Origin of the sequence: Acinetobacter sp. AOR41_HL, from assembly GCF_027854645.1 — a bacterium.
Classification (GTDB): domain Bacteria; phylum Pseudomonadota; class Gammaproteobacteria; order Pseudomonadales; family Moraxellaceae; genus Acinetobacter; species Acinetobacter nosocomialis.
In genome coordinates, this window is record NZ_JAKTHZ010000042.1 from 1 (window position 1) to 57671 (window position 57671).

At 40.3% G+C, this 57671-nt stretch carries 55 protein-coding genes and 3 pseudogenes (1 of these 58 running past the window's edge); 29 read left to right on the forward strand and 29 right to left on the reverse strand.

The window, feature by feature from the left end; all coding sequences use genetic code 11:
* The first annotated feature begins 23 nt into the window (after nucleotides 1-23).
* Nucleotides 24-775: pseudogene (locus MKL35_RS16415) on the forward strand (IS5 family transposase).
* Nucleotides 776-789: 14 nt separating this feature from the next.
* On the opposite strand, the pseudogene MKL35_RS16420 reads toward MKL35_RS16415, so the two are convergent.
* From MKL35_RS16420 to pncB, 4 genes and pseudogenes are all read right to left on the reverse strand, one after another.
* A pseudogene (locus MKL35_RS16420) lies at nucleotides 790-1062 on the reverse strand (hypothetical protein); the annotation flags it as partial.
* A 136-nt stretch (nucleotides 1063-1198) separates the two neighbouring features.
* A complete protein-coding gene (gene asd / locus MKL35_RS16425) occupies nucleotides 1199-2050 on the reverse strand; it encodes an archaetidylserine decarboxylase (protein ID WP_032011067.1) in 852 nt (283 codons plus the stop codon).
* Nucleotides 2047-2895, reverse strand: a complete 849-nt coding sequence (locus MKL35_RS16430; RefSeq protein WP_016805735.1) for a sulfurtransferase — start codon at nucleotides 2893-2895, stop codon at nucleotides 2047-2049. Before MKL35_RS16430 ends, asd begins: the two co-directional genes overlap by 4 nt.
* A 150-nt stretch (nucleotides 2896-3045) precedes the next feature.
* Nucleotides 3046-4260, reverse strand: a complete 1215-nt coding sequence (pncB, locus tag MKL35_RS16435) for a nicotinate phosphoribosyltransferase (protein WP_004711411.1) — start codon at nucleotides 4258-4260, stop codon at nucleotides 3046-3048.
* A 168-nt stretch (nucleotides 4261-4428) separates the two neighbouring features.
* Between pncB and dtd the strand changes: the two genes are divergently transcribed.
* The gene (dtd, locus tag MKL35_RS16440; RefSeq protein WP_001202028.1) at nucleotides 4429-4872 is read left to right on the forward strand and encodes a D-aminoacyl-tRNA deacylase; all 444 of its coding nucleotides are present in this window, start codon (nucleotides 4429-4431) and stop codon (nucleotides 4870-4872) included.
* Nucleotides 4873-4911: 39 nt separating this feature from the next.
* On the opposite strand, the gene MKL35_RS16445 is transcribed toward dtd, so the two are convergent.
* The 3 genes from MKL35_RS16445 to serB form a co-directional block, all read right to left on the reverse strand.
* Entirely contained in the window at nucleotides 4912-5391 is a 480-nt protein-coding gene (locus MKL35_RS16445) for a hypothetical protein (RefSeq protein WP_002053983.1), read from the reverse strand.
* Between the two features lie 253 nt (nucleotides 5392-5644).
* On the reverse strand, nucleotides 5645-5980 hold the full coding sequence (gene aciT, locus MKL35_RS16450; protein WP_002054010.1) for a ciprofloxacin tolerance protein AciT: 336 nt from the start codon (nucleotides 5978-5980) through the stop codon (nucleotides 5645-5647).
* 409 nt (nucleotides 5981-6389) lie between these two features.
* Nucleotides 6390-7613, reverse strand: coding sequence for a phosphoserine phosphatase SerB (gene serB, locus MKL35_RS16455; RefSeq protein WP_004711408.1), 1224 nt, complete (start codon nucleotides 7611-7613; stop codon nucleotides 6390-6392).
* Between the two features lie 59 nt (nucleotides 7614-7672).
* Here serB and MKL35_RS16460 point away from each other — a divergent pair, with 59 nt between their 5' ends.
* The 8 genes from MKL35_RS16460 to glmS all read left to right on the forward strand — a co-directional run bounded on the left by MKL35_RS16460 (nucleotide 7673) and on the right by glmS (nucleotide 15944).
* Entirely contained in the window at nucleotides 7673-8980 is a 1308-nt protein-coding gene (locus MKL35_RS16460; RefSeq protein ID WP_081404432.1) for a hypothetical protein, read from the forward strand.
* A gap of 239 nt (nucleotides 8981-9219) precedes the next feature.
* Nucleotides 9220-10341, forward strand: a complete 1122-nt coding sequence (gene ribBA / locus MKL35_RS16465; protein ID WP_002053756.1) for a bifunctional 3,4-dihydroxy-2-butanone-4-phosphate synthase/GTP cyclohydrolase II — start codon at nucleotides 9220-9222, stop codon at nucleotides 10339-10341.
* An 11-nt stretch (nucleotides 10342-10352) separates the two neighbouring features.
* The gene (gene ribH / locus MKL35_RS16470) at nucleotides 10353-10823 is read left to right on the forward strand and encodes a 6,7-dimethyl-8-ribityllumazine synthase (protein WP_001007829.1); all 471 of its coding nucleotides are present in this window, start codon (nucleotides 10353-10355) and stop codon (nucleotides 10821-10823) included.
* Nucleotides 10824-10826: 3 nt separating this feature from the next.
* A complete protein-coding gene (gene nusB, locus MKL35_RS16475) occupies nucleotides 10827-11276 on the forward strand; it encodes a transcription antitermination factor NusB (RefSeq protein WP_002053850.1) in 450 nt (149 codons plus the stop codon).
* A gap of 15 nt (nucleotides 11277-11291) precedes the next feature.
* Nucleotides 11292-12209 carry a thiamine-phosphate kinase gene (gene thiL, locus MKL35_RS16480; protein WP_032011072.1) on the forward strand — a complete coding sequence of 306 codons (918 nt, stop codon included), beginning with the start codon at nucleotides 11292-11294 and terminating at the stop codon, nucleotides 12207-12209.
* Nucleotides 12187-12720 (forward strand): phosphatidylglycerophosphatase A family protein, encoded by a 534-nt coding sequence (locus MKL35_RS16485; protein ID WP_032011073.1) that lies wholly within the window; start codon nucleotides 12187-12189, stop codon nucleotides 12718-12720. The genes thiL and MKL35_RS16485 overlap by 23 nt, the downstream gene beginning before the upstream one ends.
* Before the next feature lie 8 nt (nucleotides 12721-12728).
* The gene (glmU, locus tag MKL35_RS16490; protein ID WP_032011075.1) at nucleotides 12729-14093 is read left to right on the forward strand and encodes a bifunctional UDP-N-acetylglucosamine diphosphorylase/glucosamine-1-phosphate N-acetyltransferase GlmU; all 1365 of its coding nucleotides are present in this window, start codon (nucleotides 12729-12731) and stop codon (nucleotides 14091-14093) included.
* 12 nt (nucleotides 14094-14105) lie between these two features.
* Nucleotides 14106-15944: a glutamine--fructose-6-phosphate transaminase (isomerizing) gene (gene glmS / locus MKL35_RS16495; RefSeq protein ID WP_002053990.1), complete on the forward strand. Its 1839-nt coding sequence runs from the start codon at nucleotides 14106-14108 to the stop codon at nucleotides 15942-15944.
* Nucleotides 15945-16145: 201 nt separating this feature from the next.
* Here the strand turns inward: glmS and MKL35_RS16500 are convergent.
* The 11 genes and pseudogenes from MKL35_RS16500 to hutC all read right to left on the reverse strand — a co-directional run bounded on the left by MKL35_RS16500 (nucleotide 16146) and on the right by hutC (nucleotide 29341).
* Nucleotides 16146-16440: pseudogene (locus tag MKL35_RS16500) on the reverse strand (hypothetical protein).
* Nucleotides 16441-17156: 716 nt separating this feature from the next.
* Nucleotides 17157-17957, reverse strand: a complete 801-nt coding sequence (gene murI / locus MKL35_RS16505) for a glutamate racemase (RefSeq protein WP_032011093.1) — start codon at nucleotides 17955-17957, stop codon at nucleotides 17157-17159.
* 23 nt (nucleotides 17958-17980) lie between these two features.
* A complete protein-coding gene (locus MKL35_RS16510) occupies nucleotides 17981-18619 on the reverse strand; it encodes an HAD family hydrolase (protein ID WP_004711385.1) in 639 nt (212 codons plus the stop codon).
* A 99-nt stretch (nucleotides 18620-18718) separates the two neighbouring features.
* A complete protein-coding gene (locus MKL35_RS16515; protein WP_032011095.1) occupies nucleotides 18719-20545 on the reverse strand; it encodes a DUF885 domain-containing protein in 1827 nt (608 codons plus the stop codon).
* Between the two features lie 253 nt (nucleotides 20546-20798).
* Nucleotides 20799-21719 (reverse strand): formimidoylglutamase, encoded by a 921-nt coding sequence (gene hutG / locus MKL35_RS16520; protein ID WP_032011097.1) that lies wholly within the window; start codon nucleotides 21717-21719, stop codon nucleotides 20799-20801.
* A gap of 10 nt (nucleotides 21720-21729) precedes the next feature.
* On the reverse strand, nucleotides 21730-22935 hold the full coding sequence (gene hutI / locus MKL35_RS16525; RefSeq protein ID WP_032011099.1) for an imidazolonepropionase: 1206 nt from the start codon (nucleotides 22933-22935) through the stop codon (nucleotides 21730-21732).
* A 51-nt stretch (nucleotides 22936-22986) separates the two neighbouring features.
* Nucleotides 22987-24399, reverse strand: coding sequence for an amino acid permease (locus tag MKL35_RS16530; protein WP_004711375.1), 1413 nt, complete (start codon nucleotides 24397-24399; stop codon nucleotides 22987-22989).
* 64 nt (nucleotides 24400-24463) lie between these two features.
* A complete protein-coding gene (gene hutH, locus MKL35_RS16535; protein WP_004704779.1) occupies nucleotides 24464-26002 on the reverse strand; it encodes a histidine ammonia-lyase in 1539 nt (512 codons plus the stop codon).
* An 87-nt stretch (nucleotides 26003-26089) separates the two neighbouring features.
* Nucleotides 26090-27766 (reverse strand): urocanate hydratase, encoded by a 1677-nt coding sequence (gene hutU / locus MKL35_RS16540; protein WP_006582422.1) that lies wholly within the window; start codon nucleotides 27764-27766, stop codon nucleotides 26090-26092.
* A 250-nt stretch (nucleotides 27767-28016) separates the two neighbouring features.
* On the reverse strand, nucleotides 28017-28592 hold the full coding sequence (locus tag MKL35_RS16545; RefSeq protein WP_002132439.1) for a HutD/Ves family protein: 576 nt from the start codon (nucleotides 28590-28592) through the stop codon (nucleotides 28017-28019).
* The gene (hutC, locus tag MKL35_RS16550) at nucleotides 28589-29341 is read right to left on the reverse strand and encodes a histidine utilization repressor (RefSeq protein WP_002132315.1); all 753 of its coding nucleotides are present in this window, start codon (nucleotides 29339-29341) and stop codon (nucleotides 28589-28591) included. The genes MKL35_RS16545 and hutC overlap by 4 nt, the downstream gene beginning before the upstream one ends.
* A 354-nt stretch (nucleotides 29342-29695) precedes the next feature.
* On the opposite strand from hutC, the gene MKL35_RS16555 reads away from it, so the two are divergent.
* Nucleotides 29696-30808 carry an acyltransferase family protein gene (locus MKL35_RS16555; protein WP_032011104.1) on the forward strand — a complete coding sequence of 371 codons (1113 nt, stop codon included), beginning with the start codon at nucleotides 29696-29698 and terminating at the stop codon, nucleotides 30806-30808.
* A 35-nt stretch (nucleotides 30809-30843) separates the two neighbouring features.
* On the opposite strand, the gene zigA is transcribed toward MKL35_RS16555, so the two are convergent.
* From zigA to MKL35_RS16570, 3 genes are all read right to left on the reverse strand, one after another.
* On the reverse strand, nucleotides 30844-32109 hold the full coding sequence (gene zigA, locus MKL35_RS16560) for a zinc metallochaperone GTPase ZigA (protein WP_106479479.1): 1266 nt from the start codon (nucleotides 32107-32109) through the stop codon (nucleotides 30844-30846).
* A 148-nt stretch (nucleotides 32110-32257) separates the two neighbouring features.
* Nucleotides 32258-32938, reverse strand: a complete 681-nt coding sequence (gene zrlA / locus MKL35_RS16565) for a D-Ala-D-Ala carboxypeptidase ZrlA (RefSeq protein WP_032011109.1) — start codon at nucleotides 32936-32938, stop codon at nucleotides 32258-32260.
* A gap of 159 nt (nucleotides 32939-33097) precedes the next feature.
* Nucleotides 33098-34486, reverse strand: coding sequence for an amino acid permease (locus MKL35_RS16570; protein ID WP_032011110.1), 1389 nt, complete (start codon nucleotides 34484-34486; stop codon nucleotides 33098-33100).
* A gap of 357 nt (nucleotides 34487-34843) precedes the next feature.
* Here MKL35_RS16570 and fahA point away from each other — a divergent pair, with 357 nt between their 5' ends.
* The 4 genes from fahA (at nucleotide 34844) to MKL35_RS16590 (ending at nucleotide 38413) form a co-directional block, all read left to right on the forward strand.
* Entirely contained in the window at nucleotides 34844-36151 is a 1308-nt protein-coding gene (fahA, locus tag MKL35_RS16575) for a fumarylacetoacetase (protein ID WP_022576109.1), read from the forward strand.
* Nucleotides 36138-36770: a maleylacetoacetate isomerase gene (gene maiA / locus MKL35_RS16580; protein ID WP_032011114.1), complete on the forward strand. Its 633-nt coding sequence runs from the start codon at nucleotides 36138-36140 to the stop codon at nucleotides 36768-36770. The genes fahA and maiA overlap by 14 nt, the downstream gene beginning before the upstream one ends.
* A gap of 16 nt (nucleotides 36771-36786) precedes the next feature.
* Entirely contained in the window at nucleotides 36787-37335 is a 549-nt protein-coding gene (locus MKL35_RS16585; RefSeq protein ID WP_004711359.1) for a VOC family protein, read from the forward strand.
* Nucleotides 37336-37633: 298 nt separating this feature from the next.
* Nucleotides 37634-38413: an IclR family transcriptional regulator gene (locus MKL35_RS16590; RefSeq protein ID WP_004885016.1), complete on the forward strand. Its 780-nt coding sequence runs from the start codon at nucleotides 37634-37636 to the stop codon at nucleotides 38411-38413.
* 66 nt (nucleotides 38414-38479) lie between these two features.
* Here the strand turns inward: MKL35_RS16590 and hppD are convergent, their stop codons facing one another.
* Nucleotides 38480-39535, reverse strand: coding sequence for a 4-hydroxyphenylpyruvate dioxygenase (gene hppD, locus MKL35_RS16595; RefSeq protein WP_002053927.1), 1056 nt, complete (start codon nucleotides 39533-39535; stop codon nucleotides 38480-38482).
* A 523-nt stretch (nucleotides 39536-40058) separates the two neighbouring features.
* Between hppD and MKL35_RS16600 the strand changes: the two genes are divergently transcribed.
* The gene (locus tag MKL35_RS16600; protein WP_000924621.1) at nucleotides 40059-40529 is read left to right on the forward strand and encodes a DUF523 domain-containing protein; all 471 of its coding nucleotides are present in this window, start codon (nucleotides 40059-40061) and stop codon (nucleotides 40527-40529) included.
* Between the two features lie 20 nt (nucleotides 40530-40549).
* On the opposite strand, the gene MKL35_RS16605 is transcribed toward MKL35_RS16600, so the two are convergent.
* The 3 genes from MKL35_RS16605 to pncA all read right to left on the reverse strand — a co-directional run bounded on the left by MKL35_RS16605 (nucleotide 40550) and on the right by pncA (nucleotide 43705).
* Nucleotides 40550-41893, reverse strand: a complete 1344-nt coding sequence (locus MKL35_RS16605; RefSeq protein ID WP_032011115.1) for an MATE family efflux transporter — start codon at nucleotides 41891-41893, stop codon at nucleotides 40550-40552.
* Nucleotides 41894-42067: 174 nt separating this feature from the next.
* Nucleotides 42068-43006: a bile acid:sodium symporter family protein gene (locus MKL35_RS16610; RefSeq protein ID WP_032011116.1), complete on the reverse strand. Its 939-nt coding sequence runs from the start codon at nucleotides 43004-43006 to the stop codon at nucleotides 42068-42070.
* A gap of 54 nt (nucleotides 43007-43060) precedes the next feature.
* A complete protein-coding gene (gene pncA / locus MKL35_RS16615) occupies nucleotides 43061-43705 on the reverse strand; it encodes a bifunctional nicotinamidase/pyrazinamidase (RefSeq protein ID WP_032011118.1) in 645 nt (214 codons plus the stop codon).
* A 329-nt stretch (nucleotides 43706-44034) separates the two neighbouring features.
* Between pncA and dapA the strand changes: the two genes are divergently transcribed.
* The 5 genes from dapA to MKL35_RS16640 all read left to right on the forward strand — a co-directional run bounded on the left by dapA (nucleotide 44035) and on the right by MKL35_RS16640 (nucleotide 47831).
* Nucleotides 44035-44928, forward strand: a complete 894-nt coding sequence (dapA, locus tag MKL35_RS16620) for a 4-hydroxy-tetrahydrodipicolinate synthase (protein WP_002054045.1) — start codon at nucleotides 44035-44037, stop codon at nucleotides 44926-44928.
* A gap of 15 nt (nucleotides 44929-44943) precedes the next feature.
* Nucleotides 44944-45543 (forward strand): hypothetical protein, encoded by a 600-nt coding sequence (locus MKL35_RS16625; protein WP_002053789.1) that lies wholly within the window; start codon nucleotides 44944-44946, stop codon nucleotides 45541-45543.
* A gap of 36 nt (nucleotides 45544-45579) precedes the next feature.
* Entirely contained in the window at nucleotides 45580-46299 is a 720-nt protein-coding gene (purC, locus tag MKL35_RS16630; protein ID WP_000917863.1) for a phosphoribosylaminoimidazolesuccinocarboxamide synthase, read from the forward strand.
* Between the two features lie 193 nt (nucleotides 46300-46492).
* Nucleotides 46493-46696, forward strand: coding sequence for a hypothetical protein (locus MKL35_RS16635; protein WP_002053827.1), 204 nt, complete (start codon nucleotides 46493-46495; stop codon nucleotides 46694-46696).
* A gap of 298 nt (nucleotides 46697-46994) precedes the next feature.
* Nucleotides 46995-47831, forward strand: a complete 837-nt coding sequence (locus MKL35_RS16640; RefSeq protein WP_002054022.1) for a formate/nitrite transporter family protein — start codon at nucleotides 46995-46997, stop codon at nucleotides 47829-47831.
* 17 nt (nucleotides 47832-47848) lie between these two features.
* Here the strand turns inward: MKL35_RS16640 and MKL35_RS16645 are convergent, their stop codons facing one another.
* From MKL35_RS16645 to MKL35_RS16655, 3 genes are all read right to left on the reverse strand, one after another.
* Complete coding sequence (locus MKL35_RS16645; protein WP_001285409.1) at nucleotides 47849-49114, reverse strand: replication-associated recombination protein A; 1266 nt, start codon at nucleotides 49112-49114, stop codon at nucleotides 47849-47851.
* Nucleotides 49115-49219: 105 nt separating this feature from the next.
* A complete protein-coding gene (locus MKL35_RS16650; RefSeq protein ID WP_031944185.1) occupies nucleotides 49220-50392 on the reverse strand; it encodes a PQQ-dependent sugar dehydrogenase in 1173 nt (390 codons plus the stop codon).
* 109 nt (nucleotides 50393-50501) lie between these two features.
* Nucleotides 50502-50960, reverse strand: a complete 459-nt coding sequence (locus MKL35_RS16655; protein ID WP_006581539.1) for a YcgN family cysteine cluster protein — start codon at nucleotides 50958-50960, stop codon at nucleotides 50502-50504.
* A 193-nt stretch (nucleotides 50961-51153) separates the two neighbouring features.
* Between MKL35_RS16655 and MKL35_RS16660 the strand changes: the two genes are divergently transcribed.
* The 8 genes from MKL35_RS16660 (at nucleotide 51154) to ahr (ending at nucleotide 56443) form a co-directional block, all read left to right on the forward strand.
* Nucleotides 51154-51312, forward strand: a complete 159-nt coding sequence (locus MKL35_RS16660) for a DUF1328 domain-containing protein (protein ID WP_002053759.1) — start codon at nucleotides 51154-51156, stop codon at nucleotides 51310-51312.
* A 170-nt stretch (nucleotides 51313-51482) separates the two neighbouring features.
* Entirely contained in the window at nucleotides 51483-52220 is a 738-nt protein-coding gene (locus MKL35_RS16665; RefSeq protein WP_000100775.1) for a dienelactone hydrolase family protein, read from the forward strand.
* A gap of 187 nt (nucleotides 52221-52407) precedes the next feature.
* Nucleotides 52408-52770 carry an HIT family protein gene (locus MKL35_RS16670; RefSeq protein WP_002053765.1) on the forward strand — a complete coding sequence of 121 codons (363 nt, stop codon included), beginning with the start codon at nucleotides 52408-52410 and terminating at the stop codon, nucleotides 52768-52770.
* Nucleotides 52771-52911: 141 nt separating this feature from the next.
* Nucleotides 52912-53946 carry an A/G-specific adenine glycosylase gene (gene mutY / locus MKL35_RS16675; RefSeq protein ID WP_032011123.1) on the forward strand — a complete coding sequence of 345 codons (1035 nt, stop codon included), beginning with the start codon at nucleotides 52912-52914 and terminating at the stop codon, nucleotides 53944-53946.
* Between the two features lie 47 nt (nucleotides 53947-53993).
* Nucleotides 53994-54530, forward strand: coding sequence for a M23 family metallopeptidase (locus MKL35_RS16680; protein WP_032011124.1), 537 nt, complete (start codon nucleotides 53994-53996; stop codon nucleotides 54528-54530).
* A 9-nt stretch (nucleotides 54531-54539) separates the two neighbouring features.
* Nucleotides 54540-54785: a hypothetical protein gene (locus MKL35_RS16685; protein WP_001287365.1), complete on the forward strand. Its 246-nt coding sequence runs from the start codon at nucleotides 54540-54542 to the stop codon at nucleotides 54783-54785.
* Nucleotides 54786-54815: 30 nt separating this feature from the next.
* Entirely contained in the window at nucleotides 54816-55376 is a 561-nt protein-coding gene (locus tag MKL35_RS16690) for a DNA-3-methyladenine glycosylase I (RefSeq protein ID WP_032011125.1), read from the forward strand.
* 38 nt (nucleotides 55377-55414) lie between these two features.
* A complete protein-coding gene (gene ahr / locus MKL35_RS16695) occupies nucleotides 55415-56443 on the forward strand; it encodes an NADPH-dependent aldehyde reductase Ahr (protein WP_004885048.1) in 1029 nt (342 codons plus the stop codon).
* Nucleotides 56444-56445: 2 nt separating this feature from the next.
* Here ahr and MKL35_RS16700 read toward each other — a convergent pair whose 3' ends face one another.
* On the reverse strand, nucleotides 56446-57671 hold the 3' portion of the coding sequence (locus MKL35_RS16700; RefSeq protein WP_004711323.1) for an aminotransferase-like domain-containing protein. It continues 199 nt past the right edge of the window; 1226 of the gene's 1425 nt are visible here — the last part of the coding sequence; its start codon lies beyond the right edge, outside the window — the gene reads right to left on this strand; its stop codon occupies nucleotides 56446-56448.

A 57671-nucleotide genomic window follows, 5' to 3' on the forward strand; every position in this document is an offset into this window, starting at 1 on the left:
ACTGATTAATTTATAATAGTACTATGGATAGATACATACTTACTGATGCCCAATGGGCAAAAATGGAACCTTTTTGCCTAGGTAAAGTGACCGATCGAGGTCGTAGTGGAAAAGATAATCGATTATTTTTAGAAGCAGTCCTTTGGATTGCCCGTACAGGCAGTCCATGGCGTGATCTACCTGCTCATTTTGGTAAATGGAATACCGTCTTTAAAAGATACCGTGATTGGGTGAAAGCTGGTGTATTTGAAACTATTTTTGCATCTGTAAATGAAGATGTTGATTTGGAATACGCCATGATTGATGGAACGATTGTTAAAGTTCATCGACATGGGCAAGGTGCAAAAGGGGGACTTTCAAACAGTCTATAGGTAGATCTCGAGGTGGAATGACCTGTAAAATTCTTGCCTTAGTGGATAGTCTAGGCAACCTCATTAAGTTTCGATTAATGCCTGGTCAATATCACGATTTAGTAGAAACCAAACCTTTAATCGAAGATGTTGATTTTCAGGCATTACTAGCGGATAAAGCATTTGATGCAGATTGGCTCATCCAAGAACTCAATGAACGTAAAGTGAAAGTGGTGATCCCACCTAAATCTAATCGAAAAGTAATGAGAGCATTTGATACGATTATGTATAAATGGCGTCATCTCATTGAAAACTATTTCTGTAAGTTAAAAGAATTTAAACGTATAGCGATGCGTAGTTGTAAAACAGATACGAGTTTTGAAGCCATGATTCAATTGTGCGCGAGTTTAATTAACTCTCGGTAATTCTCAACAGACCCTAGAGAAATAATCATTTTTTCAAATGGTAAATTCATAAAACGAGTTGCTGCGCAAAAAGCATAAAAAGAAAAAATACAAAGAATAAAACCTACAGCTATAGCCATAAGATTCGGGTACCAATGCCCTTTTTCGACCATCTGAACAATACTTTTCCCAGCCCCCAAAAACCGAAAACCATTTGCTCCCCAAAACACACAAATAAAATGAAGTAACGCGGCCACAAAAGTCAAAACCGAAGCAAAATATAAGCTAATGATAGGAGTTGGGGACATTTTATTCTCTTAGTAAGTATTTATAATGAGTTGAAAATTTATTTACTGATAAACATTATATTTAAAAATAGAGTTAATTATAAAAATGTGTATAAAAAAAGAGAGCAGATGCTCTCTTTTTTATATTATTTATGAGTTAAATCGTGTGACCCATACGTTCGCCCATGACAACAACTGACTCGGCTTTAAAACGTTTTTCCCACTCGATTTTATCTTTTTCAAATAAAATAATAGCAGTAGAACCCAAATAAAAACGACCAAGCTCCGCACCTTTTTCTAACTTCAACTCATGATGTTGTAATTCGATACGACCCGATGGTTTTACTTTACCTGTTGCTACAGTTTCAATACCTGCAACAATCATAGCGCCGACCAAAACAACAGCCATACGACCAAGCTCAGTATCAAACAAGCAAACCATACGCTCATTACGGGCAAATAAACCCGGTACATTTTCAGCAGTCACCTGATTTACTGAAAATAACTCACCCGGTACATATAAAGTTTCAGTTAATGTGCCTGAAAATGGCATATGAACACGGTGATAATCACGTGGAGACAAATAAACCGTTGCAAACTCGCCTTCTTGGAAAGGTTGAGCAAGTTGTGGGTCACCAATTAATTTTTCTACAGAGAAACTTTGGCCTTTTGCCTGAAAAACTTCGCCAGCAGTAATTTTACCAATTTGTGAAATAGCGCCATCTGCTGGTGAAACAATACTATCTGGGTTTTCATCAACCAGTCGTACGCCATCTTTCAATGCACGAGTAAAGAAATCATTAAAAGATTTATATTTAAGTGCATTGCCTTGTTCAGCAATCGACAAGTCAATACCGTATTTGGTTTTAAATGCATGAATAACCGCAGCTTTTAATACCGGATTTTCACTTGCAGCAACTTTACCCACCACACGGCTTAACTGATGCTGAGGAACAAGATTTTGTGCCTTAATAAATAATTCTTTTTTTAAGCGAGATGTAAAACTCAAGACGGCGATTCTCCAGTAATGATAGGACTATCGAGGCGATTGCCCCATTCACTCCACGCACCATCATAGGCTTTTGCTTCCCAACCCAAAAGTCTAGCCAAAATATAGGCCAAACCAGAACGGTGATGTGACTGGCAGTATACGACTACAGGTTGTTTTAAATCGAACCCAAGTTGTTCAAGACGCTGCCGCGTGCGTTCAAGCGGATGCAATTTTAGATGATTTTGTCGATTAAGTGCAGTACTCCATTCAAAATGGAGTGCATTTGGGATGTGACCACCGCGTCGCGCTGCTAAACGAACACCGCTGTACTCATCAATCGTTCTGCAATCCCACAATTGAATGCTTTCTTGTTCAACCTGTTTACGTAATTCTTCATAGTTCACTCGGAACTGTGCAGCATGTGATAAATCAATCTGGATTAAATCATCAACTCGAGGCAGTTCTTCAACCTCAGCTGTAGTCGGTAAACCTGCCCCAAGCCATGCATGAATACCGCCATTAATTAAACTCGTACGTGTAAATCCTAAGCAATGCAAATTCCAGATTAAACGTCCTGCCCATGCTCCACCTTCATCATCGTAGACCACTACATGGTGATTTGGTGAAATATTTAATTTTTCAATGAGGGCTTGTAAACCTGCTTCATCTGGCAAAATACCAGTGGCTTCTTCATGCTGAGCGACCAACCATTTAGGCTGTAAATGAATTGCATGTGGAATATGGAGCTGCTCATAAACTGATGCACGACTCAAATCTACAATACGGATATATTCATTACCTAAATAAGGCACTAACTCTTCTGCTTCTATTAATAAATCGAGTTTAAAATCAGGGAGTGTCATCGTCATGGTTACTTTTTATACCAGCTTAATTTCATCTTAGCATAAGCTTATATCTATCAAACTCTGATTTTCTGCTACCGTTTAGCAGAAAATCAGATATAAACATTCACAAGCGTTAAGTAGCTGCCAAACTGTCAGACTACATTGTGATTAAACAGCTTCATCAAGTTCTTCAATTTGGAAAACCTGACGTAAATAAGCCAAGAACGTATCGTTATCAGTCATGGTTTTGCCAGGGCTATCCGAAATTTTGGCAACCGACTGACCATTACACTCAACCAGTTTCAATACAATATTGAGCGGTGTTTGGCCCATGTCATTGGTCAAATTCGTACCAATACCGAAACTCACCTGAAAACGGTCTTTGAAATATTGATGTAGCTCCCAAGCCTTTGGCAAATTAAGGCCATCACTAAAGGTCAACATTTTGGTTTTGGTGTCAATTTTTAATTTACGGTAGTGCGCATAAGCCTTATCACCCCATTCATATGGGTCACCACTGTCATGACGTAAGCCATCAAATAGTTTGGCAAAATACAGGTCAAAATCTCTTAAGAAAGCGTCCATACCAACAACGTCGGTCAAAGCAATTCCTAAGTCTCCACGGTACTCCTGTACCCATGTTTCTAAAGCAGCTTTTTGAAAATCACGTAAACGGACATCAAGCGCCTGAAACGCCTGCAAGAATTCATGTGCCATGGTTCCAATTGGCGTGATATTTAATTCTTTAGCCAGCAAAACATTACTCGTTCCACGGAATACATTTGGCACAGTTTTATGAAATGCAGCAACTACATGTTTTTGCCATTCAAAACTATACCGACGGCGTGTACCAAAATCAGAAACTAAAAATGGAGGATCATTCGGCTGTTGAGATTTTTCGTACTGCTGAATCAATTCAAGCTTTGCTTGTAAACGTCGTTCGCCTTCCGCCCAAACTTCGTCTGTTTTAATGCGGCTAAAATATAATTCATTTACAATCGCTAAAACAAAAATCTCGAACATCATGGCCTGAACCATTGGCCCTTCAATCCGAATATCTAGTCGACCTTCATTATCAATACTGGCCTGAATAAAACGTCGTTTAAGTTGGAATAATTCTAAATAATCGACAAAGTCGCTTTTAATAAAGCGTAATTTTCTTAAATATTGTAGTTCGTCTTCTTTATATTTGAGATTACATAAATGGTCGAGTTGCTCGTTTAAGTCATCCAAAATATCCACTAATGGATAAACAGTATCTTCTAAATTTCTGCAACGAAAATGGTAGACACTATGTGTTTGCGGGAATTTATGCAAAACCACTTGTAGCATCGTAAATTTGTACAAGTCTGTATCAAGTAAAGAATGGATAATTGGAGACATAGTCAATGATTATTCGCTTGCTTCTTAGCATTAAAGCATATTTTTATAGATGAATTATGAGCTTTTATACCATTGTTGCAACTCCATGAAATTTCCTTTTAAAAATCATTTAAATTAATTTCTGCTAAACTGCATCAATTCAAATAATTGCAGAAACTCTCTCTAACAATGCGCGCTTTAATACAACGAGTTCTTGAAGCTAAAGTGGTGGTAGACGGTGAAACGACCGGTGAAATCCAGAATGGCTTATTGGTTTTTTTAGGAATTGGCCGAGACGATACTTTAGCCATAGGTCAGAAGCTTATCGATAAAATTTTGAAATATCGTATTTTTGATGATGAGCAAGGCAAAATGGGCTGGAATGTATCACAAGCAAATGGCGGAGTCCTACTTGTTTCTCAGTTCACGCTCATGGCACAAACCCAAAAAGGCTTACGTCCAGACTTTGGTCCAGCCATGCCACCGAGCGACGCAAAAGCGCTCTATGAACAGTTAGTTGAATATACCCGTTCACAGTTTGAAAATGTTCAAACAGGTATTTTTGCTGCTGATATGAAAGTACACCTCATTAATGATGGGCCTGTCACTTTCAATTTAGAAGTTGAAGCATAGATATAAAAAAACTCCCGATCGGGAGTTTTTTATTAGGTCTTAACGACCAGTCTTTTCTTTAATAAAGGCACGTGCCTGACGTACTTTATCTTTTACTGGTTTAGGTAATTTTGGTGGAATCAATTTAGCTGCCTGATTAAACCAAACAAGTAGGCTGAAATCACCTTCCATTTTGATACTACCCTCTTGCATACCCGTCATGAATGCAGTTGGGTCGCCTTTAAGTAAGGTTTTTACACCTTGTTCACTATCTGCAAACTGCAAAATAAAGTCAGCTTTTTCAGGTGAACCAGCGACTGTATCAATATGGCCATGGTTAATAATAATTTGGCGAGCCACACCTAAATCAGTACCAATTTGAATGCGGAATGCGCGGTCATGCACTAGCTCAATAAACTTAGGACTTGTACGTGCCAACTGTTTCATACGCAGTGCCAAACCTGCTACCAATAAATCTAACGGGTCTGTACTGACATCAACAAGTGGTAACTTGACTACAGGTATAGAAGAAAGTTTCATGAACATTCACGCCTATTGTATTTTTATGAAAACCTTGGGGCAAAACTCAGCAAGGGCTCCCCATTGCCTGTTTTGTGCATCGACTGATGATATTCTAATTGGCAACGCAATCTATATATGAAACGTCAACAGACCAGCCTATCGTAGCATAACTGGCTATTTTTTAATAAATGCTTTGTATAATAAAAATCATGTTTTCGTAAATAAAAAAGGCATGCTGTGCATACCTTTTTACCGTTAGATAACAATTTAATTATCGGCTAGAACATTGCTGCTGATCATCTTCATATACTGGCGTATGTTCTATATATTGGCGATTTGCCAAAGCCTTCTGTGCCTGTTTATCCTCACGTAATAAAATAAATGTGACCATTACCATCGCTAGACTTAGTGCAGTTAAATAACTATATGTGACTGGCATTTCAAAAGTGACTTGAACTCCAAAACGGACCACTTCCAATAGCCCCCAAAAAAACATCCCTGCAAGCATAAAACCAAGCCAACGACGGTAAGGAGAAAAGAACACAGCAACAAGCGCGACAGCAATTAAGCTGAGTCCGGCGATAGCGGCAAAATTCGCTGTTACCATAGAAACCTCCGTCTTAATGAAAACGTCTAAAAACATTCGGTCTGAACACCAGACCTCATTCCAAAAACAACTTTAATTCATGATTTGTGTTGAAGCTTAGAAAGCATTATGGATGTTTTTTTTTAGAAAAAAAGACCTGTTATTTGTCGAAGCGACATACTTTGTCGCAACATTCTTTTGTCATTACATTTTTGCAAATTTAAAAAAGTTCTACTTCCTATATGGCGTCAATTCTGGCGTGTCATTACAAAAAACTATGCTGTTTTTTTGCCTCAAAATAAGTTTTTTTCAGTTTTTTTTATTGCCTTTTTTCTGTGCATCATTTTGTCATAACTTGCTTGTTTTTATGACTATTCTGCATAAAAAAAGCGCTACTCTTGAGCAGCGCTTAATGATTGTTCAGTATTATTTAGGCACGGCTTAAATCTTTGTCATGCATACCGAGTAAATACAAGACACCATCTAACCCAACGCTTGAAATCGCCTGATTGGCATTTTGACGAACAAGCGGTTTAGCACGATATGCCACGCCAAGACCCGCAATCGCAAGCATCGGTAAATCATTTGCGCCATCGCCGACAGCCATTGCCTGTTCTAGTGAAATACCAAGTTTGTTGGCAAGCTCACGCAGCAACTCTGCTTTACGCGCACCATCAACAATTACACCTTTCACTTCACCTGTTACAACGCCATCTTGTACATCTAAAACGTTGGCATGAACTTCATCAATACCTAATTTAGCTTGTAAATATTCAGCAAAATACTGGAAACCACCAGATAAAATTGCCGTTTTATATCCAAGTGCTTTTAAAGTCGAAATAAGGCGTTCCGCACCTTCAGTAATGGTCAAACGCTCAGCGATTTTAGGTAAAACAGATGCATCAAGACCCTTTAATAATGCAACACGTGCACGGAAACTTTGTTGGAAGTCCAACTCACCTTGCATTGCTCTTTCAGTAATTTCAGCAACTTGCGCGCCTACCCCTGCTTCAAGCGCCAATTCATCAATCACTTCTTGTTCAATTAAAGTTGAATCCATATCGAAACACACTAAACGGCGATTACGTCGATAAGCGTTGTCTTCTTGAACAGCAACATCAATATTTAATTCGCTTGAAAGAAGTAAACAAGCAGCACGCATCGCTTGTGCATCTAAAGTTGGACCACTGCTTAAACCAAACTGTACGCAAGCACGACGAGGCAAGGTACTGTCTTTTTCAAGGTCTACACGGCCCGATAAACGGGTGACAGTTTCAATGTTAAAGCCTTGTGTAGACACAATTTGTGTAACTGCTTGTAAATGTGCAGCAGTCAGTTCAGGCGCTAAAGCAGTGACGATATAACGGGTTCGTCCACCTTCGCTTACCCATTGATCGTATTCTGTGCCCGAGATTGGTTTAAAGCGCACTGTTAAGCCAATATCATGTGCTAAAATCAAAATCTCTTTCATTGCCAACGCTGTCGCAGTTTCATTTTCAGAGGCGACCACGATGCCCAATGTCAGTTGATTATGAATAACGGCCTGACCTACATCCAGTATTTGCAATGAATGTACGGATAGTACTTGCATTAATCGGGTAAACTGGTTTGGTTGGTCCGGTCCTAAAAAGGATATAAGAATGATTTCTCGCATGAATTGACTCTAGTCTGAGTGACAACTATTGTAAGAATCATAATCGAATTTCAATATAATTGCCTTGGAAGTTTAACTTGATTGCGCCTAGACAAGGGCTATTTGCTAGCCTACTGATCATTAGTTTTGCATTGCATACCTTTTTATTGGTGATTGCAACGACACACCAGCTCAATGAAAACCGTGCGAGTCAAGGTCAGCTCATGACCAGTCAACTCGTAGCAGACAGCTTATCTGAGCTTGAGCCTGCCAATACGGTATCTTTGGCGCTTATTGCCAATCGCTATGCGACCAATCCAAGTGTGGCATCTATTCGTATTCTTGATGCCAATAAACAAGTCCTAGCGACAAGCGGCATGTCAAAAACTCGCGAAGGCGAAGTTTTTGTTCGTGATGCTCTTCAAAACGAGAAGAAAGTCGGTTCTATTGAAATTACGCTTATTCAACCAAGTATTGGGGAAATTCTTCGTACCCAATGGCTTGCGATTTTAGCTTCACTGTTCCTACATATTTTATTATGGCTTGCTTACCGTGCTATCGCTCGTCCAACCCGTAGCGAATACTTGGCCCGTATTAACGAAGAAAATCGTTTAAAACATGAGATTCAAGAGTTAACTCAAGCACTCGCACTAGAAAAGCAAAATACAGTGACCTTGGTCGCACAAGCTCAGCAGCAAGCTAAAGCTAAACCACTGGTTCGTACACAACCAGAAAAGAGCGCTGAGTCTCCAGATCAAGATACCTTGGCACTTAATATTCAGTTTTATGACCCTAAACAGTTGTTAAGTAGCGTTAACCAGTCTGTTTCTGTTCCTTACTTTAAACTTTGTCAGCTCTTTTTAAATAAAAGTATTGAGCTATGCACGAAGCATTATCATTTAAAGTCTACAGATATTGAGGTAGTAGATGAGTTCCATGCCGAAGGCGCAACACTCGCAATCTCAACTTCACATGCACACGCTGTAGAGTGCCTACTTATGGTAGGTACAGTGTTCCAATTACTGTCAGACGTTTTATATAAACGTTATCGTGAAGATAAACGCTTTGCACTGCAAACCCGTAGTGCCGTGTGTCATGCTGTAGAAGCAATGCAAATTGATGCCAAAGAAGCTGCTCAGCGTTTAGCACAACATCTTCACGCGAAAGAATCTGCACTTTATCTTGATAATGATCAGCTTAAAGCGATTCAAGACAGCTATCAGCTTGTTGCTATGCCAAACCCAAGTAATGTTATGACTCGCCATGCATTTATGATTAACGGCATGAATGCTGAATGTGCAGAGCTTGCGCAAAATATTCGAACTGAAATTTTGATGGGCAAAAAATCAATTCCACAAAATGATAGCCCAAGTAGTGCAGCTTCTTAAAAGTCTTTGTGCGCATTTAAACCTAGCCTTTTGGCTAGGTTTTTTTTATTTAAATTCATGGTATTTAGTTTAAATAATTTTATTCTCTTATGATTTATTCAGATAAATAAATCCAGATCTATTATGTCTCGTTATAAATTTGGATAAATCAGAATCATAGGCAAAATTCTATAAACAGCGTAAACTATGCGAAATTTATTCAATAGAAATTGTCTTACGACAAAAAAAGGTGAAAGCGAATGCCGCTGAGTCGTGTTGAAGATCTTGTCGCCGATATTCGTGCAGGCAAAATGGTTATTTTGATGGATGACGAAGATCGCGAAAATGAAGGTGATCTTGTCATGGCAGCAACGCATGTTCGTCCTGAAGATATTAACTTCATGATTACACATGCACGTGGTCTAGTTTGCCTAACGTTAAGCCGTGAGCGCTGTAAACAGTTAAATCTTCCTTTGATGGTTGATCAAAATGGTGCTCAGCATAGTACAAACTTTACGTTATCGATCGAAGCAGCTGAAGGTATTACAACGGGTATTTCAGCAGCAGAGCGTGCACATACAATTCAAACGGCTGTCGCAGCGCATGCAAAACCAAGCGATATCGTACAACCGGGCCACATTTTCCCACTCATGGCTCAGCCAGGTGGTGTTTTACACCGTGCAGGTCATACCGAAGCAGGCTGTGATTTAACACGTCTAGCGGGCTTTGAACCTGCATCTGTGATTTGTGAAATCATCAATGAAGATGGCACAATGGCACGCCGTGCAGATTTAGAAATTTTTGCCGAGAAGCATGGCCTAAAAATTGGTACAATTGCCGACTTAATTCACTACCGTATGACGAATGAGCAAACTGTAGAACGTCTGGATCAAAAAACGATTCAAACAGAATACGGATCATTTGAGCTCTATCGCTATCGCGAGATCGGTAACCCGGACATTCATTTGGCTTTAGTTAAAGGCGAGCCAAAAGAAGGTGTTACAACGGTACGTGTACACGGTTTCAGCCCAATTCGTGATTTGCTTAAGCTGAATAAGGCTGACGGCGAACCTGCTTGGAATCTTGACCGTGCACTACAGACGATCGCAGCAAGTGATCGCGGCGTTTTAGTCTGGATCGGGCAAGATCATTTGCAAGACTTGGGACCAGCGTTGGATGATTTAAACAAGCCAAAACCGGTGAAATCCAATGCAGCACTTTCACACCAATATCAAACGATTGGTGTAGGTGCTCAAATTTTGCGTGACTTAGGTGTTGAAAAAATGAAGCTTCTGAGCTCACCATTACGTTTCAATGCCTTATCTGGCTTTAATTTAGAAGTAGTGGAATATGTCACTGCTGATCAAATCACAACGAAATAATCGAGGTTGCTATGGCAATTCGCCGTATTGAAGGTTTATTACATCTCGCAAGCGAAGGTCGTTATGCGATTTTAGTGGGTCGTTTCAACAGCTTTGTTGTTGAACACTTATTGGAAGGCGCGATCGACACATTAAAACGTCACGGCGTAAATGAAGATAACATTACTGTTATTCACGCTCCTGGCGCATGGGAACTCCCGATCGTTGCTAAAAAATTAGCTACATCAAACCAGTTTGACGCCATCATTGCTCTTGGTGCAGTGATTCGCGGTAGCACGCCTCACTTTGACTTTGTTGCTGGTGAATGTGCAAAAGGTTTAGGTGTAGTTGCGTTAGAAAGCAGCTTGCCTGTTATCAATGGTGTATTAACTACTGACAGCATCGAGCAAGCAATCGAACGCTCAGGTACAAAAGCAGGAAACAAAGGTAGCGAAGCTGCTTTAACTGCAATTGAAATGGTTAATTTATTAAAGGCAATTTAAAGCATGTCTCAAACACTGCAAGCCGCTTATGCAGCAAAACGCAAAGCACGTCGTTTTGCTGTACAAGGTATTTATGAATGGCAAATGAGTCACAACCCTGTACACGAAATTGAAGCACGTACCCGTGCTGAAAATGCAATGCACAAGGTCGACTTAAGCTATTATCACGAACTACTTACTCAAGTCATCGCTCAGCACGAAGACCTTGATGCGTTACTTATTCCGGTACTTGACCGTGAAATTGACGCACTTGATGGTGTAGAGCTTGCGACTTTACGTTTAGGTGCTTACGAGTTACGTGATCATTTAGAAATTCCATACCGTGTGGTACTTGATGAAGCAATCGAACTCGCTAAACATTTTGGCGGAGCAGACAGTCATAAATACATCAATGGTGTATTAGACCGCCTAAGTTCGACACTGCGTAGCGCAGAAAAACAACAAGCAAACTAATAGGCTTGGTGTTCTATGGCTGAGTTTTCAATTATTGACCAGTACTTTAATCGGCAGTCAAACTCCGATGTCGCGCTTGGTATTGGTGATGACTCAGCCTTAATTACTCCCCCTCCAAATCAACAACTGGTGATCTGTGCAGATACACTTGTTGCTGGACGTCATTTCCCTCTTGAAACCTCACCTCATGCGATTGGCTGGAAAAGTGTTGCTGTAAATCTTTCAGATATTGCTGCAATGGGTGCCAAACCGCACAGTATTTTACTAGCAATCAGCTTGCCTCAAGTTGACCATGAGTGGCTTAAAGGGTTTAGTCAGGGAATCTATGACTGTTGTAATCAGTTTGGTGTTGCCTTAATTGGTGGAGATACCACTCAAGGCCCACATCTCACCATTACCGTCACAGCCATGGGCTGGATTGAAACCGGAAAAGCCGTGTTACGTTCAGGCGCAAAAGTTGGTGATTATGTTTGTGTGAGCGGACAGGTAGGTGATGCAGCCTACGGTTTACAGCACTTAGGCCATCCTCTACAGCAAAGACTCGACTATCCGACACCACGCTGTCAGCTTGGAGAAGAGCTAAAAGGCCTTGCCTCTAGCATGATTGATGTGTCAGATGGCTTAGCGCAAGATTTAGGACATATTTTAAAAGCATCCAAGGTTGGAGCCCGACTCGTCTTGGAAAAATTACCTGTTGACCCTGTATTGCAACAATTAAAAGAACAACAACGTTGGCAGTATGCACTTGCAGGTGGTGATGACTACGAATTATGTTTTACAATAACACCGCAAAATTATGGAAAACTTTTGCAAAAACAACTGGACGTTAAGATTACAATGATCGGACAGATCGTTGAGCAAACAAAACTAACTTTTGAGCATTTGGGTTCAGATTACCCATTGCAAATTCATGGATACCAACACTTTGCATAAACCGCCGATTCATTTTAAGAACATGTCTTGGTTCAACCGCTGCATCGTTTTCTGTGGGGTTGGTTTTGGATCTGGTCTCGCTCCTAAAGCACCCGGTACTTTTGGCTCTGCTTTTGCCTTACTTTTCATTCCTATCTGGTTATCTCTCGGATTTACCTTAAGTTTAATCGCTATTCTCATCATGTCCTTGGTGGGAATTTATATTTGTGGTCAAACGGCAAAAGTCCTTGATGTTCATGATGATGGGCGAATTGTTTGGGATGAATTTGCAGGACAATCAATTACTCTTCTGCCTTTAATATTTTTTAATATAATGTCGTTACAATGGGCACTAATTGGTTTTTGCTTATTCCGCCTGTTTGATGTTTGGAAACCTTGGCCAATCCATGTTGCCGACCAGAAAGTTGCTGGCGGTTTCGGAATTATGCTGGATGACATCATTGCAGGGCTTTGGGCGGCACTCTGTATCATCATATTTATTACTTTCTGGGGCGTAACGCCATTTAAGTAGGTTTACTCATGTCAACTACCGTCATTATCCTAGCTGCAGGCAAAGGAACGCGAATGCGTTCACAACTACCTAAAGTATTGCAACCTTTAGCTGGTCGCCCACTCCTAGGACATGTTATTAAGACAGCAAAACAACTATTAGCAGAAAATATCATTACCATTTATGGACATGGCGGCGATCACGTAAAACAGACGTTTGCACAAGAAAACATTCAATGGGTTGAACAAGCAGAACAATTAGGTACAGGTCATGCTGTACAAATGACTTTACCGGTACTTCCTAAAGACGGTATTTCATTAATTTTATACGGTGATGTTCCTTTAGTCCGTCAAACAACGCTAGAGCAACTTGTTGAAGTATCAAGTAAAACCGGTATTGGCATGATTACTTTACATGTCGACAACCCAACAGGTTATGGCCGTATTGTTCGCCAAGACGGAAAAATTCAAGCGATTGTTGAACATAAAGATGCAACTGATGCTCAGCGCCAAATTCAAGAAATCAACACAGGTATTTACTGTGTCAGCAATGCAAAACTTCATGAATGGTTACCTAAGCTTTCTAATGAAAACGCGCAAGGTGAATACTATTTAACTGACATCGTTGCGATGGCAGTTGCAGATGGCTTAGAAATTGCCTCCATTCAGCCAGAACTGGCTTTTGAAGTTGAAGGGGTTAATGACCGCTTACAACTTGCGACACTTGAGCGCGATTTTCAGCAACAGCAAGCAAAAGAACTTATGCAACAAGGCGTAACTTTTGCCGACCCTGCTCGTTTCGATTTACGTGGTTCTGTGAAAGTTGGTCACGATGTTCGTATTGACGTAAATGTCATTATTGAAGGTGACTGTGAACTCGGTGACTTTGTAGAAATCGGTGCTGGTTGTATTTTGAAAAATACAAAAATTGCAGCGGGAACCAAAGTTCAGCCTTATAGCGTTTTTGATGGTGCAATTGTTGGTGAAAACACCCAAATTGGTCCATTTGCACGCTTACGCCCAGGCGCTAAATTGGCAAACGAAGTACACATTGGTAACTTTGTTGAAGTCAAAAACACAACCATTGGTCTTGGCAGTAAAGCCAATCATTTCACCTACTTAGGTGATGCCGAGATCGGTGCCGATTCAAATATTGGGGCAGGTACAATTACCTGCAATTATGATGGTGCAAATAAACACAAAACCACTATTGGCGATGCAGTCTTTATCGGTTCTAATAGCTCGCTGGTTGCGCCTGTGACTATTGGAAATGGAGCAACAGTCGGTGCGGGTTCTGTGATTACGAAAGATGTGGCTGAACAAAGTCTCTCCTTTGAACGTGCTCAACAAATTTCTAAGGCAAATTATCAACGTCCCCAAAAGCGTGAAAAATAAGAGGATTGAATTATGTGTGGTATCGTCGGAGGCGTTGCAGAGCGTTGTGTAACCGAAATTTTAATTGAAGGTTTAAAACGTCTTGAATATCGCGGTTATGATTCAGCAGGCGTTGCTGTACTGAATAATGAAGAAGTTTTACGTGAGCGTCGTGTAGGTAAGGTGATTAATCTTGCCGATGCAGTTGCTGATCAGCAGCTCACTGGGGTAGTTGGTATTGCTCATACACGTTGGGCAACACATGGTAAACCAACTGAAAATAATGCTCACCCGCACATGTCGGGTAAAGTGGCAGTCGTTCACAACGGTATTATCGAAAACTATCAAGAGCTTAAAGATGATCTTCAAGCTTTAGGATATGTATTTACCTCTCAAACAGATACAGAAGTTGTCGCTCACTTAGTTGCAGAAGCACTAAAAAGCACTGACAGCTTACTTGAAGCAGTACAATCTGTTGTTCCTCAGCTTAAAGGTGCATATGCACTGGGTATTATTCATAGCGATTACCCAGATGAGTTAATCACTGTACGCGAAGGTTCACCACTTGTGATTGGTGTAGGTATTGGTGAGAACTTTATTAGTTCAGACCAACTTGCGCTTTTACCTGTGACTAACCGTTTTATGTATTTAGAAGAAGGTGATATTGCTCGCCTGACTCGTACTTCAATTGAAGTATTTGCAAACGGTGAACTTGTTGAACGTCCAGTGAAAGAGCTTGACGCAACGGTAAGCAATGCTTCAAAAGGTGAATACAAGCACTACATGCTCAAAGAGATTTATGAGCAACCAGAAGCAATTAAACAAACGATTTCTCAAGCACTGGATGGCAACAGCTTACGCGAAGACTTCTTGCAAAATGCTGAAGCAGACTTTAGCAAAGTTCAAAGCGTACAGATTATTGCATGTGGTACAAGCTATCACTCAGGCATGATCGCGAAATATTGGTTTGAACAACTGATTGGCGTGCCTTGCCAAGTTGAAATCGCAAGTGAATTCCGCTATCGCACACCTGTGATTGTTGAAAATACGCTCTATATCTGTATTTCTCAATCAGGTGAAACAGCCGATACTTTAGCTGCATTACGTGAAACTCAAAAACGTGCCAAAGCAAACAATATCGATATTCAAACTTTGACTATCTGTAACGTTGCGACGTCTTCAATGGTACGTGAAACTGATCACCACTTATTGACCCTTGCGGGGCCTGAAATTGGTGTTGCATCAACTAAAGCGTTCACTACTCAGCTTGCTGCACTTATGCTACTCGTCTTAAAAATTGGACAAGTAAAACAGCGTATTAGCAATGTCATGATTGAAGAGATTGCTCGCGAATTGTGGCACAGCCCGAAAGTAATTCTTGATACGCTTAAGAATGATGCTGAAATTTTACGTTTATCAGAATTGTTTGTTGAAAAACAACACTGTTTATTCTTAGGCCGCGGCACACATTATCCAATCGCTTTGGAAGGTGCGTTAAAGCTTAAAGAAATTTCATATATTCACGCAGAAGGTTATGCGGCTGGTGAGTTAAAACATGGGCCATTGGCACTTGTTGATACTGAAATGCCAATCGTGATTCTTGCGCCAAACGATGAAATGCTTGATAAGCTTAAGTCAAATATGGAAGAAGTTCAGGCGCGTGGCGGTGAATTATTCGTATTCGCTGATGAAAATAGCGGCGTAGTTGAAAAAGATCGTCAACACGTTGTACAAATTCCGGCAGTAAACGAATGGCTTGCTCCAATCATTTATAGCGTACCAGTTCAGTTGTTGTCTTATCACGTTGCTGTATTACGTGGTACAGACGTTGACCAGCCACGTAACTTGGCGAAGTCAGTAACTGTAGAGTAATTCAAAAAAGATCATTATTAAGGCATCACTTGCTTTAATAACTGATTGATTAAGCCCGATATGTAACGCATATCGGGCTTTTTTATTGCGTTCATACCAGAACATAAAGGACACTCCGCTAGGCCCCTATGTCACAACAGACTTTTACTTTTGCGCTGATTTAAAAGCTTGAGACATCATTGCGACACAGAGATAAAGGAGCTAAGCGAACTTAGCCCATTTCAGTTTTGTCGCAGCGTTGAATGCTGCTAAACAAGTTAGGGGCAAAGTCCTGTGGGAGAACAGGACTTTGCAAACTGGTGTGTTTTAAACGTTGCATGGTTTGAGGCGAATACACCTGTGCAAGCTGTTGGCAAATACAATCGCAACTGGCTTGCATGTGTTCACCTGACAAACAAATTCTTTTAAATTCCTGCTGGGCATTGGCATCATCATTGGTAATACTGTAAGCACCGACCACAAGATTTAAAATCAATATAAATTTATGAAGTTTCATATTATTCTCATGATTATTTGTATCTTTAAATAAAATAAAAATATAATCCGATTAAATATTAAAATAATTTTTAGACAATAATTAATCCTCCCACAAACATAGGAAAATAAAATAATTAAAATTTTAAAATAGAAATAATTTATAAATTTAAAAATCAGGTCGCAAAAAACCTAAACTTTAAATAAATAAAATAATTAATTAAGAGAGAAAATGAGTTTGAATAATGGCATGGCCAACTCCTTAAAAATGGAGTTCTACCACCAGATTACCGCGAACTAATTTAGGGTGGTAGAACGAAAGAGGGTTGACAGACTGGTCTAGCGATCAGCACGCGCGTACGCGTCCCCCTTCCGCCCTACCATAGAGAAAAAGGGGGCACAAAGGTTCCACAAGGGAAATACTGAGGAAGTATAACCCATACGCTAGACTCGGTCTGTCAAAACCGGCTGGCAATGTAGGCCAGCAACGAGATAATAATCGGTGATTTTAATTACGTCAATTTATTTTAATGAAAAAGTTTAAATATAATCATTTTATTCATATTTAAATAATATTATCCCTCTTATTATATTTATGGCTTTTAATTAAATTTAAAATATAAACTTGGGTTATATATATTTAGTTAATAAAATAGATTAATCCGTTAATTTTAATTTAATAGTCTATATAAAAATATAAGATGATAAGCAAACACCTCTTATCATCTTTTCTAGAGTTTAATTTTCTATAGCTTTTACGGGTAAACGCGTACCTAACAAAGAAAAAGTAACGTCCGCAACTTCTAACGGGTCTGAACTGGTCCAAATAATATGATTTCCCTCATTTGGACTTTCAGAACTTAAATGATACTGATTGAGCTGCCGTATTAATTGGGCTGTTACAGCTTCGGAAGGCTCAATAATTTGAATATCACGCCCTACAATTTCCTGAATCGTGTCTGAGACAAATGGATAGTGCGTGCATCCTAAAATAATCGTATCGATTTTTTGCTCGACCAATGGTGCCAAAATATTTTTTAAATAATCCTTAACCTCCGCTGTATGTGCTTTGCCCGTTTCAATTTTTTCAGCCAAACCAATACATGGTACTAAAGACACTTTAATATCTTGCGCATACGTTTCAATTAAACTTTTTAAGTTTTTGCCCTTCACCGTGGTTGCCGTTGCCAAGACAGCAATATGCTTGCTCACGGTCATGGCAACCGCGGGTTTTACCGCTGGTTCTATCGCAATAAGCGGCACATTAATTTGCGCTCTAATCGTTTCAACCGCTACAGCCGTCATGGTGTTACAAGCAATCACGATCGCTTTGCATTTACCTTGAGCAACTAAGTTTGAAATTAAATGCGTGGTTCGTGAAACAATCCAGTCGCTTTCTCTGTCTCCATAAGGGACATATTTCGAGTCGGCGAAATAGATAATGTCTTCATTCGGAAGAGCCTCTCGAATATGCTTAAAGAGAGACAACCCGCCTAAACCAGAGTCAATCATTCCAATCGGGTTGTTATTGTTATTCATGGTTTGTCCTGCATTTCATATATTTAGAAAAATTCTTTCATGGTTGCCAAGTCTGTTAGCACGACTTTGGGTTGAATGGTTTTTAATTTTTCGGCCGATGTATAACCCCAACCTACCGCAGCAAAATCAATGCCTGCTTTATGTGCAGCTTCGCCATCGGTGGTTTGGTCGCCGACATAAATGGCATGGTTTTTACTTACATCCAAAATGTTGAGAACACGCGTTATCCGCTTCGCTTTGCCAAATATAGACGAGCCGCCATCAATATGACTAAAAAGCTCACAGAGTTCTTTACCCAGTACATTTTGACAGTTTTCTTTAGAGTTTGAAGTAATAATTGCGAGCGTATATCCACGCTTATGCAGTTCAATTAAGTGGTCCCGCATACCTTCAAACAAATGAATTTCTTCATCTCTTTCTTTCATTAACTGAATAAAATCTTTCGCAATCCAAGGCAGTTTCCATCGAGAGACATTCATCTCTTTCATAATTTCTCTAGGCGTAAGTTGTTTGTAGTACTCGACTTCGTGAAGGCTTACCGATTTAAACTTATACTTTGCGGAAAGTTGATTTAAAACGCTTAGAAAAAAATGAAAGGAGTCGGCTAAAGTGCCATCTAAATCAAAAATAATAGCCTGATATTGTTTTAGGTTTTTTTCCATTTCTAGTTTCGAAAATATATTTTTTATTATTATATTCTGTTTTCTATTGGTTTTTAAATCAGGCCCAACGAGGACCTGACCTAAATTTCAAATTTTATTTTAAGCTGCCGCTTTTTGTTCCTTTATCCAATTTTTAATACGGGCATCAAGTATATTTAAAGGCAGTGTTCCTGCATTTAAAACCATGTCATGGAAGGTTTTAATATCAAAACGGTCGCCAAGCTCATGTTTGGCGAGCTCTCGTAGCTCTAAAATTTTGAGTTGGCCCATTTTGTATGCCAATGCTTGTGCAGGAATAGCAATATAGCGATCTGCCTCTGCCTGAATATCTGGTTCATCTAAAGCTGAGTGTTCTCGCATAAAATCAATCATTTGCTGACGCGTCCATTTTTTATAATGTACGCCAGTATCAACCACTAGACGACAAGCACGGAACAACTCACTCGATAGTCTTCCATAGTCTGAAAGTGGGTCTTTATAGAAACCAACATCTTTACCTAGTTGCTCTGCGTAAAGTGCCCATCCTTCTATATAGGCAGTATGGTTAGGCTGCTTTCGGAACATCGGCAAATTTGGCAGATTTTGGGCAATATCAATCTGCATATGGTGGCCGGGAATTGCCTCATGGTAAGCGGTTGCTTCCATTGATATTTTAGAACGTTCAGAGAAGTCGCCAGTATTTACATAAACTTGTCCGGGGCGTGAACCATCAGGTGTGCCTTGGTGATACTCCGCACCTGCCGCTTCTTTTTCTCGATATTGCTCTACAGGTAAAACTTCGACTTTATTTTTTGGCAATAAACCAAACAGCTTCGGCAACTCTGGTTGCATTTGGGCAATATATCCACGATAAATCTCTAAAATTTCTTCACGAGATTTTGGGAAAACAGCGGGATTTGTTTTTAAGGATTGTTGGAAACTTTTTAAGTCATTAAAACCTTGTGCTTTCGCAATTTTCAGCATTTCCGCTTCTATACGAGCAACTTCTTTTAACCCGAGCTGATGAATATTTTCAGGGCTCTCTAGCGTTGTCGTATTGTTTTCTACATAAAAACGATAAAGCTCGTCACCATTTGGCAAGCTCCATATACCCTCGTGTTGTCGTCCATGGGGTAAGTAATCTTTCTGAATAAACGTACCGAGTTTTTGATAAGCGGGGCGAACATTCTGATCTATGGCCTGTAGTATTTCACGGCTTAAACGTTCTTGTTCTGCTTTAGAAATGTTGTTTGGAAATTGCTTTAATGGAGAAGCAAATACACTGTCTTTCCCTGCTGGAGCTGCAATGCTATCAATCTGCTTTGCCACCTTTTCAATTAAATACTTGGGCGGCATCAACCCGTCTTTTTGCCCTTGTTTCGCTAACTGAATACCTTGATCAAGAATAAGAGGAATTTGTTTTAAACGAGCAATATAGTCTTGATATTGTTTAGTATTATTAAATGGAATCGAACTAATAAATCCCGGAAATTGTAAATGTAGCCCCCACATTTGATTAAAAGGCATCTCATACAATTTCAAATCATAATTTTTAAGAGTTTCTTTCAACTGATAAATCATTAAATCTTTATTTAATTGATCAGTTGCTGAAAACCCTGTGCTATCAATCGCTTCAAAACGTTTTAAAAAATTTTGAGTAGTTTTTTTATCTTTCTCAATCTGATTTTTTGAAGACTCGGTCCATCGATCGTTGTAGCGTAAATCGCCTAAAGTCGTTGCAGTTTCAGGATTATTTTTCAAAGTATATTCCCATTGTTCTTGTAAAAGCTGATTTAAAGCTTTCACCCGAACAGAGACATCACTGTTTTGCTTAGATTGTGATTTTTCGATGGTATTTGTATTTATTTCGGGGGTTGTAGCATTAGACGAATGAGACATCCAAAATAAAACACTGATACAAGCAAAATGTAAGGTTCTGTTTTTCATTTAATTATCCAAACATATTTAACGAAGTTTAAAATATAGACAAAACAAATTACGTGCCAAGCAGCCTATAAAATAGTGTAAAAATCGAGTATTTTTTTAACTCAATGATTTTATAAATTAATTTTCTTTTTAATTAAATTATTTATAGTTGCTATCTATATTCCCTATTTGACTTTAATTTACCAGAAAGTCAAAAAAAGCGCACATGAGCGATCTCAGTGCACTTTTTCATTTCTACATTAAAAATTGTTTCTCAAGAAAACAAATATTGATAAACAATATACGCAGCCAGTTTTGCTGTTCGATTGTCCAAATCAAATTTTGGATTGCACTCAGCAATATCTAGAAGTTTGATTTTGCCAGTCTCTTGAATATGCTTAAAAATTGCTTCAAAAGTCGCTAAATCAATTCCTTTTACGGCTGGCGCACTGACCCCCGGTGCAACCGCAGCCGCGAAGACATCTAAATCAATCGTAACGTACAAGCAGTCTACTTTTTCAATAAAAGCGTCAACCGCCGCGAGCACGTTTGGTAGGTTAAAAATATTAACCTCATGATCGCGTAAATATGAACAATTTAGCGCATCGGCTGTATCAAACAAAACTTTAGTATTGGCATGGTTGGCAACTCCAATACATAAATAATTAAATTGTTTTTGATGCTGTTCTGAAAGCCTTGCTGCTTGTAAAAAAGGTGTTCCAGAGGTGGCATGCTCTGCTTCACGCAAATCGAAATGGGCATCAAAATTAATGATGCCTATTTTTTTATCTGGCGCATGCGCTTGTATATATTGAAATAAACCGCTAAAGCTGCCAAATGCAACTTCATGTCCACCGCCCAATACAATCGGTTTTAAACCATTTTGTAGGCTGTTTGCGACTTGTTCAGCTAACTCGCTTTGTGCTTGCTCTAAATTCTCATATTCACAAGTCACCGTACCCAAATCGACCAGACTCACTGGACGATGAATCGGTAAGTTAGCAAGTTGCGCGCGGATTGCATCTGGTGCGTCGGCAGCACCGACGCGGCCTTTGTTACGTTTCACGCCTTCATCAGAGCTAAAACCAATCAGGGCAAATTCGGCATGTTGAGTTTTGTTCACAATATGGTGAATACGTTGATGTGCCTCACCCTCGCCATCATGTCGGCCTTGCCATTTAAATGTGTGATTCATGTGACACCGTTTAAAAAATAACTTCTTGTCCATGCTGAACGACTCGCTTAGGCAAATCTCCGCCAAGCCAGTAAACAATTTCAGATGGATGTTCAATATCCCAAGCCACAAAGTCAGCGACTTTACCCTGCTCCAAACTGCCATGCGTTTGCTCTAAACCGAGCGCTTGTGCGGCATGAATGGTGACACCCGCTAAAGCTTGCTCAGGTGTTAAACGGAATAATGTACTGCCCATATTCAGCATTAAACGTACAGAAAGTGCTGGAGATGTACCCGGATTTAAATCACTCGACAGCGCAATACGCACGCCATGCTTAATCAGACTTTCAATTGGTGGGTATTGTGTTTCACGCAATAAATAAAAGGCACCCGGCAATAACACAGCAACCGTACCCGACTCTGCCATGGCTTTAACATCATCTTCGGTCATATACTCTAAATGGTCAGCCGACAAAGCATGATAACGTGCTGCCAAGCTTGAGCCGCCTAGTGATGAAAGCTGTTCAGCATGAAGCTTAACGGGTAGACCCAATGATTGTGCCGTTTTAAAAACACGTTCGACCTGAGCGGGTGAAAAGGCTAAATGCTCGCAAAACGCATCTACTGCATCGACTAAACCTTCAGCATGTAGTTTAGGCAACATTTCTGTACAGATATGCTCGATATAAGCATTGCTTTGATCTTTGTACTCTGGCGGTAACGCATGGGCAGCCAAACAGGTACTTTTGACCGTCATCGGTAATTTTTCACCAATTTGACGGATTACACGCAGCATTTTGCGCTCGTTTTCGTAGTTGAGTCCGTAACCAGACTTAATTTCAATGGTGGTGACACCGTCTTGCTGCATACAGCGAATACGTTTCAGTGCTGAGTTTAATAGCTGTTCTTCGCTTGCTTCACGTGTTGCGCGTACTGTACTGGCAATACCACCACCGCTTGCTGCAATTTCAGCATAACTTACGCCTTGTAAGCGCTTTTCAAACTCAACACTACGGTTGCCACCAAAAACACTATGCGTATGACAGTCGATGAACCCTGGAGTTACCCAAGCACCATTTAAGTCAACTGTTTCGGAATAAGTGTCGGCAGGAAGTTGTTGTTGTTTTCCAATCCAGTGGATGAGATGCCCTTCGGTAACAATTGCAGCATCTTCGATATAAGAATATTGCCCATTTTGCATGGTCGCAATATGGCAGTTTTGCCAAAGTTTTTTCATTAGCCTATCCTCGAAACTGCCCAACAGTAAAACTATTGGGCAGTTGATTTGTTAGCTTTCCATTTCTATGTTTTGCTGGACAGGCTCACTTTCCTTTCCCAAGCTTTGCTCCGGTTTTACCCAAATGCGATACGCAATGGTTAAGAGAGCAAGCCAAGTAATTCCTACATAAATTGCAGGACGCGAGTCTGGGAAGTAGCCCATCATGACTAAAATGAACACCATAAAACCGATTGCAAAAGCAGGTGCATATGGCCAGCCAAATACAGGGAAATCTAGTGCCTTAATTTCAGCAGTAGATAATTTACGGCGCATCGCCACTTGCGAAAGCAAGATCATGAGCCATACCCAAACAGTTGCAAACGTTGCAATTGAAGCAATGATGACAAATACATTTTCAGGAATCAGGTAGTTCAGCACCACACCAATTAACAGCACGCCAGCCATAACCACAACAGTCATCCAAGGCACACCATTACGTGAAAGTTTCTTGAACACTTGCGGTGCTTGACCACGATTTGCCATACCGTACAACATACGGCCTGCACCAAATACATCACTATTAATTGCTGAAATTGCTGCTGTCACCACCACAATATTTAAAATATTTGCAGCAGATTTAATGCCTAAGTTTTCAAAAATTTGTACAAACGGGCTGCCTTGGCTACCAATCTGGTTCCATGGGAAAATCGACATAAGTACAAAAATAGTCAGCACATAGAACAGTAAAATACGGACTGGAACGGCATTAATTGCTTTTGGTAAAGTGGTTTTCGGGTCTTGCGACTCACCTGCCGTTAGACCAATAATTTCGATCCCGCCAAAAGCGAATACCACTACAGATAAACATGCCACTAAACCTGCAATACCATGTGGCATGAAGCCATCATAAATCCATAGGTTTTGAAGCCCCGGTACAACATTGCTGTGGTCAACATGGAAACCGTAGAACATTAAACCCAAGCCACCTAAAATCATGGCAACAATGGCACTGACTTTAACAATAGAAAGCCAAAATTCGAGTTCACCAAAAACTTTTACATGAATCAGGTTAATTGCGCCTAGGAACATGATGAGAGACAAAATCCAGATCCACCGCGGTACATCGGGATACCAAAACCCCATATAAATACCAAACGCAGTGACATCGGCAATTGCAACAATCACCATCTCAAAAACATAGGTCCAACCTGTGGTAAAACCCGCCAATGGACCAATGTACTGAGATGCATAGTGGCTGAATGAGCCAGAAACAGGGTTATGGACAGCCATCTCACCCAGTGCGCGCATAACGATATAAATTGCAATCCCTGCAACGATATACGCGAGTAATACTGAAGGCCCTGCCATTTTGATGGCAGTCGCCGAACCATAGAAAAGCCCAGTTCCAATTGCTGAGCCCAATGCCAAGAAACGAATATGGCGGGTGTTTAAACCCCGCTGTAGTGTGGAGTTTTGTGACATTATAATCTCCAATCCTTGAGGAAATTTAGTTGGATTCGGCCACTCCATGTGACCGTTTTATCAATCACACTTCAGATAAACTAGGGAGTAGTTTTGGAATGAGTAACTTGTTTAGGCAACCACTCGCAAGCAATTCACTAGCCTGTTCGATATCCGGAGCAAAGAAACGATCTTCGCTGTAGTAAGGAACTTGATCGCGCAAGATTTTACGAGCTTGTTCAAGTTTAGGCGAGCTTTTTAAACCTTCACGGAAGTCTAAACCCTGACAAGCGCCTAACCATTCAACAGCTAAAATGCCACGAACGTTGTCAGCCATGTACCAAAGACGCTTACCGGCATTCGGAGCCATCGATACGTGGTCTTCCTGATTGGCAGACGTTGGTAAACTATCAACACTTGCAGGATGTGCAAGTGCTTTATTATCGCTCGCAAGTGCAGCAGCCGTCACTTGTGCAATCATAAAGCCTGAGTTAACACCGCCATTTGCAACCAAGAATGGTGGAAGTTGTGACATGTGGCGGTCCATCATCATCGAAATACGACGTTCAGACAGTGAACCAATTTCAGCAATCGCCAATGCTAAATTATCTGCCGCCATTGCAACAGGCTCTGCATGGAAGTTACCACCAGAAATCACGTCACCTTGTTCAGCAAAAACAAGCGGGTTATCCGATACAGCATTTGCTTCAATTTCTAATACTTCAGCAGCCTGACGGATTTGGGTTAAACATGCACCCATGACCTGTGGCTGGCAACGTAAAGAGTATGGGTCTTGAACTTTGCTACAGTCTTCATGTGAATGTGCAATTTCACTTGAGTCAGTTAATAGGTCACGATAAGCCGCAGCTACATCAATTTGACCACGTTGCCCACGTACTTCGTGAATACGAGCATCGAATGGGGCACGTGAACCCAACATCGCTTCAACGCTTAAGCCACCACAAACCGTTGCAGCAGCAAATAAGTCTTCAGCTTCAAACAAGCCACGTAACGCATAAGCAGTTGACACTTGTGTACCGTTTAAAAGTGCCAAACCTTCTTTAGCAGCTAAAGAAATTGGTTCTAAACCTGCAACTTTTAAAGCTTCAACAGCTGGTAACCATTCACCCTTATAACGTGCCTTACCTTCGCCCAGTAAAACTAAAGACATGTGTGCAAGTGGTGCCAAGTCACCTGAAGCACCTACAGAACCTTTCAATGGAATGTGTGGGTAAACTTCGGCATTAATTAAAGCCAACAAAGCATCAATTACTTTACGACGGATACCTGAGAAACCACGCGCCAAGCTATTTGCTTTTAACAGAATAATTAAACGAACCATTGCATCATCAAGTGCTTCACCTACACCTGCTGCATGTGACAGAACCAATGAACGTTGTAACTTTTCTAAATCTTCAGGAGCAATTTTGGTTGACGCGAGTAAGCCAAAGCCTGTGTTAATACCGTAAGCTGTACGCCCTTCATTTACAATTTTCTCAACGCAAGCCACACTTGCATCAATTGCAGATGAGGCACTTTCATCCAATTTAACTTTGATCGGGTTGAGGTACGCTTGACGTAAATCGGCTAAGGTCAGTTTTCCCGGTTGGATAAGTAATTCCATGTTGGCTTCCTAATTTTTTGCACTATATTCTGCTGAGACGGTGCTTTTCACAATTGCAAAAAGCACCGCTAGTTCTTCCATGTATTTTTATTGCGTGATCATTGGCAAGTGTAAGCCTTGCTCTTTGGCACAGTTAATCGCAATTTCATAACCTGCATCGGCATGACGCATAACACCTGTTGCAGGGTCATTGGTCAATACGCGAGCAATACGTGCAGCAGCTTCATCTGTACCATCACACACAATCACAACGCCTGAGTGTTGAGAGAAGCCCATACCTACACCACCACCGTGATGTAAAGACACCCAAGTTGCGCCGCCTGCTGTATTGAGCAACGCGTTTAATAAAGGCCAGTCTGATACTGCGTCTGAACCGTCTTGCATTGCTTCAGTTTCACGGTTAGGACTTGCAACCGAACCTGAGTCTAAGTGGTCACGACCAATCACAACTGGTGCAGACAATTCACCGCTACGAACCATTTCGTTAAATGCCAAACCAAGTTTTGCACGTAAGCCTAAACCAACCCAGCAAATACGCGCTGGTAAGCCTTGGAAGCTAATGCGTTCACGAGCCATGTCTAACCAGTGATGTAAATGTTCATCATCAGGAATTAACTCTTTAACTTTGGCATCTGTTTTATAAATGTCTTCTGGGTCACCAGAAAGCGCTGCCCAACGGAATGGACCAATACCACGGCAGAACAATGGACGGATGTAAGCAGGTACGAAGCCTGGGAAATCAAAAGCGTTTGCTACGCCTTCATCTTTCGCCATTTGACGGATGTTATTGCCATAGTCAAATGTTGGAACACCCATTTTCTGGAAATCAAGCATCGCTTGTACGTGCTTCGCCATCGACTGTTTTGCAGCTTTTACCACAGCTTCTGGTTCAGTTTTCGCACGTGCACGGTATTCATCCCAAGTCCAACCTACTGGTAAGTAGCCATTAAGTGGATCGTGTGCACTTGTTTGGTCTGTCACCATGTCTGGACGCACACCACGGCGAACAAGCTCAGGTAAAATTTCAGCAGCATTACCATGAAGCGCAATGGAAATTGCTTTACCTTCTTTTGTATAGCGGTCAATACGCGCTAAAGCGTCGTCTAAATCAGTTGCTTGTTCGTCTACATAACGGGTACGTAAACGGAAATCGATACTTGCTTGTTGGCATTCAATGTTTAAAGAACACGCACCTGCAAGTGTTGCAGCTAGAGGCTGAGCACCACCCATACCACCTAAACCAGCAGTAAGAACCCAACGACCTTTTAAGTCACCGTTGTAGTGTTGGCGGCCTGCCTCAACGAAAGTTTCATAAGTACCCTGCACAATGCCTTGGCTACCAATGTAGATCCATGAACCTGCTGTCATTTGACCATACATTGCCAAAGCTTTAGCGTCTAATTCGTTAAAGTGTTCCCAGTTTGCCCAGTGCGGTACAAGGTTTGAGTTTGCAATTAAAACGCGTGGTGCATCTTTATGAGTTTTAAACACACCAACTGGTTTGCCTGATTGAACCAATAAAGTTTCGTCAGTTTCAAGATTTTTTAGCGTATCTACAATTTTGTCGAAACATTCCCAGTTTCGTGCTGCACGACCAATACCACCGTATACAACTAACTCTTTCGGGTTTTCTGCAACGTCCGGATCAAGGTTATTCATCAACATACGTAATGGGGCTTCAGTTAACCAACTCTTAGCCGTTAATTCAGTGCCGCGTGGTGCACGAATTTCTACATCACGAAATTTTGTTGTCGTTGTTGTCACAGTCGGACTCCTTCCTTTGAGCTTACATCAGCAGAACATCACTTGTTTCTGCATTTGTATAGTAATGTATTAACTTGTATATACATCCATATACTACACAAATATTTTTCGGCGTGAAGAGGGTGACTCATATTTTTTTAAAAAAATTAAATAAGTTTATGAATTAAATTAATTTATTTTTATATTGAGCATAAAAAAGTACATATCCTCTAAGAAGACATGTACTTTTTAAGACGTAAATGATGTCTTTTTATAGCTGAATTAACTCAATGACATAGCAGCTTTTGAGTTGTTTTTTAGGAAAGTTGATCGATGTCACGCCAGATTTTTTCTCAATTTTTAATGTCTCATGAGCAGCAATCTGAACGGAATGATCATTCACATTTACTTGTGTTTCACTACCCTGATTAAAAATGAAAATCAGATCTGCCGAACTTATAAATGCCTGCTCCGCTGCATCATTCAACCACTGAAAACGGGCATGAAACTTTGCAGGATCATAAATTAAATTTAAATCTCGAATTGCCCCATTTACAAGTTCACTTTGAACCTGACTCTCACCATGAAAAGCAAAAATATCGCCTTGGTTTAGCGTTTTGGCAGGAAGCTCATCGACATACAGTACTATGCCCTGTCCATCGAGGACGCTAATAATGCGCTGCTTATTGGGAAATAACGAAAATGGTCCGGAAGTGGTTACATCTGCCATCGAAATGCGCCAATCGAAATCGGCTTCACCTTGGCTTCTGGCAATTTCTAAAGTGAAACCCGCACCGTTTTTCCAAAGCATTTTTGTATATTGATCGGCCCTGATCAATTCAATCATGGATTAAATTTCCCTTCGAGATAATAACGGCTACCTGGATAAATCAGACGTGCACTTGAAATGAGTTGTTTGTTTGACCATGTACGGCGACGGATCAGTAAACACGGTTCAGCTTTAGTAATCTTCAACCATTTACACTCTTGAGCAGATGCTAAAACCGCCTCAACAATGTGTTCACCTTCCGTCACTGGCGCTTTCGCCATGAGATAAGCATTCGGCGTAATGGTTTTAAAATCTTGTTCTAAATAATCTGGAATCAGCGCTGCATCGACTAAACGATCTTCGACCTGAACAGGTACATCATTTTCATAATGCACAATAATCGAGTGAAATAATCTTTGACCTTCGCGAGTTTGCATTAACACGCTTTGCTCTGCATTTGCATAAATTTGTTCTAAGACTAAAACTTCAGCGTGGTGCTTATGGTTTCGTGCAATAATCTCATCGGCGATATTATTAATTTGAAAAAGTGCAGTTCGGCCTTGCCCTTCAGCAACGAAAGAACCAACGCCCTGAATTCGAACGAGCAAACCCTCAGTCGTTAATTCACGTAGCGCACGGTTTACCGTCATACGGCTACAACCGAGTTGATTAACGAGTTCACTTTCCGAAGGAATTTTTTTATTTACAGCCCAAGTACCTTCATAAATCTTTTGTGAAATCAGCTGTTTTACGCGTTGATATAAAGGAACTGGACTATCAGCTTCAATTGAAAGCTCAGTATGTTCTTGTTTTGATGTTCTGGGCATAACTAATTACTCAAAAAAGGCAGCAGGCAAAAAGGTATTTTAGTTGACATGCTATGTATATACAACCACATACAACATGTTAATTTATGAATTAAATATATTTTAAGAAGTCTAAAAAATAAACATAGTTCGGTAAAAGCTAATTTAAAGTTTTATGTAGAGAAATTCAAATATATAAAGGCTTTATCAATATTTATTTAATAGTTATTTCTGCTATGCCTTAGCTCAATTCAAAGAAGCAAAAATGTAGTCTTTTTTAGTTTACGAAATGATGCGTAAAATTTTTATTTAAAATAACTGATCAATAGTATTCTGCTGCCACACAGTATATTAATAAAGCTGGAAGCACATCGAATGCGTAATTATAAAATAGATATTCTTCGAGGAATGTCTATCCTATTGGTTCTTTTACATCATTTTAATATTCCCTATAAACTCAAAGATACATGGTTAGGTTTTGATTTTTTAGGTGAAGCATTTAGCACAGTCATCGCAAGAAATGGAAACTATGGTGTCACCATGTTTTTTGTGATTTCGGGTTTTTTAATTACCCATCACACTTTAAAACGAGACAAACAATTTTCCGCAATCAACCTCAAGCATTTTTATATCCGACGGGCAGCGCGTATCTTGCCGTGTCTGATATTACTCATTTTAGGGGTAAGCATACTTGGTTCATTTGACTTAAAACCCTTTATAAACCAAGCTCCGAATGGTATTGAGGTCTCTTATCCTTTAACCATATTTGCAGCTTTAACCTTCTGGATGAATATCCTGATTATTAAATTCGGTTGGGTAAACTACGCCTTGGGCGTGTTGTGGTCACTCTCTGTGGAAGAAGTTTTCTATTTTGTTTTCCCATTATTGTGCTTGCTTACGCGTAGTAATAAGGTGTTTATTGCTGTATTGATTGGGGTAATTATTTACGGGCCTTATTTTAGATCTCTACATTTTGGAGAAGAAAGCGGTGCTTATTTATATCATTATTTTTCAAGTTTTGATGGTATAGCGGTGGGCTGTTTAACGGCGATTTTTTCTCATACATATCGACCAAACTGGACTTATAAAAAACCTTTTTCTTGGTTGCTTATTTTGAGCATGGCCGCTCTATATTTATATGCGCCAATTAAAGAAGTGAGTACATGGGGTATTAGCCTATTTGCTTTTGCCACAGGCTTACTGATTTTGTGTTTTCAACATCCTTCCGAAATGCAAGCGCATAACCTATTTACCAAAGTGATGGTCTGGTTGGGGCAACGAAGTTACGAAACTTATCTGTTCCATCTGGTTGTGCTCGGTCTTATGAAAGTTGCTTTTGTTCCAGCTCAAACCGACGCTAGCATCAAAATTATGCTTTTAATTGGTTATCTAGTTCTAACTTTTGTTATTAGCGCAGCAATTGAAAAATATTATTCCACCCCGCTTAACAGCTACATTCGAAAGATTTTTATTAAAGATAAATCATAAAAATAAGCCCCTTGAAAATAGGGGCTTTTGTTTTATTAAGCGATCAACATGGTTTCATCATCTTGCTTAAAAGGGTTCGACCAGTTCTGCCAAGCTTGTGGCCCTAAAGCCATTTCTTCATCACTTAATAAACAACCATCTAAGCGTTCTATTAAAGCTTGCTCATCCATTTGCATACCAATTAAAACCAATTCCTGACGCGCATCACCTGTGCGAGCGTCCCAGTTTTTCTTAATTTGTTCAATACTGGCGAGGTCACTCGGCCAATCTTCTTCTGAAACAGCAGCCCACCAATAACCTGCTAAACCATGTCGAGCCATTGCACCCGCTTGTGACCATGAATAAGCCAAAGTCGGTTCGGCAGCCAACCAGAAAAAGCCTTTTGAACGCACGACTCCCGGCCATTCAGCCTGCACCAAATCATAAAAACGTTCTGGATGGAAAGGGCAACGTGCGCGGTAAACAAAGCTACTGATCCCGTACTCTTCAGTCTCTGGCGTATGCTCGCCGCGTAACTCTTTTAACCAGCCCGGTGCTTGCGCGGCTTCATCAAAATCAAATAGCTGTGTATTTAAGATTTTATCTAAGGCAATTTTTCCAAATTGAGCAATTTCAATTCGAGCACGCGGGTTTAGAGTTTTTAAAATGGCGATAAGCTGGTCTTGCTGCGCCTGATCAATCAAATCAATTTTATTCAGCACAATCACATCACAAAACTCAATCTGATCAATAAGCAAATCGACCACAGTTCTCTCATCTTGCTCGCCTAATGACTCACCACGTTGTTGCAGTGAATCAACTGAACTGTAATCTTTAAGAAAGTTAAAAGCATCGACTACCGTGACCATAGTATCAAGTCGAGCAAACTCATTGAGAGAGTTTCCATCTTCATCTTCAAAGGTAAAAGTTTCTGCTACTGGTAATGGTTCTGAAATACCCGTTGACTCAATCACCAATTGGTCAAAGCGCCCTTCATCGGCTAAGCGTCTCACCTCAACCAGTAAATCTTCTCGTAGCGTGCAACAGATACAACCGTTACTCATTTCAACCAGTTTTTCATCTGTTCTTGAAAGCTCTGCCCCACCTTCACGTACTAATGCTGCATCAATATTTACCTCAGACATATCATTAACAATCACGGCAATACGGCGGCCTTCACGATTATTTAAAATATGGTTGAGTAATGTGGTCTTTCCTGCACCCAAAAAGCCAGATAAAACGGTAACAGGAAGCTTGGCAAATGAGTTGGCGATTGCAGTGTGCATGGCTTGATCTCTTTGAATAATATTTAAACTGATCATGGCTGGCCAATTAAATATGGCCAGATCACAGGCGTAACCTATTTCTAAACCCCATTAATGTTATGTTATAACATAACTATTGATCAAGTTTTTATTCCAGTTTTATCTAAGCCAATTTACTTAGTCTTTGAAAAAATTGCTTTTATAGTCACTGACAAATCGAGGTTCTATAGTGATGGTCGGGTCCCCATGAACGGAATCCCTGGCTATCAATATGAATTTGTCCCGAGGTATAAACACCAAGACCCATGTTAAGTGCTTGTCCTTTGGTTTCCCAGAACTGACAAAGTTTAGTTTTGGTTTGTTGAATATTGAACTGGTCTAAGTCGCTAGGCTGTTCTGGTCCAATTCGAAAATCAAGCGCTGCATTAAAGACATGTCGGGAAGCATCTGCCCCACCTGCACAGCGGTTTAAAGATAAAGCTCGATAGGCCGATGTCACTTCAAAATCGTTAATTACACCATCGTCAACCAATGCTTTTAAGATACTAAGCGTTGGTACAATATTGGACCAAATCTCGCGTGGTGGCACGGCATAAGGCTCCACTCCACATTTTTGCCAGTCACGAGCTGAACGCAATAACTCATAATCTGGAACTAAATTGGCAAGCCCTTTTTGCTTAAGAAATTGCTTATAAGCTTGTACAGACTGCGCATGATCTGCGGTTGCAATCCAGGCAATATAATCTTCGGGTTGTTGTTTTATTCTTACTACCGTTTTAGATGGCTGAGGCAAAGAGTGAGGATGTTTAGAAACGGTTGGCTTAGGTGTTTGAGTGGTACACGCAGTCAGAAAAAGTAAGATTAAACCTAAATAGGAATATTTCATAAATATGTTGTTCCTTCCTCAACATCGGGAAGCCTTAGTTATTCATTCAAGAGATGTTATAATATAACAGTTATAAAGTCCTTTAATTTCTGTTGTAAATTTTAAAAATAAAAAAGGACGTATACGATACGTCCCTTTTCGCTCCTAATTAAGGCCTAATTACACATCTGCTTCTAAAGCATGTACAGGCTGCTCAGCCTTTAACTTACGGCGTTTAAACTGATAAGCCACCATCAAACACAAAATCCATCCCGGAATCATCATAACCGCAACACGCATATCTGGTGTTAGCGACATGACAACTAAAATTCCAAGCATAAACGCCATGCAAAGGTAGTTGCTAAATGGATACATAAAGCTTGGGAATTTAGTGGTTTGACCTTGGCGCATCATGAATTTACGGAATTTTAAATGTGTCCATGAAATTACGACCCAGTTAATCACAATCGCTGCTACAACAAGCATCATGAGTAAGCCAAACGCTTTTTCAGGGAAAATGTAATTTAACAATACACATAAAATAGTGACTGCCGCAGAAAGGATCACTGCATTGGTTGGAATACCGCGTTTATTAATACGAGCAAATACTTTTGGTGCATTTCCTTGCTGAGCAAGGCCGAGCAACATACGGCTACTGCAATAACTTGTGCCGTTATAGACCGAAACCGCAGCAGTCAAAATCACGAAGTTGAGTAAAGTTGCAACACCTTGGCTGTCTAAAGAAGCAAACACCATTACAAAAGGACTGCCACCTTCTGCCATTTGATTCCAAGGAAATAATGAGAATAAAACAAGAAGCGTCGCAATATAGAAAATCAAAATACGATAGATAATCTGGTTTACCGCTTTAGGTAAAGTTTTATCTGGGTCTCGTGCTTCTGCCGCAGTAATACCAAAAAGCTCGATACCACCAAAAGCAAAAATAATCACCGCCATTGCCATGACCAAACCTTTAATGCCAAATGGGAAGAAACCACCCAATGCCCAAAGGTTTGAAATGCTGGCCTGTGGCCCTGCTGTACCGGTTGCAAGTAAATACGAACCGAAACCGATCATAGCTAAAATAGCTAAGATTTTGACAATGGAAAACCAAAACTCCATTTCGCCAAAAAACTTAACATGCAGCAAATTAATACCATTAATGAGAATAAAGAACGTTAGAGCGGATGCCCACGTTGGGATTTGCGGCCACCAATATTGAATATAAAGACCAATTGCACTTAACTCTGCCATACATACCAGTACGTTGAGTACCCAGTAGTTCCATCCTGACATGAAGCCTGCAAAAGGTCCCCAATATTTATAAGCAAAATGACTAAAAGAACCACTTACTGGCTCTTCGACCACCATTTCACCGAGCTGGCGCATCATTAAAAAAGCAATAAATCCGGCAATCGCATAACCCAAGATTACCGATGGACCTGCCAATTTAATCGATTGTGATATACCAAGAAACAGCCCTGTACCAATCGCTCCACCCAATGCAATCAGCTGGATGTGACGATTACTCAAACCGTGTTTCAGGTTTCCTTGCTCTTGTGTTGACATATGATTATTCTCATCCTTGTCACGTAATTTTTTTCCAATAAATTACGTATATCATAAATTGATCAGATTTTCATAGGGATTGATGAAAAAATAATTGCGATACTTTTCTCACAACCGCGCATGAAAACAGAAAATGCAAGAAATAACAATTATTATGCAATGTGTAATCAAATTATGTATTGCGTAATTTGATGAATTCAGTATTATAAGAACCATGAAGTAATTGGTTGTTCTCGGTCTCTATCAAACTCATAAGTAAAAAATGACCTCAATAAAGGTTAAAACTTACTGAGTAGCTCAGTCCCTAGACCGAACTTTTATTTGTATAAGACGCGAGATGAAGACAAGGAAGCGAAAATGGAACAAAAACTAAACTCTTTTATTGAAGTTTCACCTCAATCTGATTTCACTATTCATAATTTGCCTTATGGTATTTTTAGTAGAACAGCCGAAGGCGAGCGTCAGGTCGGTGTAGCTATCGGTGATTGGGTGATTGATCTCGCTGCTCTTGAAAAGCATGGTCTTTTAAAACTTTCAGATCAAGACACATACTTTAATCAATCTACACTTAATAAATTTATTGAATCTGGCAAAGCCAACTGGTCTAAAGTTCGTAAAACGCTACAGTCTCTTCTTTCAGTTGAAAACTCAACGCTTCAAGAAAATGAAGCATTACGTCAGGAAGTTTTAGTTAAGCAAGACAGCGTGACTTTACATTTGCCTGTCCAAGTTCCTGGCTATACCGATTTTTATTCTTCTAAAGAACATGCAACTAATGTGGGCTGTATGTTCCGTGACCCTAAAAATGCTTTGCTTCCAAACTGGAGCGAGTTGCCTGTTGGTTATAACGGCCGTGCTAGCTCTGTTGTGGTCAGCGGAACTCACGTCGTACGCCCTTCTGGTCAGATTAAGCTTCCAAATGAAGAACGTCCGGTTTTCTCAGCAACTCGCAAACTCGATTTTGAACTTGAGACTGCATTTATTGTGGGCAAACCAACTCAATTAGGCCAGCCAATTGCAATTGAAGATGCATGGGATCATATTTTTGGCATGGTTTTGCTAAATGACTGGTCAGCACGCGATATCCAGCAATGGGAATATGTTCCACTTGGACCTTTCAACGCTAAAACATTTGCAAGCTCGATTTCACCTTGGGTGGTTACACTTGAAGCACTTGAGCCATTTAAAGTTGAAGGGCCAAAACAAGAACCGAAGCCTCTCGCTTACTTACAAGAAAATATAGCGAATAGTTACGACATTAATTTGAGTGTTGAAATTCAAAGCCCAAATTCAGCACAAACTGATGTGATCTGTAAAACCAATTTCAAATATATGTATTGGTCTATGGCTCAGCAGCTGACTCACCACACGATTGCTGGTTGTAACGTTCAGGTCGGTGACTTAATGGGTTCAGGGACTATTTCAGGTTCTACACCTGACTCTTATGGTAGCTTGCTTGAGCTGACGTGGAACACCACCAAACCGTTAACACTTGCGAATGGTGAAACTCGTGGTTTCTTACAAGATGGCGATACGCTCATTATGAAAGGACACTGTGAGAAAAATGGTATTCGTGTTGGCTTTGGTGAAGTTCGAAATACGGTACTTCCTGCATTAGCTTTTGATTTTGCAGAAACTTCGGAGCCAGACTATGAAGCTGTATAGTTACTTTCGTAGCTCTGCAGCTTACAGAGTACGGATTGGCCTCAATCTTAAAAATCTCGCTTATGAAACTGCACCAGTTCATTTGGTTAAAAACGAGCAGCAAAGTGAAGACTATTTAAAGTTAAATCACAGTGCCTTAGTGCCAACTTTAGTAGATGGCGATTTAACTTTGTCACAGTCATTAAGTATTTTGGAATATCTAGATGAACAATATCCGGAAACCAAATTACTCCCAAATGATGTGAAAGAGAGAGCCAAAATCCGTGCTTTTGCACAGGCAATTGCCTGTGATATTCATCCGTTAAATAACTTACGTGTGCTGAAATATTTAAAAAATGACTTAAATGTTTCGGACGAACAAAAAAATTACTGGTATCAGCACTGGATTCTTGAAGGTTTTCAAACGCTCGAACAGCAACTTCAAGATTCAAATGGACAATTTTGCTTTGGACATGAAGCAACGATTGCCGACTGCTGCCTCATTCCACAGGTCTATAACGCGAAACGCTTCAAGATAGATTTGTCTGCGTTTCCAAAAATTGAATCAATTTATCAACATTGTTTGTCTATCCCAGCCTTCTATAAAGCGGCGCCAGAACAACAACCAGATTGGGAATAGTAAAAGGAGTTTCAACATGACATTTGCCATTAAAAAAATACATCACGTTGCATATCGCTGTAAGGATGCGAAAGAAACTGTTGAGTGGTATAAAAAAATGCTCAACATGGACTTTATCTTAGCTTTTGCTGAAGACCATGTACCTTCAACGAAAGCCTTCGACCCTTATATGCATTTATTCCTAGATGCTGGTCAGGGCAATGTGTTGGCATTTTTTGAGTTACCAACCCAACCAGAAATGGGCCGAGATGAAAACACGCCTCAATGGGTACAACATATTGCCTTTGAAGTTGAAGATTTAAATGCCCTTTTAGCTGCCAAAAAACATTTGGAAGACAACGGCGTTAAAGTGCTAGGTATTACTAACCATGGTATCTTCCATTCAATTTATTTCTTTGACCCAAATGGCCATCGTTTAGAACTGACTTATAACGATGTACATGCTGAAGAGAAAATTGCAAAAATTACTGAAGAAATGAAAACTGAAATGTTAGATGAATGGAGCAAAACCAAACGTGCTCCACACCATACTCATTTCTTGCATGAAGAAGAATTAGGCGCATAATTCTTTCAAAGCAATTGTTTCAAAAGTCGGCATTGGTGGGAATAGTTTGAATGAACTGTTCTATATCAATGCCGATTTATATTGTTTAAATCTACTAAACTTCTATCAATTTACGCTATAAATGAAAGATGAAGGTGTTTGTAAGAATTGTTGATTATTAAACATGTGAATTTCGCTAATAGAAAAAGGTGATTTCTATTTTTCTATAGGCTCAGGCATGATGTAAATCGCATCAATTCCAATTTATGTTTATACATAACTGTTTAACTGCTGAAGTAAATCGATTAAGGGTATTTAAATGATTGAAGAAAAAATATCTGGGGGGGTTCAATCACTTGAAGTTGGCTTATCCGTACTAAATGCCCTTTTAGAGCACAATCAACCGATTATTCTCAAAGACTTATCGAGTAAGCTTGAGATGCATCCTGCCAAAGTACACCGTTATTTGGTGAGCTTAATTCGCATGGATTACGCCAAACAGCTTGAAGACGGTCAATATGCTCTAGGCGATCAGGCATGGCGTTTAGGCTTAAACTGCATTCAGCACAGTGACACTTTACAGTTGGTACAACATCTAATTTACGACCTACAAAGCAAAATTGGCTGTGGCATTCAAATTAGTAAATGGTCGCCAAAAGGCCCTGTGGTGGTTCAATCTATTGAATCTAATCACCCTATTTCGATTGTGACCAAAGTCGGTTCAATTATGCCTTTAGTCAATTCTGCTGCAGGACGTTTATTTGCTTCTTACCTTCCGGAGCATTTTATTCGTCCATTGCTAGAAGCTGAATGGCAAAAACATCAAGAACTTGGGCTAAACATTGCACCACATAATTGGGAAGAGTTTTTAGAACTTAAAGAGACGATTCGCCAGCAACAAATGTCTGCGGCTAAAGGTGATTTACTTACGGGTATTAACGCTGTAGGTCTGCCAGTATTTAACTCAAACCAAGGGATTGAGTTTTGTATTGTGGCGCTTGATAGCGAAATGTTTTTACCCGTTGACCCACAAAGTAAAATTATTGAAACACTTAAAAATGAGATTAATTCGATTAATCAATACATTAAAAGCCGCTAAATCAATAGCTATAAAAAAACCAAGAGCATTGCTCTTGGTTTTTTTAGATTAGAGACAAAGCAAAACTTATTTTGCTTCGAGAACACCACGGCGAATTTGGTCACGTTCAATCGATTCAAACAATGCCTTGAAGTTACCTTCACCAAAACCATCGTCATCTTTACGTTGAATAAATTCGAAGAAAACTGGCCCAATCATATTTTGAGAGAAGATTTGCAATAAAAGCTTCTTCTGACCATCTTTAGTATTACCATCAAGCAAAATACCGCGCTGTTTTAATTCATCAGTCGGTTCGCCATGCTCAGGTAAGCGATCTTCCAACATTTCATAATACGTGTTTGGCGGTGGAGTCATAAATTGCAGACCCAAGCCTTTTAACTTATCCCAAGTCGAAATTAAGTCATCACAAATAAATGCAATATGCTGAATACCTTCGCCATTAAAATCAGCTAAGAATTCTGCAATTTGGCCGTTACCTTTGTCTGAATCTTCATTTAAAGGAATACGGATCATGCCATCTGGAGCAGTTAATGCTTTAGATGTTAAACCTGTATATTCACCTTTAATATCGAAGTAACGAATTTCCTGGAAGTTAAAAATCTTCTCGTAGAAGTTCGCCCAGTACTCCATACGGCCTTTGTAGACGTTATGAGTTAAGTGGTCAATTTCTTTTAAGCCCGCACCTTCAGGGTTACGCTGGGTATCATCAAAGAAAATAAAGTCATTTTCATAAATGTCGCGGTCAACTAAGAAGATTGGCATGCCACCAATACCTTTAATTGCCGGAATGTTAAGCTCCATTGGCCCAACATTCGAATACATTGGTTCTGCACCAAGTTCAACAGCCTTTTTAAAAGCTTTTGCCGCATCACGAGTTTTGAATCCCATTGCGCAAGCAGATGGACCATGCTCATTAAAAAAGAATGAAGCATAAGATTCTGGCTGATAATTCAGGATAATATTGATATTTCCTTGACGCCATAAGTACGCTTTTTTCGATTTATGCTTGGCTACTTTTGAAAAGCCGATTGTTTCAAAAATTGGATCTAATTCATTTTCTTTTGAAACAAACTCAATAAATGCAAAACCGCATAATTCTAATGGGTTCTCTAAAATATCCATCTAGTTTCCCTCTGGTAATTACCTGATCCGTTTACTTCTCATGCTGATCTGGTCAGCTCCTTTCTCTATAGAATACGTATTTGCTGGGAGAGTGTTTGAACCGTCAAAATGCCTTAGCCCAACGCATCCTATGAGAAAAAAACCAATAACTAAAACGAAGATTGAGTGAGCTCAAAGCCGATGATTAATTTCCCTTCTATATGGTCTTTGTTTTCCATACACACTGTCCTTTCTTATCTAAAAGTACGATTGAGATTTTTCAATAATCCTTTAAAAATCGTCTTTTCCTAAAGTCATTCCTAGATTTATGGAAGCCAACATCCTTGTTGGACCTCCAATGGCCATTTACCTTAAAAACAGATGCTACTAAAAACAATTAAATTATGCAATACATAATTTAATTATGAATTGTGTAATTTATTAATCGAATTACGCCATTTGTTTGTGCTTGTTTTAGATTTCATATTTTATAAATCATTGGGTACACTCACATGGCTTTTAAAGTTCTAATGACGGAAAACCCATGCTTTTAATCAGTGCCTGTTTAATTGGGGAGCCTGTACGCTACGATGGGCGCTCTTGCTTGCACACTACGCTTCAGCAGTTATTTTTAAATAAAAAAGCCCATGCACTTTGCCCAGAGTTATTAGGTGGATTTAGCACCCCTCGTCTACCCGCAGAAATTGTGGGAGGAACAGGTCAAGATGTACTTGATGGCAAGGCAAAAATCGCGGATTCATCTGGTTTAGATGTAACTGAGCTATATTTAAAAGGCGCCTACCGTACTTTAGAAATTGCACGGCAAATACAAGCAACTTGCGTGGTTTTAAAAGAAAATAGTCCGTCTTGCGGTAGCCAAAAAATTTATAACGGTACTTTTCAAGGTGAGAGAATTACAGGTGTGGGAATTACCACAGCACTGTTACAGCGCCATGGCTTTAAAGTAATTTCTGAAAATGAGATTGAAGAATGGTTAGCAACACATCCTCTTTAAGGTTGTGTTGATTTACCTAATCAAAAACCTCTTAATTGCTTTCTAAAACGGAAACAGAAAGCACTCAATACACAAGCTATTAAATAGCTTATGGCTGCCATACTCCAAAAACCATAAATTCCCATTGCAGAAATCGAGTGACTCCCCCAATGCAGCCCTTTATAAGCCATCCACCAACCACCACCCAATCCGAAACATAGCACCACGACTAAAAAAATCAGCATGGGTAAAATCGACACATCCCAACAACGCAGCAAAGAGGTTAGTAAAGACATTAAGCCATCTAGAAAATGAGACATGCAGACAATCAACAGCAGTGATGCTGCCAAAATCTGTACAGCCAAATCATCTGAATAGAACGTGACAATTAAGTCCCGCTCCAACCATAAACACAGGGACAGACTGCCACTCACTGCCATAATTACCCATATACTTTGTCTGGCAATTTTGTTTGCTTCGTCCATGTTCCCGCTGCCCATAGACCTCGACACCAAAATGCTATAAGCCGAGGCAATTGAGGAAGGAAAAATAAACATGAAGCCGCCCGTACTCGCGACAATTTGATGGGCTGCAGACACCACACTCCCGAAAGGCAAAATTAAAATAGCAACCGAACAAAATGCAACAACATCCATCAACGCCATGATCGCGGTAGGTATCCCTATTTTTAAAATCATACGCAGACTTTGTCGGCTATCTTCAACTGACCGCTCTGGATGTTCAATAAAGATGTATCCTTTCTCCAAGAAAAACAGGTAATAAACAGCCAACATAAACCACCGAACAATAATAGTGGCTAATAAAGCTCCTATCGCACCGAGTGGCGGAATTGAAAATGAAGCAACACCATAAATTAAAAGATAGGACAAAATAATTTTAAGAATGAAGAAAAGACTATCTGATAATAAAACCTTGTGTGCATTTTCAGTGACCTGAGACAAAGCTGTAAATAAACGCATCAGTAAATGCGCAGGTAAAATAAATACCAAAGCCCAAATACAGTTTTTAGTAATTGAAACGACATGTTCAGATGCACCAAATAATTTTGGTAAATCACGGAATACGTAAAGCAGGCCAATACTGATCAATGCCGAACATAACATTAGCCAAATGCCTTGAATAAAAATCTGACGTATACGCGGTAAATCATGGCAACCATATGCTTCTGAAAGCTTGAGTATCACACCTTGCAGAATCCCCATCCCAATGACATAAATCACTGTATATAAAGATAAGGTTACCGATAATGCAGCGACATGGTCATTGCTAAAATGCCCTACATACGCAATATCAACCAATCCACTTAAAACTACAATTAAATTGCTAGAAAGCATGGGTATAAATAATTTAAAAATCTGGTTCATCAAAAAAAGCCTTATCTTTTTCTTTGCGATTTATGTTGATATTCACGTTATTTTTAATGCATCAATTCAAAGCAAAAGACATACCAGTTCTAAATTCAGCTCTCCCTAAAATGTTCTTTAAATAAAAAAGCCAAACTATTCGTTTGGCCTTTTTTTAATGTGTGTTGTATACAGTTATTCCTGTTTGTGTTTACTTGCCCAATAAGTTGCAAGCGCCGGGCCCGAAATATTATGCCAAAGACTGAAAATAGCACTCGGTACTGCTGTAATCGGAGAAGCCGCAAAATGTACTGCCGCAAGCGCTACGCCTAAGCCTGAGTTTTGCATACCGACTTCTACCGCAATTGCTTTACTGTCTGCATAAGGCAATTTGAAGAAACGCGCTGCGGTAAAACCTAATAAATAACCAAGCCCGTTATGTAATACCACTACCGCCAAAATGAGCAAACCCGATTGAAAAATAGCTGCTTTACTGCCGCCAATAATGGCTGCCACAATAGCAACAATTGCAATCACTGAAACTAAAGGCATGACTTGAATATAAGATTCGACCTGACGTTTAAGCCAAGTTCGCAAAATCAGACCAATCACAATCGGAAGTAGTACAACCTGCAAAATCGAAATAAACATCGAAGCCGCGTCAATCTTTAACCATTGGCTGGCAAGCAGATAGAAAATTGCAGGCGTTAACACAGGAGCCAAGAGTGTTGATACCGATGTACAAGCGACCGATAAAGCCACATTGCCTTTGGCCATATAGGTAATGACGTTTGAAGCTGTTCCCCCTGGGCAACAACCGACCAAAATAACGCCGACTGCAATTTCAGGAGGCAAATTAAATAATTTACACAGAACAAATGCCAAACCGGGCATCACGACAAACTGCGCGACAACCCCAATTAACACGGCTTTAGGGCTTTGTAGTACCCCTTTAAAGTCATCAACGGTCATGGTCATTCCCATGCCGAGCATAATAATGCCCAAGATCCATGGAATATAAGCTTTCAGCCAAACAAAAAATTCAGGCTGCCATAACGCCAGAGCTGCAAAAATAATTACCCATAGGGCAAACGTCTTTTGAACAAACTGAGTAAAACGTAATAATGCAGACATACTGTTCATCCATACCAAATCGCAATTAAAGTCCAAGCATCAAAATCAGTATCTCTAGCATTCATTCAACAGATCAGTTGATTGAATACGGACAACGCCTTGCTGCTGCATGGCTTGCCATGCCTGCTCTAAAGAGCCATTGAGATTAATGCCTTTACAGGCATCTTCAATCACTAAAGTTTTAAAGCCTAGTTGAATGGCATCTAAAGCAGTCCATGCGACACAAAAGTCTGTAGCTATACCGACCACATAAACCGTATCAATGCCGCGCTCTTTTAAGTAACCCGTTAAACCCGTCATTGTGGCGTGGTCTGCTTCCACAAAAGCCGAGTAACTATCAATATGAGCATGAAAACCTTTTCGGATAATCAGTTGAGCTGACGGGATATTTAAATCCGGATGAAACTCGGCATCATACGTGCCTTGTACACAATGCTTAGGCCAAAGCACTTGTGGTCCATAGTCAAGTTCAATAGTTTCAAATGGCTGCTTACCCGAGTGGTTAGCTGCAAAAGAAATATGATTATCTGGATGCCAGTCTTGTGTAAGAATTACATTTTCAAAACAACCCGCCAATTGGTTAATAGTTGGAATAATTGTATCGGCGTCGGCAACTGCTAAGTTCCCACCTGGCGTAAAACCATTTTGTACATCAACTACGACTAAAGCCGCATTTTGTGGTTGTTTATTCATTTTCATGCCATCTTAAGTCCCATTCGGGAGAAATATGCATTTTATCTTGCCATAAAAAAGACAGTGTTAAGTAGAAACTGGAAGAATTGCACCATATTGTCATCTTTACTGTCTTTTATTTGAAATGATCAAATTGGCATTCTATGTTTCGCTCAAGTTTACATAGGGTTTATCAGTTAAGCATATTGTTCTTATGCGTCTGATCAGTCATAATTTGCATAATTGTCATTCAACAATCTGTTATTGTTAGAACTGGACAATCAAAATACTGCAACCATCCCACATTTTGTTTTTCTTACCTCAGATTCGGATGGATAAATAGGATATTTTTTAAAATGACTCAGCAAGCACAGACCATTCAAGGCTCAATCGTCGCAATTGTCACTCCCATGTTGAAAGATGGCGGTGTAGATTGGAAGGGTCTTGAGAAGCTGGTTGAGTGGCACATAGAACAAGGTACAAACAGTATTGTAGCCGTCGGTACAACCGGCGAAGCCTCAACATTGAGCATGGAAGAGCACACACAGGTTATTAAAGAAATTATTCGTGTAGCCAATAAACGTATTCCAATTATTGCCGGTACTGGTGCAAACTCAACCCGTGAAGCAATCGAATTAACTAAAGCTGCTAAAGACCTCGGTGCTGATGCAGCTTTACTTGTAACGCCATACTATAACAAACCAACCCAAGAAGGCCTTTACCAGCACTACAAGGCAGTTGCTGAAGCTGTTGAATTACCTCTTATTCTCTATAACGTACCTGGTCGTACAGGCGTAGACTTGTCAAACGATACAGCAGTACGTTTAGCAGAGATTCCTAACATTGTGGGTATTAAAGACGCTACAGGTGACGTACCTCGTGGTAAAGCCTTAATTGAAGCTTTAAACGGCAAAATGGCTGTTTACTCAGGTGACGATGAAACTGCATGGGAACTTATGCTTCTTGGCGCAGACGGTAATATCTCGGTTACTGCAAATATTGCACCTAAGGCAATGAGCGAAGTATGCGCGGTTGCAATTGCTAAAGATGAGCCACAAGCGAAGACGCTTAACAATAAGATTGCAAATTTACACAATATTCTATTTTGCGAATCAAACCCAATTCCTGTGAAATGGGCACTACATGAGATGGGACTGATTGATACTGGTATTCGTTTACCACTCACTCCTCTCGCTGAGCAATATCGCGAACCTCTCCGCAATGCCCTAAAAGATGCGGGAATTATTTAATAAGAGCAATTTATGATGCAATTACGTCTTGGTTTAGTCCTTGCAGTTTCAGCCTTAAGTTTAGCTGGCTGTGGTCGCTTCGCACTCAATAATCACTCTTTAGATTATAAAAAAGCAAAGCAACTCGCCCCGCTTGAGTACCCTGCCGATGCAACTGTACGACCAGCGACTCCTTTGTATCCTGCACCAACAGTAGACCAGCTCGCTATCGATCATGCGCCGAAGTTTGAAAACAAGCGTGGCAACCGTTTTGCATTGCCACGTCCTGAACAAACCCAAGCTGATACAGCAGACACATCTGCTCAATCAGGTAGCGCGCTTAGTCGCCCTCAACTTGTAACAGATGGTAATAAGAATCCACTGTTAAAAATTGATGGAAGTACTGCCGAGATTTGGCAATACACCAAAGCAACCTTGAGCACGTTAAATTACAATGTTATCGCTCAAGGCAGTAATCAAGCGACGATCAAAGTAAATGACAAAACTTATGTGCTTAAACTGACTGGTGTTGGCTCTAGTCATAGCCTTGCTCTCTTTAATCCAGACAACACTTTTGCAAGCCCTGATGTTGCTGCGGAAGTGTTAAACCAGATTTACCAAAATTGGCCAGCCTAGTCGTTTACTAGGCATTTTTTTTTAAAAGGTTCCCTCATGTTAAAACAAACCTTGCTCTATACTGGTAAAGCAAAATCTGTATATGAAACAGACAATGCCGACCATCTGATTTTAGTCTTTCGTGATGATGCCTCTGCGTTCAATGGCGAAAAAATCGAACAACTAGATCGTAAAGGCAAGGTGAACAACCGTTTTAACGCCTTCATCATGGAAAAGCTTGCTGAAGCGGGTATCGAAACGCATTTTGAAAAATTGCTTTCTCCAACTGAAGTTCTTGTTAAAAAACTTCAAATGATTCCTGTTGAATGTGTAATCCGTAACTACGCAGCTGGTTCTTTATGCCGTCGTTTAGGTGTAGAAGAAGGTAAAGAGCTTACTCCTCCTACATTTGAATTGTTCTACAAAGATGATGGCCTAGGCGATCCAATGGTTAACGAATCTCAAGCGATTGCTTTAGGTTGGGCGACTGCTGAACAGTTAGAACAAATGAAAGTGTTAACTTATAAAGTAAATGATGTATTAAAAGCATTATTTGCTGAAGGCAACATGATTTTGGTGGACTTCAAACTTGAATTTGGTGTTTTCCATGACCGCATCGTACTTGGTGATGAATTCTCTCCAGACGGTTGCCGTTTATGGGATAAAGACACTAAGAAGAAACTCGACAAAGACCGTTTCCGTCAAGGTTTAGGCGGTGTTGTTGAAGCTTATGAAGAAGTTGCTGCTCGTTTAGGCGTAGATTTATCTGACATCTAATTCGTCAGCTTCATTAAAAAAACCGGGCATTTCAGCTCGGTTTTTTTATTTCCAGCACCCAAGAATTTAAGGAAAGTAGACAGATTTGTATATTTAATTAAATTATGACTTGCACAATCTAAAAACAAAGCACTAAAATCTAAAAAAACATTAATTGCATCACAATAATTAAATTTAAAGTATGGTGAATCCAATGAAACTATTTAAGCCTGAAAAGAAATTAATGAATCACTCGATACATTTTGGTGAAAACCCATTAGTGATTTTATCTAATTTTAGCGATTCTGCTTTGAAACAAGGTTGGAGCCAAGCTGAAGTAGAAACCGTTATTTCTGAAGCTTCTCAAGGTGACTATATGAAACTCATACGTACATTGAGAACATATACATTACTTTAATTCTCTGCGTTGCTATAAGCGCTCAATCTCAAACCTAACTAGTTTATAGAGAACGCTCGCCTTTCACTCGGGCGGTAAATAGTCTTGCCATACGATACTCTCAATCTCTTTTTATACTTAATGGTCTTATCTGGTTAATTACGTTCATCCGTATATTATTTTGCTTACTGCCGTACCCTTCAATTTATAAAAAGACACATAAAGCTGGTAGGAATAAACTGGATTTATCCCGAATGCTGCCTTAACAATGAATAAAAATAATAAGTAAAAAATATTTATTCAGTGAGGAGCAAATCTGATGGATCATGAAATAGAGGAAAAAAAGGTCGAGCAAACCTTAAGCTGGCGTGAAAAAATGGCAGTAGAAGAACACGAGAAACTGTCACCCCGTTTAGTCTATGAAATTATCCGCCGTGATGGTGCGGAAGAACTGGATCGCCCGACAGCTGCACTGATCTTTTCAGGAATTGCTGCTGGTTTGGTCATTAGTTTCTCATTTGTATTTAAAGCGATTATTGCTTCTTATATCCCAACTGATGCCATCTGGACCGATTTAATCACCAATTTTGGTTATACCATTGGGTTCCTGATTGCTATTTTGGGCCACATGCAACTCTTTACCGAAAATACCATTACTACAGTTGTGCCCTTATTTAAACCTTTTAGTTTGGACAAATTACGAGCTGTGGGGCGTTTATGGGGGATTGTGATTCTATGCAATATCATTGGAACAGCTTTGGCGAGTTTATTTTTCCTGACCACAGACCTGTTTACTCCAGACATTGATAAAGCACTAGATGAGCTGGCGCATCATGTTGCATCTTTTTCTGCAATCCAGAACCTGCTTAAAGGGGTTATGTCGGGACTTTTAATTGCGGCATTGGTGTGGATGCTGCCTTCGGTCAGCAATAAATTCCTAGTCATCTTTTTCATGACTTATCTGATAGGACTAGGCGACTTTACCCACGTTGTGGTTGGTTCTACCGAAATGTCCTATCTGGTCTGGCAAGGAGAGGCTTCTATTGGCGAATATCTATTTAATTTTCTAATTCCAACTACTATTGGAAACATTATTGGTGGTACAGGTGTGTTTACCCTACTAATTTACGGTCAGGTCACTGAAGAATTGGATTAGCAAGAAGCAATAGAGAACTATTGCTCCTGCTGCCATCGGCGTTGCTGGAGGCGCTCACCTTCAACTTCACGCTTGTTTCTCGCCGACTCATAAAGTTTAGTTCCCTTCAACTCAGGTGGTAAGTAGTCTTGCAGCACAAAGTGCTCTGGGTAGTCATGAGGATAGAGATAATTAATTCCATAACCTTGCTGTTTCATCAGTTTGGTCGGTGCATTTCTCAAGTGTAAAGGCACTGGTAAATTTGCCGTTTTCTCAGCAAGTTCTAAGGCCTTATTAATCGCCAAATAAGTACTGTTACTTTTCGCGCTGGTTGCTAGGTAAACCGCGGTTTGACCCAAAATAATTCGCGCCTCAGGCATTCCAACTGCCTGTACAGAACGGAAACATTCACCAGCAAGCAATAGCGCATTTGGATTCGAATTTCCAATATCTTCTGAGGCAGCAATCAGCATACGTCTTGCAATAAAAACCGGATCTTCCCCGCCTTTGAGCATACGAGCCATCCAGTACAGAGCAGCATCTGGATCACTACCACGAATCGATTTAATAAAAGCAGAAACGAGGTCGTAATGCTGTTCACCCGATTTGTCATAACGCGCAATATTTTGCTGAGCGACTTTTACAACCACAGCATTGGTAATGGTATTTTCAACTTCTGGCTCAAAAGTACTTGCAATTAAGTCTAGTAAATTTAGTGCTTTACGGGCATCACCTGCTGCAAACTGTAAAAGAGCATCATACTCTTCAATATGAATGTAGCGTTCTTTTAAGAATTTATCGTTTTGAAGTGCATTGTTAAGTAAAGTCTGAATTGCCTCACTGTCTAAACTGTTTAAGGTATAGACCTGACAGCGCGATAAAAGTGCACTATTGACTTCAAAAGACGGGTTTTCAGTGGTCGCACCTATTAAGGTGATTTTTCCTTTTTCCACGGCACCTAATAATGCATCTTGCTGTGATTTATTAAAGCGATGGATTTCGTCAATAAAAACTACAGGTGTGAGTAAATCACCACTTTCTGCAATCACTTCACGTAATTCTTTTACGCCCGTATTCAGCGCAGATAAGCTCACAAACGGACGATCTATTGCCTGAGCTAAAAGCAAAGCAATTGTCGTTTTACCGACGCCTGGAGGCCCCCAAAAAATAATAGAAGGCAAATGTCCCTGATCAATCATTTGACGTAAGGGTGCATGTTCACCTAACAAATGATCTTGCCCAATAATTTCAGACAAGTCTCTCGGGCGCAGGCGTTCAGGAAGTGGAATATGGGTGTCTGACATCTCAAATAGCTTTATCGTCTTTTCACTATAGTCTATTGTGTCTCACAGAAATCTACAATTTGAATCTATGAGACCCATCCTTTATTTATAGGCTAACTCAAGGCCTTAAGAGAGTTTCTTACTCAGCTTGAGTAAGCGAGCATTGGGGCCATCTTCAATTATCCAAATTGAACCGTCTTGTGCTTCATGTAACCCACGAATACGTTGCTTCATCTCTAATCTTTGCACTTCTTTTACGGGCTTATGCTCTAAATCTACAACTACAATGGCTTGTGAAGACAACCCACCAATTAAGGCTTTATTTTGCCATGCCGGAAATTGTTGCCCGCGATAAATAATTAAGCTCGACGGTGAGATTACAGGAGTCCAGTCTATCTCGGGTGCTTTAAACTCTGGGCGAGTGTTATGATCTGGAATAGGCTGACCTGAATAATGGTCGCCATTTGAAACAACCGGATACCCATAGTTTTCACCTTTAACGATGATATTAAGCTCATCACCACCTTTAGGCCCCATCTCAACCACCCATAGCTGTCCTTGGCGGTCAAAGGCCATGCCTAAGGGATTACGGTGTCCAAGTGACCATATTTCAGCAGTAACACCGCCTTGCTTATAAAAAGGGTTACCTACAGCTGCTGAACCGTCATCATTTAAACGTAGAATTTTACCCAAATTACTTTTCATGTCTTGGGCAGGGTCAAACTTTTGGCGCTCACCTGAACTGACCCAAAGCTTACCATCTGCGCCAAAAAGCATACGATGCCCATAATGGCCCTGTCCTGAAACTTTAGGTACTTGCTGCCAAATCTGCTTTATATACTTAAGTTTTGGCTGATTAGGGTTAGATAAATCTAATTTTGCACGTGAAATCACCGCACCAGATCCACCCTGCCCTTTGGCCGCATAACTGAGATATATCCAGTGATTTTCGGCAAAATCTGGATGCAAAGCGACATCTCCTAAACCACCTTGGCCACCATAGTTCACCGCTGGAACATCCTGAACATCTTGTACTTTTTTATTTTGGGGATTAAAAATTTTTAATTTACCTTGCCGTTCAGTGACTAATAAACGTTGGTCCGGCAAAGTGGTAATTGCCCAAGGCTCATTAAAATGTGCGACTGCCTCGACCTGATAAACTTGTTTGGCACCACTAGTTTGCTCTGTTTTTGCAGTTGTATTTTGTTCAGGACTTTTTGAATTAGTATTATTAGACCCGCAGGCCATTAACAAGAAGAAACTACTACATAATAAGGGGGCTGCTAGTCGTTTCATCATTTTTATCTCCTTTTGCTTTTATTTTTATATAACGGAGATAGTTAAAAACTTTACGATTAAAATGTTACTTTATTATACGCTGTAATTAAAAATGCCCATCGGGAGCATATTAACGCACCCAACGCACCACATAATCTTCTAGGTCATCTTCATGTACATCAGTTTCAGGAATACATCGTCCTGCAACCGACTTTTTCGCTTTCACTACGCTTTGTCTCGTACCCGTATTTAAATAGTGCCAAGAAGGTAAATTCTTACCTTCATTCAACCGTTTATAGGCACAGCTCGATGGTAACCAGTGTATGGTTTTTAAGCTTTCCGGCGTCAACTGTAAACAGTCAGGAACTTGCTGCTGACGATTTGAATAGTCTGAACAACGTCCGGTAGAGCAATCCAGCAATTTACACGCTACCTTGGTGTAAGCTACTTCATGGGTATCTTCATCTTCTAGCTTGACCAGACAACATAAACCACACCCATCACACAAAGCTTCCCACTCAGGCTGTGTAAGCTGCTCAAGCGTATAATTTTTCCAAAACAATGGACGAAGTGAGGTCTCGGTAGACATAGGTTTTAACAGCTATATACATAAAGCAAACTCAGATTATAGCATTGAAGTAATCTCTGCTTAAGGAAAGAAACCGTATTTTTAGCATCACAAAATGATTGTTTAATATACATTTCAACCACATAAACGACACATTCCGTGTAAAAAACACGCTATATAGTAAAAACACAATGAAAAATAAGGAGGACAGCATATGTTCCGTTGGGCAATAATTTTTGCAGTGATTGCACTCATTGCCAGTCTATTAGGGTTTGGTGGTGTTGCAGGGTTATCTAAAGACTTTGCCGTGATTTTATTAGTTGTGGCTGTAATTCTCGCTGTTATTGGTTTTATTTCGCGAGGCCGAACCTAATTTAATTATGACCATATAAAAAAGAAGGAACCTGTTCCTTCTTTTTTATTGCCCAAATGTTTCTATGTTTTTCTTTTGATGTAGATTTTTACATAGTTATTTATATAGCTTTTATTTTTTATGCTTTAATCAAGTGTATTTAAACCAAGTTAAATTTCAGGATTAATGTCATGAGTACAGCAATTAAAACCCGTGAAATTCAATACACTGCACCAGATGGCAGCCATTTAATTGGTTACTTTGCAGCTCCAGAAAGTGAGACCCCTGTACCTGGTGTCATTATTGGTCCTGAGTGGTGGGGACGTAACGAATACACTGAACAACGTGCGCGTGAACTTGCTGAACACGGCTATGCTGCACTTGCAATTGATATGTATGGCGATAAAAAAGTGACGACGACTGCTGCTCAAGCTTACGAATGGATGATGCAGACATTTGAAGAGTTAGACACGGTGACTGACCGCGCTAATGCAGGGCTTCAAACTTTAGCTGCTCAACCAGAAGTGAATAGTGAAAAACTTGCAGCAGTAGGGTTTTGCTATGGTGGCAAAGTGGTACTCGATTTAGCTCGCTCAGGTGCTCCCCTCAAAGCAACAGCGACATTTCATGGTACATTAACTCCTAAGGCACCTGCTCAAAAAGGCAACATTCAAGGTGAGGTTCTGGTTCTACATGGTGAACTAGACAGCATGGTCACCTTAGAAGATGTTGCTAATTTTGAAAAAGAGATGCAAGCTGCTGAGGTTAAACATGAAGTAGTGGTTTTAAAGGATGCTAAACATGGCTTTAGTAACCCGCTTGCAGATGAAAGAGCTAAAGCGAACGGCGTAGATCTTGGCTACAACAGCGAAGCGGAAAAACAAGGCCTTGCTAAAATGTACGCTTTATTAGAACGTACTTTAAAATAAAAGAAGCAAATTTGGAGCAAATGGTTCTTTTTTCGCATTTGCTCCCTTAAATCTTTATGACTTTGCAATATTTTTCCTGTATTTTTTAAACCATACTTCAATAACTATACTCCCGTTGAGCTAGAGCAAAGCCTAGTCTTATTTCCCGCACTCGGGGTTTAATGGAATAACATGAGAGGATACAACAATGACTGACAAGAAATGTCCGTATTGCAATTTTGATGAATATGACATCATTGATAAGAATGAATTTGCTGTAATTTTACCTGACCCAAATCCGTTGTCTAAAGGCCACTGTGTAGTGACTCCACTGCGCCATGTAAGTTCGTTTTTTGACATTACCTCTAAAGAGCATGAAAGCTTACTGACACTTCTTGAAATTGCCCGTCATGAAACACAGCTTCGTCATCAACCAGCTGGTTTCCATATTGGCTTTAATGATGGTGAAGTGTTTGGACAAACTTCTGACCATTTCCATATTCATGTCATTCCTTACTACAAAAACCAGCCGTTGAAACTTGATCAACGTTGGGGCGTAAAAGAGGATTAATCCTTTTTATGCTTGAAGCAGAGACTACTCGTTTTAAAGTAGTCTCTATTTTAACAGGCTCGTTCTGATTGCTTGCTTTAAACAAAACTTAAGCCAAATTTCAGCTATAATTTAGCCCTTACTTTTCTTCTATAGCTGTTCATGCCTGAATTTTCTTTTTCTGATGCCCTCTTAAACTGGTTCGATCACCATGGTCGGCATGATTTGCCTTGGCAAGTCGCAGATGATCCATACAAAGTCTGGGTTTCTGAAATTATGTTACAGCAAACTCAGGTAAAAACAGTTCTTCAATATTTTGACCGCTTTATGGAGCGCTTCCCAACTGTAGAAGCTTTAGGCCATGCAACTTGGGATGAAGTAGCCCCTTATTGGGCAGGTCTTGGCTATTACGCTCGTGCACGCAATTTGCATAAAGCTGCTGGCCTTGTAGCACAGCAAGGCAAATTTCCTGAAACCCTAGAAGAATGGATTGCACTACCCGGCATTGGTCGCTCGACTGCAGGCGCGCTTATGTCTTTAGGTTTGCGTCAGTACGGCGTGATTATGGACGGCAACGTGAAGCGCGTTTTAGCTCGTTTCTTTGCCATTGAGGATGACTTAAGCAAGCCACAACACGAACGTGAAATGTGGAAACTCGCTGAAGAGCTATGCCCAACCCAACGCAACCATGACTACACTCAAGCGATTATGGACTTGGGTGCAACCATCTGTACACCTAAAAAGCCTCTTTGTTTATATTGCCCAATGCAATCTCATTGTCAGGCTTATCAGCAAGGTTTAGAACAAGAATTACCTTTTAAAAAACCGAAAAAAACACCACCTGTTAAAACGGCAGATGTTCTTATTATTCAGTGCGAAGATGAATGGTTCTGGCAGCAACGCCAAGCTCATGGTCTATGGGGCGGTTTATTTTGTTTACCTATTTTAGAAAATGAAAATGAGCGTCTGAGCCTAAGCCAGCAATTTAAACTACAACCTCAAGCACAAACCTTTCAGATTAGTCATAGCTTCACCCACTTCACATGGTTACTTAATGCTCATGTGTTCCACGTGGAACCTGATCAAAAAGAACATCTGGCGATTGAACTTGAAGGCCAATGGCTAAGTCCGGAACAAGCTGTCGCTAAAGGTGTTCCAACCGCTATGAAAAAATTGATCTCGACAAGCCGTTCATGACATAGTGGGCAAAATAATTTTGATATGGCTATGACAGGGAGTATTTTGTGCGACGTTTAGTTTCCGATCTCTCACTTGGTTTTCTCATTATTCTCTTGGCAGCCTGTGCCAGTGCACCTAAAAAGCCTGCTCCGCTTTCACCAACTCAAGTCAGCAAACTCAAGAGTATGCAGCTTCCAAGTCGACTTCCCGTTCCGGTAAAAGGAGTCGATCGAGATGAGTTAAAAGACACATGGGGCGCTGCTCGGAGTCAGGGTCGTAGCCACGAAGGAATTGATATTTTGGCTCCACGTGGAACCAAAGTGTACAGTACAACCGAAGGGCTAGTGGCAGATCTTCGTAATAATAACCTCGGTGGCAAAGTCATCTGGATTTTAGGCCCGGCAGGAACATGGCATTATTATGCTCATCTTGATGGACATAAACGTGGCTTAAACGTGGGTGACTATGTCAAAAAGGGCGATCTGATTGGCTATGTCGGCAATACGGGAAATGCACGTTATACTTCACCTCATCTTCATTATGGCCTTTACTTAGATGGTAAAGGTCGTGGTGCTGTTAATCCTTATTCATATTTACGCTAGGAACATTTTATGTCGGAAGCGCTGATCAATCGCTTAGTAGAGTTTGCCGAGTCTGGCAACCAGCAAAAGATCATTCTAAATGGCAATAGCTATCAAGGCTGGATCATGGAAATCAGCGATGATGCCCTACTGATCAGTACCGGTTTTTCAGATAAAGTCGGCAAAGATTTTTGGCTAAAGTTTGAAGACTTAACCCAAGCCGAACTATATTATTGGGATACTCGCCCAAATGAATGGGTACCATTCAAACTCTAAAATACTAAGATAAATATAAGGAGCATCATCATGAAAATTCAACGCTGCGGATGGTGTTCCAACGATCCTCTCTATATTGCTTACCATGATGAAGAATGGGGCAAACCAGAACACGACGAAGCCCGATTATTTGAAATGCTTTGTCTTGAAGGCCAACAAGCTGGCTTATCGTGGATTACCGTACTCAAAAAAAGAGAAAGCTACCGCCAGCACTTTTTTAATCATTCTATTGCTGACATTGCCGCATTTACAGATGACTTTTTAGAAACAAAACTATCCGATGCAGGCTTAATTCGTCACTTAGGCAAACTCAAAGCCATTCGCGATAATGCGATTGCATGGCAAGCCCTTAAAGCCCAAGTTGGTGATGTTTCTAAATGGCTTTGGCAGTTTGTAGATACCACTCCTCAGCACAATGATGTTATAGATTATCGTAAGGCCCCTGCTCAAACTGAGCTCAGTGTAAAGCTATCTAAAACGCTTAAAAAAAATGGTTTCAAATTTGTTGGTCCAACCACCTGCTATGCGTTTATGCAGGCAGTGGGTATGGTCAATGATCATGAAAACGATTGTCAATTTAAAGCTTCATAACCCACCAGAACGGTTCAAATCCGCTTAAGGAGTTTCCGATGAGCAATAATACGATTCAGGCTTATGCAGCAATGCAGGCAGGTGAAAAACTGGTTCCTTACCAATTTGATGCAGGTGAATTACAACCACATCAGGTTGAAGTAAAAGTTGAATACTGTGGTTTGTGTCATTCCGATATTTCAGTTCTGAACAATGAGTGGCGCTCAACCGTCTACCCCGTAGTTGCAGGCCATGAAATTATTGGAAGAATTGTAGCTTTGGGTTCAGAAGCCAAAGGTTTACAAATTGGGCAACGTGTTGGTATTGGCTGGACTGCTGAAAGTTGCCAAGCGTGTGATGAATGTATTGGTGGTCAGCAAGTACTTTGTACGGGCGAAAATGTCGCAACAATCGTGGGTCATGCAGGTGGCTTTGCCGATAAAGTTCGTGCAGGTTGGCAATGGGCCATTCCCCTTCCAGATGATTTAGACGCTGAAAGTGCTGGGCCCCTACTTTGCGGCGGAATTACCGTTTTTGATCCACTCCTCAAACACAAGATTCAGGCAACCCATCATGTGGGTGTGATTGGTATTGGCGGTTTAGGTCATATAGCCATTAAGCTACTCAAAGCTTGGGGCTGTGAAATCACTGCTTTTAGTTCTAACCCAGATAAAACCGAAGAACTCAAAGCAATGGGAGCCGACCATGTAGTAAATAGTCGCGATACAGAAGCAGTAAAAGCTCAAAAAGGTAAATTTGATTTATTGCTGAGTACCGTAAATGTGACTTTAAATTGGCGAGCTTTTATTTCTACGCTAGCACCAAACGGTTCGTTGCACTTCTTAGGGCTGACCTTAGAACCTGTTCCTGTTTCTGTCGGCTCACTTATTGATGGTGCCAAATCAGTAACAGGCTCACCTACTGGTTCACCTGCTGCTCTACGCCAACTTTTAAAGTTTGCCGCACGCAAAAAAATTGCACCTCAAATTGAGCTATTTCCAATGTCACAGCTCAATGAAGCAATTGAACGTCTACACTCAGGTCAGGCACGCTATCGCATTGTGCTTAAGGCAGACTTTGCAGAATAAAACTAACTCACCGTTTTCATCTGTTGTCGCGACCAGTCTGCCAAGCTCATAATTGCTTGGCGGACATCGGCAGTTAACTCATGGCCTGCGTTTAAACGAATGAAATGTCGATAGCGTTCATCCTCACCAAAAACATGACCCGGTACCACCGTAATTCCCTGAGCTTGGGCAGTGTAATAGAGCGCTAAACTATCTACACTCTTAGGTAACTGTATCCATAATGCATATCCGCCTTCGGGCTGGCTCAATGCAATTGGTATACCTTCAAAAGCTTTTAAAATACAGCTACGGTATTCTTCGACTTGTCGCATCAAGTTGGGTCTTAACTGCTCTAAATGCTCTCGATAACCACGACTATAAATAAAATCAGCTAAACCTAACTGCAAGGGTGTATTCACGCCAATATTACTTACCAGCAGTTCAAGTTTTAAATGTTCTAGCTTTGTCGTTAAACAAAACCATCCTACTCGATACGCACTCGACAAAGACTTAGACACTGAACCACACCAAATGACATAACCTTCGCGGTCCCAATATCGAATGGGTAATGGCCGTTCACTACTGTAGCCACACTCACCAAAAATATCGTCTTCAATAATAAAACACTGATACTTTGCAGCTAATTCAGCAATCTTCTGTTTCTCTGCATTACTAAAACAATATCCCAAAGGATTTTGATAGTTGGCTGTCATTAAGCAAACCTTCACCAAACCTTGCTGCATTAAAGACTCTAAGCGCTCAAGATCAATGCCGCGATGATCTGCCGGAATCTCAACAATTTGTCGTTTTAAACTTGCTAATAACTGTAAATGACCATTGTAGGTGGGTGTAGGAATAAGAATACTATCGCCCACTTCAGTGAGTTTCTGAATTACTAAAGACAAAGCCGGCATACAGCCATTGGTAATAAAAATATCTTCTGGAGCGATATAAATACCATCTTCACGCCAATGATCAGATAGCGCTTTTCTTAATTGTTCATGGCCTTGTTTATTACAATAAAGAAAATCTTGAGGCTGACAATTTTTTAAAGCCCGTTGAATAGAACGACGTAAACCCTCTACAGGAATAAAGTGCGGCGTTAACTGAATCGATCCCAAAGGTACAAGATGGCTTTGTAAGGCAGCTTCCTGAATTTGGTTATGCAATTCCAGATTTGAGACATGCCGAGGTAAAGATAAGAAATCTGGACTATCCGGAATAGGGCTAGATGGGGTGCGAGCAACCA

Excerpts from the sequence above, each read along its gene's own strand:
- MKL35_RS16430 (WP_016805735.1), bottom strand. The coding sequence starts at position 2,895 with ATGACACTCCCTGATTTTAAACTCGATTTATTAATAGAAGCAGAAGAG.
- pncB (WP_004711411.1), bottom strand. The coding sequence starts at position 4,260 with ATGTCTCCAATTATCCATTCTTTACTTGATACAGACTTGTACAAATTT.
- dtd (WP_001202028.1), top strand. The coding sequence starts at position 4,429 with ATGCGCGCTTTAATACAACGAGTTCTTGAAGCTAAAGTGGTGGTAGAC.
- MKL35_RS16445 (WP_002053983.1), bottom strand. The coding sequence starts at position 5,391 with ATGAAACTTTCTTCTATACCTGTAGTCAAGTTACCACTTGTTGATGTC.
- aciT (WP_002054010.1), bottom strand. The coding sequence starts at position 5,980 with ATGGTAACAGCGAATTTTGCCGCTATCGCCGGACTCAGCTTAATTGCT.
- serB (WP_004711408.1), bottom strand. The coding sequence starts at position 7,613 with ATGCGAGAAATCATTCTTATATCCTTTTTAGGACCGGACCAACCAAAC.
- ribBA (WP_002053756.1), top strand. The coding sequence starts at position 9,220 with ATGCCGCTGAGTCGTGTTGAAGATCTTGTCGCCGATATTCGTGCAGGC.
- ribH (WP_001007829.1), top strand. The coding sequence starts at position 10,353 with ATGGCAATTCGCCGTATTGAAGGTTTATTACATCTCGCAAGCGAAGGT.
- nusB (WP_002053850.1), top strand. The coding sequence starts at position 10,827 with ATGTCTCAAACACTGCAAGCCGCTTATGCAGCAAAACGCAAAGCACGT.
- thiL (WP_032011072.1), top strand. The coding sequence starts at position 11,292 with ATGGCTGAGTTTTCAATTATTGACCAGTACTTTAATCGGCAGTCAAAC.
- MKL35_RS16485 (WP_032011073.1), top strand. The coding sequence starts at position 12,187 with ATGGATACCAACACTTTGCATAAACCGCCGATTCATTTTAAGAACATG.
- glmU (WP_032011075.1), top strand. The coding sequence starts at position 12,729 with ATGTCAACTACCGTCATTATCCTAGCTGCAGGCAAAGGAACGCGAATG.
- glmS (WP_002053990.1), top strand. The coding sequence starts at position 14,106 with ATGTGTGGTATCGTCGGAGGCGTTGCAGAGCGTTGTGTAACCGAAATT.
- murI (WP_032011093.1), bottom strand. The coding sequence starts at position 17,957 with ATGAATAACAATAACAACCCGATTGGAATGATTGACTCTGGTTTAGGC.
- MKL35_RS16510 (WP_004711385.1), bottom strand. The coding sequence starts at position 18,619 with ATGGAAAAAAACCTAAAACAATATCAGGCTATTATTTTTGATTTAGAT.
- MKL35_RS16515 (WP_032011095.1), bottom strand. The coding sequence starts at position 20,545 with ATGAAAAACAGAACCTTACATTTTGCTTGTATCAGTGTTTTATTTTGG.
- hutG (WP_032011097.1), bottom strand. The coding sequence starts at position 21,719 with ATGAATCACACATTTAAATGGCAAGGCCGACATGATGGCGAGGGTGAG.
- hutI (WP_032011099.1), bottom strand. The coding sequence starts at position 22,935 with ATGAAAAAACTTTGGCAAAACTGCCATATTGCGACCATGCAAAATGGG.
- MKL35_RS16530 (WP_004711375.1), bottom strand. The coding sequence starts at position 24,399 with ATGTCACAAAACTCCACACTACAGCGGGGTTTAAACACCCGCCATATT.
- hutH (WP_004704779.1), bottom strand. The coding sequence starts at position 26,002 with ATGGAATTACTTATCCAACCGGGAAAACTGACCTTAGCCGATTTACGT.
- MKL35_RS16545 (WP_002132439.1), bottom strand. The coding sequence starts at position 28,592 with ATGATTGAATTGATCAGGGCCGATCAATATACAAAAATGCTTTGGAAA.
- hutC (WP_002132315.1), bottom strand. The coding sequence starts at position 29,341 with ATGCCCAGAACATCAAAACAAGAACATACTGAGCTTTCAATTGAAGCT.
- MKL35_RS16555 (WP_032011104.1), top strand. The coding sequence starts at position 29,696 with ATGCGTAATTATAAAATAGATATTCTTCGAGGAATGTCTATCCTATTG.
- zigA (WP_106479479.1), bottom strand. The coding sequence starts at position 32,109 with ATGATCAGTTTAAATATTATTCAAAGAGATCAAGCCATGCACACTGCA.
- zrlA (WP_032011109.1), bottom strand. The coding sequence starts at position 32,938 with ATGAAATATTCCTATTTAGGTTTAATCTTACTTTTTCTGACTGCGTGT.
- MKL35_RS16570 (WP_032011110.1), bottom strand. The coding sequence starts at position 34,486 with ATGTCAACACAAGAGCAAGGAAACCTGAAACACGGTTTGAGTAATCGT.
- fahA (WP_022576109.1), top strand. The coding sequence starts at position 34,844 with ATGGAACAAAAACTAAACTCTTTTATTGAAGTTTCACCTCAATCTGAT.
- maiA (WP_032011114.1), top strand. The coding sequence starts at position 36,138 with ATGAAGCTGTATAGTTACTTTCGTAGCTCTGCAGCTTACAGAGTACGG.
- MKL35_RS16585 (WP_004711359.1), top strand. The coding sequence starts at position 36,787 with ATGACATTTGCCATTAAAAAAATACATCACGTTGCATATCGCTGTAAG.
- MKL35_RS16590 (WP_004885016.1), top strand. The coding sequence starts at position 37,634 with ATGATTGAAGAAAAAATATCTGGGGGGGTTCAATCACTTGAAGTTGGC.
- hppD (WP_002053927.1), bottom strand. The coding sequence starts at position 39,535 with ATGGATATTTTAGAGAACCCATTAGAATTATGCGGTTTTGCATTTATT.
- MKL35_RS16600 (WP_000924621.1), top strand. The coding sequence starts at position 40,059 with ATGCTTTTAATCAGTGCCTGTTTAATTGGGGAGCCTGTACGCTACGAT.
- MKL35_RS16605 (WP_032011115.1), bottom strand. The coding sequence starts at position 41,893 with ATGAACCAGATTTTTAAATTATTTATACCCATGCTTTCTAGCAATTTA.
- MKL35_RS16610 (WP_032011116.1), bottom strand. The coding sequence starts at position 43,006 with ATGTCTGCATTATTACGTTTTACTCAGTTTGTTCAAAAGACGTTTGCC.
- pncA (WP_032011118.1), bottom strand. The coding sequence starts at position 43,705 with ATGAAAATGAATAAACAACCACAAAATGCGGCTTTAGTCGTAGTTGAT.
- dapA (WP_002054045.1), top strand. The coding sequence starts at position 44,035 with ATGACTCAGCAAGCACAGACCATTCAAGGCTCAATCGTCGCAATTGTC.
- MKL35_RS16625 (WP_002053789.1), top strand. The coding sequence starts at position 44,944 with ATGCAATTACGTCTTGGTTTAGTCCTTGCAGTTTCAGCCTTAAGTTTA.
- purC (WP_000917863.1), top strand. The coding sequence starts at position 45,580 with ATGTTAAAACAAACCTTGCTCTATACTGGTAAAGCAAAATCTGTATAT.
- MKL35_RS16635 (WP_002053827.1), top strand. The coding sequence starts at position 46,493 with ATGAAACTATTTAAGCCTGAAAAGAAATTAATGAATCACTCGATACAT.
- MKL35_RS16640 (WP_002054022.1), top strand. The coding sequence starts at position 46,995 with ATGGATCATGAAATAGAGGAAAAAAAGGTCGAGCAAACCTTAAGCTGG.
- MKL35_RS16645 (WP_001285409.1), bottom strand. The coding sequence starts at position 49,114 with ATGTCAGACACCCATATTCCACTTCCTGAACGCCTGCGCCCGAGAGAC.
- MKL35_RS16650 (WP_031944185.1), bottom strand. The coding sequence starts at position 50,392 with ATGATGAAACGACTAGCAGCCCCCTTATTATGTAGTAGTTTCTTCTTG.
- MKL35_RS16655 (WP_006581539.1), bottom strand. The coding sequence starts at position 50,960 with ATGTCTACCGAGACCTCACTTCGTCCATTGTTTTGGAAAAATTATACG.
- MKL35_RS16660 (WP_002053759.1), top strand. The coding sequence starts at position 51,154 with ATGTTCCGTTGGGCAATAATTTTTGCAGTGATTGCACTCATTGCCAGT.
- MKL35_RS16665 (WP_000100775.1), top strand. The coding sequence starts at position 51,483 with ATGAGTACAGCAATTAAAACCCGTGAAATTCAATACACTGCACCAGAT.
- MKL35_RS16670 (WP_002053765.1), top strand. The coding sequence starts at position 52,408 with ATGACTGACAAGAAATGTCCGTATTGCAATTTTGATGAATATGACATC.
- mutY (WP_032011123.1), top strand. The coding sequence starts at position 52,912 with ATGCCTGAATTTTCTTTTTCTGATGCCCTCTTAAACTGGTTCGATCAC.
- MKL35_RS16685 (WP_001287365.1), top strand. The coding sequence starts at position 54,540 with ATGTCGGAAGCGCTGATCAATCGCTTAGTAGAGTTTGCCGAGTCTGGC.
- MKL35_RS16690 (WP_032011125.1), top strand. The coding sequence starts at position 54,816 with ATGAAAATTCAACGCTGCGGATGGTGTTCCAACGATCCTCTCTATATT.
- ahr (WP_004885048.1), top strand. The coding sequence starts at position 55,415 with ATGAGCAATAATACGATTCAGGCTTATGCAGCAATGCAGGCAGGTGAA.